This is a genomic window from Streptomyces sp. MNU76, from assembly GCF_020982545.1.
In the GTDB taxonomy this organism is placed as follows: Bacteria; Actinomycetota; Actinomycetes; order Streptomycetales; family Streptomycetaceae; genus Streptomyces.
In genome coordinates this window covers 1-57,671 of sequence record NZ_JAJKLK010000023.1, presented here as the reverse complement: position 1 = coordinate 57,671, position 57,671 = coordinate 1, and the positions used below count along the sequence as shown (strand labels likewise).

Genomic DNA, 57,671 nt, shown 5'->3' with positions numbered 1-57,671 from the left:
TCGCGAATCTGCTGATCATGACGATCGTCGGCGGCTACGAGACCTTCGTCTCCCGCATCGGCCTCCAGGGCCACCGCGACCAGCCCGAATGGCTCTCGCACGTCAATTCCAACGTGCTGAAGGTCAAGCTCGCCACCGCCATCGTGGGCATCTCCTCCGTGCATCTGCTCCAGATGTTCGTGGACGTCCACCACACCTCCCAGCACGCGCTGCTGTGGGGCACGGTGATCCACATGGCCTTCATCGCCTCGGCGGTGCTCCTGGCGTACATGTCGGGGCCGATGCTGCGCGAGGACAAGGGGCACGGCACCCACCACGACCCGTCCGCCGGCGATCTCAAGCCGCCGAGGGGCCCGCGCGGGCCCGACGAGCCGACGGAACGGAGCGAGCCGACGACGGCCGCCGCCCCCGCGATCTCCCGCGCGCCGCTGCCGATCCCGGCCCAGGCGACGTCCCCCGAGACCCGCTTCACGCGGGGCGGGACGCGGCTGGTGCAGTACGAGACCTGGCGCGCGCCGTACACGGCCGGGGACGGGGGCGGAGGCGGAACGGCGTGGGTGCCGGTGTCGCGGGTGGGGCCGGAGTCGGGACCGGAGTCGGTACCGGGGTCGAGGGGCGGGTACGGGCGGCCGGGTTCCCGGCGCGGAAGCTGCTGGAGGAATTCGACGAGGGGCACCCGCGCTCCTTCGACCGGCGGCTGCTGGCCCGGCTGGGCACCCTGGACTTCCTCGGCACCGGACGGAACGTCGTGTTCGTCGGCGCCCCCGGCACCGGCAAGACGCATCTCGCGATCGGTCTCGGCGTACGGGCCTGCCAGGCCGGACACCGGGTGATGTTCGCGACGGCGACGGAGTGGGCGGCCCGGCTGGCCGGGGCACGGGCCGAGGGCAGGCTCGCCGAGGAACTGTCCGCGCTCGACGCCTGCCCCCTGCTGATCGTCGACGAGGTCGGCTACCTCCCCTTCGACACGGACACCGCCCGGCTCTTCTTCCAGCTGATCGCCCACCGCTACGAGAGGGCCTCGCTGATCGTGACCAGTGACCGCCCGCTCGGCCGCTGGGAGGAGATCTTCGGCGGGGCCGCCCCGGCGATGGTGGACCGCCTCGCGCACCACGCCGAGATCGTCCTCCTCGAAGGGGACAGCTACCGGCTGCGCACTACTTCAGCAGGCTGACGTTCTGGATCAGCGGCCCCTCCACGCCGATGCCCTCACCCACCAGGGTGCCGAGTTCGGGGAGGGGCAGCGGCGGGTTCGCGGCGGCCGGGGCGGCGAGCGCGCCCACCAGGACGACGGCTGCGGCGACGGAGACGGTGAATGCGGTCAGGAACGTGGCGAGAGGGCGCATGCGTGCGTGTGGGCCTTTCGAGCGCAGGAGTCGATCTCGATCGGACACAGGGTGGCTGCCCCGCACGCCCCGAGAGGATGCCCCGGGGGACCCGCGCTCGCCCATGAGGGGGAAAAACAGGCGTGGCCTGCATGAACACCCGCGTACGCCCGAACGGGTGATGCGCGGGGGGCGGCTTGATCAACCAGGGGGTGGCTGAGTCAGGTCGCGTCGTCCGCGAGTTCCGCGACGCCCGTGATCCGGTGGAGCGGGAAGGTGCGCACCTCGTCCGCCGTGTGGTCGTACGCCGTCACGAAGCCGCCCTCGACGCGGACCGGCGCGATGACCCGCTGGCTGGCGGAACCCTCGGCGTTGACGTAGCCGATCCAGAGGGCCTCGCCGGTGAGGACGGCGGCCTGCATCGTCGCGAGCGTCTCGGCGGAGCCGGTCCGGGGCAGGGTGCCGGGCGGGGTGGCCGGGCCGCCGGGAGTCCGGCGCGGCGTGGTGGAGGCGAGATCACCGGCGCGGATGGCGCGGATCGCGGCGCCCAGCAGGGTGTCGTCCGGGGCCGGGGCCGTCCGGGACGGGCTCCGGTGCCGTGCGGGCGGGTGCGGTGGGCGTGCGCCCGCGTGATCAGCACATCGCCCTCCGCCGACTCGGCCGCCGGCGCGTACCCCATCGCCCGCAGCCCGTCGAGCAGTGTCGCCGGGTCGGCCTGGGCGGCGAGGACGGTCGGCGCGAGCCGCCGCAGCCCGAGCCCCTGCGACCGCTTGTCGGCGAGGATCTCGCTGAGCATCGCGTCGTCGTCGCAGCGGACGTACGCCGACGCCGCGCCGATCCGCAGATGACCGTGGCGGCGGGCCACGTCGTCGATCAGGTACGCGAGCGGCTGCGGGACCGGCGTACGGGAGTGCGCGGTCAGGAAGTCGTGCAGGTCGGAGGCGCTGCGCCCCGCGTCCAGCGCCCGGCGTACGGACCCCGGCGTGAACCGGTACACCGTCGCGCCACCCTTCGACTCCACGTCCGCCAGCACGCCCAGCACGTCGGCAAGCGGACGCTTCAACGGGCCGGGCGCGACAGCCGTCAGGTCGGCCTGGAGCAGGACGTGGTCCAGCGGCTCGGGAAGCAGCGGCGCGAGCAGCCGGGCGGCCCGGGAGGCGGCCGCGGCCTGCTCTGCGACGGGGTCGGGGAGGGCCGACGCCGGGGAGGGACCGGCGGACGGTCGGGGAGGGGCACGTGGTGGGCGGGGAGCTTGTCGCCCGGGGTCTCCGGCAGTTCGACCGTGGCCGGGGTCTCGGGAGGCAGCCCGAGGAGCGCGCGACCGTGCGAGGACAGCGCGCCGCGCCCGGTGACCCCGAGCGACTCGGCCTCGGAGAGGGTCCACCGGGCGATCCGGGCCCGCAGGTCCTCGCCCCTGACGCTGCCGCGCGGACGGCTGCAGGGCCGACTGGGCCGATGGGGACGACGGCGCCGACTGGGACTGCGCGGGCTGTTGCGTCTGCGTCGGCGCCGACGAGGGCTGGGCGGGGGCCTGGTGGGACTGCTGGCCGCCGCGCGTGGGGCGTTCCCAGTGGAGGCGGGCCAGTACGGAGTCGGGGGTGGCCGAGGTGCCCTCGGGGAGCCCGGCGAGCAGGGTGAGGACCCGATGGCGCACCTCGGGCGCGGCCGACCGGTCCAGCCCCGGGCCCAGCGCCGACAACGTACGGTCCTTGGCGTCCCGTTCCCCGATCACGCCCGGCGTACGGGTCGCCGTCAGCCAGGCCGTGGCGAGCCGTGCCCAGCGCTCGGCGGCGGGCAACTCCAGCCACTCGTCGTACGCGGGTGTCGCGGCGTACCGTTCGTCGGCCTCGCCGTCGGAGGCCAACAGCCCTGCGGCGTAGGCGAGTTCGACCCAGAAGGCGGCCACCGGCTCGGGCAGGTCGAGGGCCACGGCGGTCCGTTTGAGGTCCCGCACGCTCAACCCGCCCGCGCGCAGGACACCGGGGCCGCCCTCGTCCCAGTCCTTCAGCAACTCCTCCACGGTCGCCAGCGCCGTGTACGCCTGCCCGGCCGCCGTCGCGTCCACAACCTGTGGACGGTGCGCACCCGACGCCTCGACGGGCGGCGGCACGGGCTGCACCTCCCGGTGCGCGCGGCCCCCGCGCAGGTGGAGGGCGACCTCGCGGGGCAGGACGACCGTGCCGGGGGTGGTGGGCAGCAGCAGCCCCCGGTCCAGCAGCCAGCGCAGATGGGCCGCCGGGTTGGCGGTGACCTGGCCGTACGGCGGCCCCCACACCAGCCGGGTCAGGACGTCGAGGGACTCCGGGGGCGCGGCGGCGAGGAGGGCGGCCATGCGGCGGCGGTCGGTGAAGAGCGTGGCGAGGGCCGTGACCGCCGAGACCGAGTCATGGGTGCTCGGCAGGCCGGCCGCCGCGACGATCTCCTGGACCCGCCCCGGCGACATGCCCGCCGTGGCCTCCGCGACGGTCGGGCCGAGGCCGGTGGGGGAGGGGTACTGCGGGGGGGGCGAGCAGCTCACGGGCCGTGCGGACGAGGCGGAGCTGGTCGTCGGGGCCCCACACGAGGGCCTGGTCGCGCAGGGTGGCGAGGGCGCGGGGCAGCGCGGAGGTGACGGCGGGGTCCGCGTCGTCACCGGCCAGCAGGGCGGCGAGTTCGGCGTACGGCGCCGGGTCCGCCGCCACGGCCAGGGCCTGGGCGGTCTGCAGGGCGAACCGGTCCAGGCGTTCCAGGGCCCGGACCACCGAGGCGCGGGTGCCGGCGCGGGTGGCCAGCTGGGTCAGGTCGGTGGGCACGGGTGTGATGAGGTCCGGCCGGGCCCGGAGCAGCACGGCGAGCGAACGGTCGTCGCGTCCGCGTAGCGCCTCCGCCAGGGAACGGGGGGCTCCGCCGGTGGGGGCCGCCTCCGTGGGGGTGTGCTCCTCGGTGCTCATCCGGCCAACGGTAGCGGCTGCGCCGGGCTGGGGCGCCCAGTAGCTCGGGGGCGCGCGTCTCGTCGGCGGGTGCGGGTGCGTGGGGCTTCCCGCGCAGTTCCCCGCGCCCCTGAGAGGCCGGGCTGCGCCCCGGGCTTCTCGGGCCATGGCTCCCGTTCACCGGGATCGGTCATGACTCCCGGCCGGTTGGAAGCGATACGGTCGGAGGAGTATGCGCGGCCGATCCCGGAGGGGCTTCGTGGGGATTGAGAGCGACCAGGTCGTCTACGAGTACCTGAGCCGGGTCGGTGATCTGGCCCAGCAGCGACAGTTGCCGTCCTCGACGCGGATGCGTCTCGTGTCGGGGCTGCGGGACGAGATCGACCGGCGGCGGGCGAAGGCGCCGGTGGACAGTCCGGCCGCCGTACGCCGCATCATCGCCCGCCTGGGGACCCCGGACGAGGTCGTCGAGGCGGCGGGCGGGCCCGGTGACGCACCGGAGCCCCCGGCGGCCGCCGTGCCCGTGCAGCGGGTGACCGGTGGGGACGTGACCGCCGAGGACACCGGGGAGCGGGCCAAGGGGCTGCGGCGGGTCGTGCCGCGACCCCGTTCCGCCGACGCCGTGCCGCCGGTGGCGGGTGGAGCCGCTCCGCCGCATCTCGCCCGCTGCACGAGCTGGGCGAGGGCGACGCACAGCCCGACTGGTGGCGGGTCGGCGGGGGCGGGGACCCGGCGGCGACATCGGGTTCGGGATCGGGGACTCCGTGCCGGGGTTCGTCGGGGGTGTGGAGATTCCCGAGTTGCTGAAGCCGCCGCCTCCGGCGAAGACGGACGAGGACCGGGATGGCAAGGCCGAGGGCAAGCCCGGGGCCGTCGTCGAGAAGGGGCGGCGGCTTCGGCGGGGGCGTGGAGGAAGGGGCTCCTCGGCAGCGGCGGCTGCCGCTGCCCCGGCTGCGGCCCGTGGGTGGGGTGGAGCAATCCGCTGCTGTTGCTGGCGGCCGTGCTGTTGGTCGCGGAGCGGTCATGGGGAGTCTGGTGCCGTTGGGGCTGGGGTGGTTGATCGCCTATCTCGCGGAGGCTGACGCCCGCGGAGTCGAAGTGGGCGGTGATGGGGTACCGGGGGCGGTAGCCGCGGGTGGGATCGTGTGGCTGTGGGGGCGTAGTGACGGGCGGTGGGGGATTCCATTGCTCGGGGAGATGAATGTGGCGGTGGCGGAGACGTGGCCGTGGGTGCTTCGGGTCGCCGCGATCTCGTCGGCGCTCTATCTTCTCTGGCGGTCTCAGCGACCTCGTTGACCCGAGAGTGTCCCGCCCCCGCCGCCCCATGCTCGGCATCCGCCCGGGGCCTGGCCCCGGGCGAACACATCAGTCTGCGGCGGGCCGCCAGCCGCGGGCCGACACGACTGATACCCGAGCGCCCCACACCGTGAGCACGATGGCGCCGCACAGCGCGGCCAGAGTCGTCGGAGCGAGAGAGGCCAGGGAGATCACCGTGGGCCGGTCGATCTGGATGGGTGTGGCGAGCCAGACCGAGGTGAGGACACCGATCCCCACAGCCAGCAGGGAGGGCACCAGAAGCGACCACACGGCCGTGGTCCCGAACACCGTCCGACGCCCGGTCAACACGCTGAGCGGGGCCAGCTCACGCCCGTACCGGACGAACTCGCCCATCGCCCCCAGCCCTGCCGCCAGAGCGATCACGAACATGCCGGTGGACGCCAGCAGCCGGATCCAGCGCGTGGCGGCCTCCAGGCCACCGACGGCACTGTAGAAGCCGCCCACCGACGTGACGGTCGCGTCCACGCCCAGATGCCGGTACGCCAGTTCCTTCAACAGCCCCATCGGCAGATCCTCGTGCGGTCCCGCGGAGTTGACGAGCAGCAGAGTCACGGATGTGTTGTCCGTCGTCCGCCAGCCCGACGTCCTGCCCTGTTGCGCGTCGACCGATGCGGTGTCGTACGTGCTCCACGCCACCAACTCCCGCAGCCGCGGATCAGGTCCGCCGCCCGGGACGGACACCGGCGTGGAACTGCAGGGCGTGTTCAATGCCTTGAGCGCATCGCATGAGCCGATGAGCCTGGCCGTGCTCCGCACGGTCTCGTCATCGGTCACCACGCGCAGCACCGCGCTTTCCACCCCGTCGGGAAGCGACTTCTCGAAGGCGGCAAGTCGCCTGGAGGACTGCGGATAGTCCACGGTGAGCACGCTGTTGCCGACTCTGTCCAGAGTGGTCAGGGCACGGGCGGCGTTCTCGCCGAACACCCCGCCCCACAACTGGGCCTGCGCCGCTAGCCCGACGGCCAGCGTCAGTGAGGCCACGAGGCGGACCGTGGCCTGCGGATGGGCGGCCAGGCGGCGGCCCGCGATGATGCTCCCGCTGGATCCGATACGGCGTCCCCACCTGGCCAGTCGTCCGCCGAGCCCTACGCAGAGCATGCTCACGGCGGCGGGAAGGGTGGCGAAAACCAGAACAGTGCCGAGGACGTAGAACGGGAGCTTCATGTCGTCGGACATGAGCTCGGTGCCCCGCACGGTCACCAGGAGAACGGGCGCGAACGCGAACCCGCCGATCCGGTACAGCCTGCCGCGGCGTACCGCCGGTTGGGAGCCGCCTTGCTGCGCGCCGTCGGCTTTCGGCTGCAGCAGTACCACCGTCGCGAGCACGACGACCGGAGCGGCCAGCAGAGCACCGATGAGTCCCGGTACGGCGGCGGTCGCGTCCGGGCGATAGAGCTGGAAGTCGACCATGGGGAGCGGCAGGTCGATCAGAAGGGCGGGAGTGAGGGCGAGAGCGGCCGCAAGCGTGCCGACGAGAACCGGCACAGACGCCTCTCCGAGGGCGAAACACGCACGCGCACGCGCACCGGCGCCCAGCACGGCGAGCAGTCGCGATCGCCGGTCCCGTGCCACCGCGCCGACGCGGGCCGCCACGGTGACCAGGAGGACCACGGGCAGGAACACCAATCCCGCCAGGGCACCGTAGAACTGCTCGGAGGGTGGCAGATTGTCGTCCTCGCCGAACGTGGACGCGCCGGCCCCGCCGAACCCCACCGCCCCGAACGACTCCGCGTCGAGGTCGTCCGCACCACCGACGGGTCGGGCATACGCCAGCAGCTCTGCCGGGGCCTGCAGACCCTCCGCGCCGATAGTGCCGACGGACTTCCCGTATCGGCTGCCGATGCGCTCCACGGTACCGGCACCGGCTTCCGCGAGCGCGGGCGACAGAACGGCCTCCCCCGGCCCCGGCCAGCGGTCGAGGCCCGGCGGCAGCGGGGCGTCCGCCCGCAGCGGCTCCAGCCACACCACCTGAAAGGCGGTTGTCCCCACCATGTCGGTCACAGGCTGCGCTATCAGATTGGCGTCGCGGGTCCCGGTCGTCCAGTCAACGGCACGCTCCTGGGTCCGCTGCGCCCGGCCGTCGAACGAACTCTGCGCCAGCGCGAGGACACCGAGACTCGCGGCGAGCAGAAAGGTGGCGGCGGCCAGCAGCCAGGTTCGGATCGTGCCCGCCTCGGCTGCGGCAGCCGCTCCCCGTCCGATCCGCAGCATGTGCGTCATCGCGCTCGTGTCGCCGCCTCGGCGAGCCGCCCCTCGGCAAGGTGCACGGTCCTGTCGGCGCGTGCGGCCACCGCGGCGTCGTGTGTGACGACCAACAGTCCGCAGCCGGTCTCCTTCGGAAGACCGAAGAGCAGATCCGAGACCGATTCCCGATTCCGATCGTCGAGAGCGCCGGTGGGTTCGTCGGCGAGCAGCAACGACGGCTTGTTGATCAATGCTCGTGCGACGGCGGTCCGTTGGCGTTCACCGCCGGACAGCTGGGAGGTGGCGACCGTGTCGGGGGAGACCCCGAGCCGCGTCAGCAGCGACGCCGCCTGCTCGAACGCCGCGGACCGGCGGGCGCCGGACAACAGCGCCGCCACCGCGACGTTCTCCACCGGAGTCAGTTCCGGCAGCAGTTCGCCGAACTGGAAGATCGTGCCGATGTGCGTACGCCGGTGCCTGGCGAGCGCACGGGGCCGCATCGCGGTGACGTCGGCACCCGCCACCTTCACCTGCCCGGCCGTCGGCCGGCTGAGCCCCAGAACGCACATCAGCAGCGTGCTCTTGCCGCTGCCGCTCGGCCCGGTCACCGCGACGGACTCTCCGCTGCGCACCGTCAGGTCCGTGTCGTCGAGCAATAACCGCTCCGACACCCGCACACGGAGTCCCCGTACTTCGAGCATGAGTTGCCCGGCAGGAGGCGCCTTCGCTGCTACGGCGAGCCCTTCGGCCGATGAGCGCTGAGAGTCAGTCATCAATCCTCGAGAATGGATCTGTGCGCCAGGGTGGAGGGACCTGAACGGTCACCCCCACCCTGAACCCCGGACAGGCATCCGGTAAGGCTACGCATGCTCGGTAGCGACACCGCCGCACGATCGCAGACGTGACTCGCGTCAGCGAGTGACCCAGTTGCTGCAGTCGTCCGGCCAGTTGTTCTTGTACTCGCAGGCCTTGACCGCGTAGATCCGCGCCCCGGTGCCGCTCTTCACGGTGCTGGCGTACTCGTTCTTGTTCCAGATGGTACGGACCGAGCCGCCTTCGCCGTTCCGCTTGTACTGGCCCTTGACCTGCGCGTCGTTGTCGTGGGTCTTGGTGACGGCGATGCGCTTGCGGTCGTCGATGGTCTTGACGGTGACTTCGTCGACCGAGGCCGTGAGGGCGACCGAGGCGGACGCACGCGACCACCGGCGCGGCCTGCGACTGCCGCGTGTTCGCGTACTGGCCATCCCCAACAGCGTCCCCGAACCCGCCGTGTCACCGGCAGACGGAGACGCCAAGGTCGTGGTCGCGGCCGGCCGGCCGGCCCGTGTGAAACGGTACGAGATGCTGGTCGACGCCTTCGCCATGGCCGGCGAGGACTGCCCTGACTGGTCCCTGCGCATCTATGGGGACGGCGTGGAGCGCGCCCGGATCGCCGAGCGGATAGCCCATCACGGCCTGGGCGACCGGGCCCTCTTGATGGGGATGGTCACCCCGATCGAGAACGAGTGGGTCAAGGGATCCGTCGCCGCGGTCACCTCGGCCCAGGAGTCGTTCGGCATGACCATCGTGGAGGCCATGCGGTGCGGCTTGCCTGTGGTGAGCACCGACTGTCCGCACGGCCCCGGCGAGATCATCCGCCATGGGGTGGACGGTCTGCTCGTCCCGCGTGACAGTACCCGGGACATGGCCGACATGCTGACGACGCTGATGCAGGACACGGAGCGGCGCAAGGCGATGGGCAGGGCGGCGAGAGCCGGCGCGACCGATCGCTTCGCACCGGAGGACATCGCCGAACGCTACGAGCGCCTGTTCCGCACCCTGGCCGATGAGCACTCCACAAGGCCGGCTCCCACACGGCTGGGCTCAGCCGGATGGCGCGGCCGGGCCACCGTGCTCGCCGCCACGGCGCGGATACTCTCGCGCGGTGTGGTCCGCCGCGGCCGCCGCACGCTGCGCCGAGCCGCATGAGGGCCCTGAGCATGCGGGGTGCGGCCCACCGGATCGCGCGGGTCCGAGCCCACAGGATGCTGTGGATCGTGTCCGGAGCGTTCTGCCTGGTCTCGGCCGCGCTGGTACCGCTCACGATGCCACTCGGCTGGGACGAGATCGTGTACGCCAGCCGTTTCTCGCCCTATGATCCCGCGACCCCGTTCAGTGCCCCGCGCACGCGCGGCGTCCCCCTGCTGTTGGCGCCGGTGGCCTCCTGGAGCGATTCGACGGTTCTGCTCAGGGCCTGGCTTCTCATGCTGGCCGGTGGCGCTCTGTGGCTGGGCTTCCGGCCCTGGCTGCGGGTCCTGCACCGGCCGACGGCGGTCTGGGTGGCGGCCGGCCTGTACAGCAGCCTGTGGATCACCCTGTTCCACGCCGGTTCCGCGATGCCGAACCACTACACCGCGATGGGCGCTACCGCCGCGACGGGCTACCTTCTCGCACCTCGGCCCCGGTACGCCGGTGTGGCGGTGAGCCTCGCCGTGGTGTTCCTGATGCGGCCCAACGACGGCGTGGCCATCGCCATACCGCTGCTCGTGGCCGCCGCGCTGATACCCGCGCTGCGCAACCAGGGCCGCCTGTACGGGCGACTGTCGGCGGTGGCGGCCGGGGCCGCGGCGGGTGTGCTGCCCTGGATTGTCGAGGCCCACCTGCGATTCGGCGGGGTGCGACACCGGCTCGCGGAGGCCGGTGAGATCCAGGGCGGCCTCCGCCCCGTCTTCTCGCTGGGCGCGCATCTCACCGCGCTGGACAGTCCGTTGCTGTGCCGCCCCTGCGCGGGAGATACCGTGCAGTCGCCCGTGGCGGAGTGGTGGGTGCTGCTCCCGCTGCTGGCCGCTCTGGGGTTCTGGGAGGCACGCCGGGCACGTCGTTCCACGGCGCCGCTGTGGCTGGCGGTGGCTGTGGCGGTGGCCGCGTCGGCGCCGTATCTCTTGCTCGTTCCCTACGCCGCCGCCCGGTTCCTGCTGCCGGTGTACGCACTGCTGGCGCTGCCCGCCGCCCTCGGGATCCTCGCCGTCCTTCGCCGGGTCCGCACGGCCGGCTCGCGGTGGGCGGTCGTCGTGCTCGCGCTGACTGTGATCGGCCACTTGGGGATACAGGCCACACTCGCGCACACCCACGCGGACATCCAGCAGCGCGCCCGCGGGGACTGGGACCGCATCGCCTCGGTACTGCGCGAGCACGGAGTGCGCCCGCCGTGCCTCATCCAGGGAAACGCCTCGACCGTCCCCATCGCTCACACGGCGGGTTGTTCCTCCGCCGACACAACTGCCCCGGAACGTTCCAGCGCACTGGTTCTCCGCGGCGGGAAGCCGCCGCGCTGGGCCCACGACTGGCCGAGTTTCCGCGTGCCGGACACCTACAACCCGGGCTGGACCGTCCTCGTACGCCCATGACCGTCAGCGGTGGGACACGGCCGCGTGCGGCCGAACCGCCGGGCTCTTCCGCCCCGTGCCGGGCCGTGGACGCGCCCGGCACAATGGGGGCATGACCTCTCGCAAGCTGACCGTCGGATTCGATCTCGACATGACCCTGATCGATTCTCGGCCGGGAATTCACGCCTGTTTCGAGGCGTTGGCGGAGAGGACGGGGGCGTGCATAGACGCCGATCTGGCGATCACGCGGCTGGGGCCGCCGCTGGTGGATGAGCTGGCGTACTGGTTTCCGGCGGAGGAGGTGCCGGCCGCGGCGGACATGTATCGCGCCATGTACCCGTCCATCGCCATCGCCGCCACGCCCGCGATGCCCGGCGCGGTGGAGGCGATCGCGGCGGTCCGGGCGGGCGGGGGGCGCGCGATCGTGGTGACCGCCAAGTACGAGCCGAACGCGAAGTTGCACTTGGAGCACCTCGGGATCGAGGCCGACGAGGTGGTCGGGGATCTGTGGGCGGAGGCCAAGGCGGAGGCGTTGCGCGAGCACGGCGCGAGCGTGTACGTCGGCGACCACATCGGCGACGTACGCGGCGCGCGCACGGCACGGGCGTACTCGGTCGCCGTCGCCACCGGCCCCTGCGACGAGCGGGAGCTGCGCGAGGCGGGCGCCGACGTCGTCCTCGCGGACCTGGCGGCGTTCCCGCGGTGGCTCACCGGATACCAGCGGACGCGCTCCCGCTGACGCCTAGAAGCGCGCGTCGCGTGCCCTTCTGCGGCCCGCCGCGACCGACTGGAGGACTCCGGCGCCGGCGAGGAGGAATCCGACGCCCATGAGCATGCTCAGGACGAACATGTAGACGGGGAACGGAGTCGTTCCGAGGAACAGCGGGGCCACGGTGACCAGTGTGGCCACGGCGCCGATGACGAAGACGATGCCGCCGACACGGATCAGTCGGTCACCGGGTTCGGCGGAATTCGGTTGGGTTTTGTCACGCACCCGACCAGGGTAGTTCCCAGCGCGAGGGAACAGTCGGCCGACGTCTTGTCACCCGCCCACGGACCAATAGGCCGGGGAGACCTTGCCCGGGTCGTGCACCGTCCGCGGCTTGCGCCACGGCGTCAGCGCCGCCGATATCGCACTGTCCAGGCCGGACTTGCGGACCGTCTCGACCAGCAGCACCGCCCCGGCCTGCGAGACCACCTTTCCGTGCAGCCAGCAGAACCCTGGACAAGTCCCATCGTTGCGTCAGAAGCACTCTCCGCTTATTTGATCGAGGCATGGACGAGCACGTTCATGAAAGCGCGAGGCTAAATAGCGGCACCGGCTCCTGCCCCGGGGGACCTGCCGCCCAGCCCCGGGATCAGCACCGCCGCCACCGCCAGGTGCATCAGAGCGAGGGAGACCCGGGTGCCGCTGCCCATGCTGTCGCCGATGAGCGGCAGGAAGGACACGGCCAGTACGGCGCCGGCCACCCCGGTCCAGATGGCGCGGGCACGCCGCGCCCAGAGCCGCTCCAGGGCGGCCGGCAGTCCCCAGCCGGAGAGCGACGCGAGCAGCGCGACGACCGCAACGGGCAGGGCGCCGATGTCGAGCGTCTGCTCGCCGTCGGCGATCCGCAGCCGGTGCCCCAGCAAACGGGTGACGGTCTCCCGAGAACGCGGAGCGCCCTGGCCTCTTCTCCGCTCTCGACTGAATGTGTGAGGGAGGCACCCTCGGTGTGTGGAAGCTGACCGGTTGGGCCGTTCAACTAAGGACGTACTGAGGATCGCTGGGGACTTGCACACGCGTGGAATCGCGCTCCGCATCCTCACTGGAACTCTCGCCGGTAACTACTGGCCTAAGGGGGAAGACCGGCACATTGGGTAGCCCCTCACGCTTCCCGCACCACTTTGAGCCGCTGCCTTCACTGGCAGGGGCTCAGTCCCGTTTTAAGGCGTGTTCGGCTGGAGAGACCCCCGGTAGGCTGTCTCAACGGCAGATCAAGGGTGTCCGGCCAGTCCGGGAGCGATCGAGGGAGCGTGTGCTTTGCCGACTGGCAAGGTCAAATGGTTCAACAGTGAGAAGGGCTTCGGCTTTCTCTCCCGCGACGACGGCGGTGACGTCTTCGTCCACTCCTCCGTACTGCCCGCCGGTGTCGACACCTTGAAGCCGGGCCAGAAGGTCGAGTTCGGAGTCGTCGCCGGTCAGCGCGGCGACCAGGCCCTTTCCGTGACGATCCTGGAGCCCGCCCCCTCGGTCGCCGCCGCCCAGCGCAAGAAGCCCGACGAGCTGGCCTCGATCGTGCAGGACCTGACGACGCTGCTGGAGAACATCACGCCGATGCTGGAGCGGGGCCGCTATCCCGACCGTGCCGCCGGTACGAAGATCGCGGGTCTGTTGCGCGCCGTGGCCGACCAGTTGGACGTGTAGACCAGCCGGCTCCAGGCGAATCCGGCTGGGTCCCGCAGGGTCCCGCCGAATCCACCGACAACCACCGACTCCCCTGGTTCTCAGGGGAATTCGAGCGCGTCCGGGCCGAGGGGCGGTACCAGTCCCTCGGCCGCCGCGCGCGTCAGCAGGCCCCTGACCGCCGCGTAGCCGTCCTCGCCGAGATCGGCCGTGAACTCGTTGACGTACAGGCCGATGTGCTGGTCGGCGACGGCCGGGTCCATCTCCTGGGCGTGTTCCAGGACGTAGGGGCGGGAGGCCTCGGGGTCGTCCCAGGCGGCGTGGACGGAGGCGCGGATCGTCTCGGCGAGCGTGGTCAGGGTCGCCTCGCCCAGCGAACGCTTGGCGATGATCGCGCCGAGCGGGATCGGCAGTCCCGTCGTCTCCTCCCAGTGCTCGCCCATGTCGGCGAGCTTGTGGAGGCCGTAGTTCCGGTAGGTGAAGCGGGCCTCGTGGATCACGAGTCCGGCGTCGACCTTCCCGTCCCGTACGGCCGGCATGATCTCGTGGAACGGCATCACGACGATCTCGCCGACCCCGCCGGGCAGCGTGTCCGCCGCCCAGAGACGGAAGAGCAGATACGCGGTCGAGCGCTCGCTCGGCACGGCCACCGTACGGCCGGTGAGGTCCGAGCCCGGCTCCCGCGTCAGCACCAGCGGACCGCAGCCCCGCCCCAGCGCACCGCCGCACGGCAGCAGCGCGTACTCGTCGAGGACGTACGGCAGGACGGCGTACGACACCTTCAGTACGTCGAGGTCGCCGCGTTCGGCCATGCCGTTGGTGATGTCGATGTCCGCGAACGTCACGTCGGGCGCGGGCGCGCCCGGGATCCGGCCGTGGGTCCAGGCGTCGAAGACGAAGGTGTCGTTCGGGCAGGAGGAGTACGCCATCCGCAGCGCGCCGGTGCCGGTGCCGGTGGCGGCGGCTTCCGCGGGGGCGCTCGCGGGGCTCGTCTCGGGGCTCGTCTCAGGGCTCATAGGGGTTCCAACTCTCCAGTACGGGCGTCAGCTTCCCGAAGGCCGTGGTGAGTGCGGTCAGGGCGTCGCCGATCCGCCAGGCGGCGCGGTCGCGCGGGCCCACGGGGTTGGAGACGGCCCGCAGTTCGAGGACGGGTGTCGCGTGCGCGGCGGCGGCCTCGGCGACCCCGAAGCCCTCCATCGCCTCGGCCAGCGCGCGGGGGTGACGGGCGCGCAGCTCGGCGGCGCGCCCGGCGCTGCCGGTGACCGTGGAGACGGTGAGCACGGTGCCGGTACGGGCGCCGGTGGCGGTCGCGGCGGCGCGCACGAGGTCCCGGGGCGGGTGGTGGGTGACGGTGCCGAAGCCCAGGTCGGTGACCGGGAGGAAGCCGTCCGGTGTCTCGGCGCCGAGATCGGCTGCCGTGATCTCGTCGGCGAGGACGAGCGAGCCGAGGGGTGCGTCGGGCGCGAACCCGCCCGCGATCCCTGCGGACACGACCAGCCCGTACGGCGTGCCGTCGAGGACCGCCGCCGTCAGCGCACCGGCGACGGACGCGGCGGCGAGCGCGGGGCCCACACCGGCGGCGAGGAGGTCGTACTCCGGGCCGGCGGGGGGCTCGTGGGCCGAGGCGCGGAACCGGTGGAGGGTGCCGGCCGGGAGGCGGGACTCGGTCGCCGGGCCCGGAAACGCTCGTGCCACCGCGTCCCGTTCGGCCGGGACGGCGGTGGCTACGAGGATGCGCATGGGGGTCGGCCGTGGATCAGGCGTCGGGGTTCTTCAGCTCGAAGTTCCACACGCCCTCGATCTTCGAGCCCTCGGCGTTCTGCTCGACGACGCTGATGGTCAGCGACTTCTGGGCGGCCTGACCCGGCTGGGTGGCGAACAGGTCGGCGTTCTCGAAGGACCAGTAGGTCTTGTCGAACGTGTTGTTGGTGGCCTGCTCCCCGTTGATCCACAGGGCCCAGCCCGTCTCCGACACCTCGGGGTCGACACCGATGCGCAGCGTCTCGCCCTGGGGCAGGTCGATCGACTTGGAGGGCTTCTTCTGCGCGCACTCCCTGGCCTGTTCGGCGGTGAGGGTGCGGTAGCAGGCGGCCTCGGAGCTGATCGAGTCGGTACCGATCGTGACGGTGGCCATCGGCGTGGGCTCATCGCAGGCCGACAGGACGAGGAGTCCGGCGGAAACGGCGCCGAGAGTGGCTGCGGCGCGACGGGAACGCGGGGAGGTCATGGGCGAAGGCTATCTGGCGTGTCCAGGGGTGCCCTTATGTGGGGTACGGCGTGCCGGGGTCGGCCGGGCGACGTGCCGGGGTCGGCGGGGCCGTGGGTCAGGCCACCCGGGCCCGGGGCGTGCCCCCGTGCCGGGCGGAGGAGAGCAGGCCGCGGACCGTGGTGAGCCAGCCGGCGGCGACGATCGCGGCGGCCACGGCCATCCCCAGGGTGCCGTTGAGGGGCAGGGCGATCCCGAGGGCGCCGCCGACCACCCAGGACATCTGCAGCAGGGTCTCGGAGCGGGCGAACGCGGAGGTCCGCACGAGTTCGGGGACGTCACGCTGGATCAGGGCGTCCAGCGACAGCTTGGACAGCGCCTGCGAGAAACCGGCGACCGCGGCGAGAGCGGCGACGAAGAACGTGCCGAAGAACAGCGCCGCCAGGATCGCCACCGTGAGCTCCACGGCGACCACGGTCACGATGATCAGCTCCGGCGAGCGCTGTTTCACCCACGCGCCGACGGCCGTGCCCAGCGCGTTCCCCGTACCGGCGGCCACGGCCACCATGCCCAGCGACAGGGCCGCGCTCTGCCCGTGCAGCGGGTGGATGCGCAGCAGGAACGCCAGATAGAAGATCAGGAAGCCGGAGAGGCCGCGCAGGGCGGCGTTCGCGCCGAGCGCGTGGGTGACCGCCGGACCGACCGTCCGCAGCCCCGGCCGCTTGAGAGTGCTGCTGCGGTGCGGGCCGTGCAGATGCTCGGCGTCGGCTGCGAGCAGCGCCCGGTCCTCGCCCTTCGCCGAGTCGACCTTCGCGGGCAGGGTGAAGGAGAGGAACGTACCCGCGATGAAGATCAGGCAGGCGCCGTAGAGCGGCCAGCGGGGGCCGAGTGCCTGGAGTCCGGCGCCGATGGGGGCGGCGACGCCGGTGGCGAGCAGGCCGCTGAGGGTGACCCGGGAGTTGGCCTTCACCAGCGAGAACTGGGGCGGGAGGAGACGGGGGACGACCGCGCTCCGGACCACGCCGTACGCCTTCGACGCGACCAGGACGCCGAGCGCGGCGGGGTAGAGCTCGATGCGGCCCGTCTCGACGGCGCCGACCAGGATCAGGGCGAGGAACGCTCTGGCCAGCATGGCGCCGGCCATCGCGGCGCGGCGGCCGTGCGGGAGACGGTCCAGGAGGGGGCCGACGACCGGGGCGAGCAGGGCGAAGGGGGCGAGCGTGATGGCGAGGTAGAGGGCGACGCGGCCGCGGGCCTCGTCGGTGGGGACGGAGAAGAAGACCGTGGAGGCGAGGGAGACGGTGATCATCACGTCGCCGGCGCCGTTCACTCCGTGCAGTTCGATCAGTTTGCCGAGGCCGGACTCGCCGGCGCCGTGGGCGTGGGTGGCCTTGCGGATGCCTCGGGCCGGGCCGGTGAACGGGAGGTGCAGGGCGCGGCCCACCGAGCGGACCGCGCCGGTCACCCGACCCGATCCGCGCGCTCCGCTCCGCTCGGCGCCGGTCACCTCGTCATAGTGCCCCGAGATGGCGGGGCGTAGTGCGGTTACCGCTCGTATGGCCGTGGGGTGGGCGGGTGCGGGGCCGGGCGCCTTGTGGGGTGGGGGTGCGTGGTTCGTCGGCGGGTGCGGGTGCGTGGGGCTTCTCGCGCAGTTCCCCGCGCCCCTCAAGAGCCAGGCCCTGCGGGCCTGACAGCCGATGGCTCGGCAGAGGACGGCGCTCGGTGGCCGATGAAAGGCCGGGGCGCAGCCCCGCTTTCAGGGGCGCGGGGAACTGCGCGAGAAGCCCCACCGGGCCCGTACACGCCCGACAACCCGGTCTCCCCGACCCCTCGCGCGGAGCCGACCGCAGGCCACGGCGGTTTTTCGCCAACCGTCGGCCACACCCGAAGCCGGCCCCCACCCCCCGTCGTCGGCCGAAGCCAAGCGCAGCGGAATCGCGGAACCCTTACGTCGGTGTGGGCGACGAGCCTCGGAGAAGGTAGCGTGCATAGCGCGCCTGCGGCGGTTGTTCTCGGCCGCGCGCCTCTCGTTCATCCCGCAGAATGGATGACATAGGTGCGCCCGAGTGCGATCGGGCGCGGACGTCGACGCGGCCCTTTGGTCCGCTCCGTCCGCACCCCCCGCCGAGGGAGGCGCACTCGTGAGACGGCGTAGGAGAGAAGCGATACCTGTGAGCGCAGCGACAACGCGAAGCCGCACCCCCGACCGTCTGTGCGCCGAGGCCGTCGACCTCGCCCGCTCCGCCGCCGAGGAGGCCGCCGCACCCGGCGTGGTGGGCGAACACGCGGGCCTCGTCTCCGAGGGCGACCGCGTAGTGACGCACTTCTTCGAGTGCAAGGAGATGGGGTACCGCGGCTGGCGCTGGGCCGTCACCGTCGCCCGCGCCTCCCGCGCGAAGTTCGTGACCCTGGACGAGGTCGTGCTGCTGCCCGGCCCGGACGCGCTGCTCGCGCCGGAGTGGGTGCCGTGGAGCGAGCGGCTCCGGCCCGGCGACATGGGCCCCGGCGATCTGCTGCCCACCGAAGCCGATGACCTGCGGTTGGAGCCGGGGTACTCCGGCGAGGACGAACCGCTGCCCAACTCGCCCGTCTCGCACGACATGGCCGAGCTGGTGGAGGCGGAGGACGCCGAGGTCACCGGTGGGGTGCCGGCGAACCTGCCGCTCGCGCCGAGCCGTGGGTCGATCGCCGCGGTCGCCGAGGAGCTGGGGATGCGCCGGGCGCGCGTCCTGTCCCGGTACGGGCTGCACACGGCGGCGGACCGGTGGGAGGAGGGCTTCGGGGCCAAGACCGCGATGGCCCAGGCCGCGCCCGCCGCGTGTGTGAGCTGTGGGTTCCTCGTGCCGATCGGGGGATCGCTCGGGCAGGCCTTCGGGGTGTGCGCGAACGAGTTCGCCCCGGCGGACGGGCGGATGGTGTCGCTGACGTACGGGTGCGGGGGGCACTCGGAGGCGGCGGTCATGCCGAAGCCGCCGAGGCCGGCTCCGCCGCGGCTCGACGAGACCCGCGTGGACCCGTTCCCGCTGCGGCCGTCGCCCGATTCCGGGTCGGTGCCGGTGGAGGAGGCCGAGTCCGAGGCGGACCTGGGGCACTCGTAGGGGCGCCTGGTAGCTCGGGGGTGCGGGAGCGATGGCGGGTGCGGCCCGGTGGGGCTTCTCGCGCAGTTCCCCGCGCCCCTGAAAGACCAGGCCCCTGCGGGCCTGGAAAGACGGCGCTGCTGCGGGCCTGAAAGGACGGCGGGGTTGCGGGCCTGAAAAGCATGGGGCGCAGTCCCTGCTTTTCAGGGGCGCGGGCTGTCCATATGCGGCTCCGCCGCGTGGGCGACCAGCCCCACCCACCCGCACCCGCCGTCATACCAGCTACCCCCACCCCCTGGGCGCCCGGCCCGAGCCAGCGCGGCGACCCGGTACCTTCGTGTCCACCAGGCGACAGGGAGATGTGAACCGTGAGCAAGTTCGTGCGGCCGGCGGCCGAGGGTGCGGACCCGTTCGGGACGGCGCGACTGCGGCGGGGCGTGCTGGACGCCTGGGCGACCAGCCCCGCCCGGTTCCGCGAGGACGCCAACGCCGAGGAGGACCTCGTCCTCGGCGGCTACCGGGACCGCCTCGTCGTGGAGCTGGCGCAGAACGCCGCCGACGCGGCGGCCAGGGCCAAGGTCCCCGGGCGGCTGCGGTTGACCCTCCGGGACGGTGTCCTCGTCGCCGCCAACACCGGCGCCCCGCTGGACGCGGGCGGCGTCGAGTCGCTGTCCACGCTCCGCGCGTCCGCGAAGCGGGACAGCCACAGCGGCGGCCACGAGGGCGCGGTGGGCCGGTTCGGTGTCGGCTTCGCCGCCGTGCTCGCCGTCACCGACGAGCCCGCCGTCATCGGGCGGCACGGCGGTATCCGCTGGTCCCTCGCCGAGGCCCGGCTGCTCGCCGCCGACACCGCCCGGCACAGCCCCGGCCTGGGCGACGAGATCCGCCGCCGGGACGGTCATGTGCCGCTGCTGCGGCTGCCGTTCGCGGCCGAGGGGTCCGCTCCGGAGTCGTACGACACCGTCGTGATCCTGCCGCTGCGCGACACCGCCGCCGCCGATCTCGCCGAGCGGCTGCTGCACGCCGTCGACGACGCGCTGCTGCTCGCCCTGCCCGGCCTCGACGAGGTCGTCATCGAGGTCGGCGCCGGTGAGGCGCGGACGCTGCGACGGCGCGCGGAGGGGGCGTACGTCGTCGTGGAGGACTCGCGGGACGGTGTGACGCGCTGGCGGACCGTCGCCGAGCACGGGGCGATCGAGGCCGCGCTGCTCGCCGACCGGCCCGTCGAGGAGCGGCTGCGGCCGCACTGGTCCGTCACCTGGGCCGTGCCGACCGGGCCCGACGGGGCGCCGGTCCGGCCGCGCACGAGTGCCGTGGTGCACGCGCCGACGCCCAGCGACGAGGCCCTCGGGGTGCCCGCGCTGCTCATCGCCTCCTTCCCACTGGACACGACCCGGCGGCACGCGGCGCCCGGGCCGCTCACCGACTTCCTCGTGCAGCGCGCGGCCGACGCGTACGCCACGCTCCTCGCCGCCTGGGAGCCGGTGGGCGAGGGCATCATCGACCTCGTGCCCGGCCCGCTGGGCAAGGGCGAGCTGGACGGGGCGCTGCGCCAGGCGATCCTGGAGCGGCTGCCCAGGACCGCGTTCCTGCCGCGTGCCGTGATGCCCGAACCCGACGACGAGCTGGAGGAGTTGTCCGCCGCGCTGCGGCCGCGTGACGCCGAGGTCGTCGAAGGGGCCGGCGCCGAGACCGTACGGGTGCTCGCGGACGTCCTGCCCAGCCTGCTGCCCGCCGGGCTCGAACGGCGCGCGGAGTTGCGGACGTTGGGCGTCGCGCGCCTGCCGCTGGGGGACGCGATCGACCGGCTCGCCGGGCTGGAGAAGGCCCCCGACTGGTGGCGGCGGCTGTACGACAGCCTCGCCGGCGTCGATCCGGACCGTCTGTCCGGGCTCCCGGTCCCGCTCGCCGACGGCCGGACCACCATCGGGCCCCGGCAGGTCCTGCTCCCGGCCCCCGACGACCCGCGGACGGCGGCCCGCCCCGACACCCTCGCCCGCCTCGGGCTGAAGGTCGCGCACCCGGATGCCGCGCATCCCCTCCTGGAGAAGCTGGGCGCGCTGCCCGCGACCCCGCGTGCCGTGCTCACGACGCCGCAGGTACGGGCGGCCGTGGCCGCCTCTCTGGACGACGACGGCGGCGCCTGGGACGAGGAGGACGGACGGCCCGACGCCGACGAGCTGGCCGACCTCGTCCTCGCCCTGGTCCGCGACGCGGGCCTCGAACCCGGCGACGAGCCGTGGCTCGGCGCCCTCGCGCTGACCGACGAGGACGGTGAGCTGGCCCCCGCCGGTGAACTCGTCCTCCCCGGCAGCCCGTTCGCCCGGGTCATGCGCGAGGACGAACTCGCCTTCGTCGACGCCGAACTGGCCGACCGCTGGGGCGAACAGCCCCTGGCCGCCTGCGGGGTCCTCGCCACCTTCGCCCTCGTACGGGCCACCGACGTCGTCCTCGACCCCGACGAACTGGAGCCGCGCGACGGGGACTTCGCCGAGCCCGACGACGCCGGGCTGCTGGACGCGGTGGACGTGTGGTCCGAGGACATCCTCGACAGGTTCCCGGACAGCCCGGTGCCGCCGGTCGCGACGGAGATCGTGGCCGTGCGCGACCTGGACCTCGTCGACGAGGACCGCTGGCCGGAGGCGCTCGCGCTGCTGGCGAAGCCGCCGCTGCGCGACGCGCTGGTCCAGCCGGTGCGCATCCTGCTCGCGGACGGCACGCACGAGGTCGTCCGCCCCTACACCGCCTGGTGGCTGCGCGGTCACCCCGTCCTCGACGGCCGACGCCCGGCGGGCCTGCTCGCGGCCGGCGGCGACCCGCTGCTGCGCGGCCTGTACGACGAGGCCGACGCCACCGGCTTCGACGACGAGCAGGTGCTGCGGGCGCTGGGCGTGCGGACCTCGGTGGCCGCGCTGCTGGACGAGCCGGGTGGCGCCGCCGAACTGCTGGACCGGCTGGCCGACCCCGATCTGCCGGTGGGCGCCGCGCAACTGCACGGTCTGTACGGCGCGTTGGCCGAACTGGACCCCGAACAGGTGACTCTTCCGGACGAGTTGCGCGCGGTGCTGGACGGTGAGGTGACCGTCGTGGACGCGGCCGACGCCGTGGTCGTCGACTCGCCCGACCTGCTGCCGTTCACCTCCGGTGTGCCCCTGCTGCCCGTACGGCCGTCGCGGGCCGCCGAGTTGGCCGAGCTGTTCCAGGTGCGGCGGCTCAGCGAGTCGGTGACGGGGGAGGTCGACTCCGAGGGCACGGAGCACGACGTACCGGAGTCGGTCCGGGTCCTGCTGGGCCCGGCCACGCCGACGTCGTACGTGGAGCACGAGGAACTCGTCGTCGACGGCGTGGAGTTGGACTGGCGCCGCACCCGCGACGGTGTACTGCACGCGTCCACGCTGGAGGGTGTCGCGGCCGGGCTGGCCTGGGCGGCCGGGCAGTGGCCGCGCCGCTTCGAGGTGGCCGCGCTGCTCGAAGACCCGTCCAGGACGGAGGAGTTGGCCCGGGACCGCTGGTTCGACTGAGCTAAACCTCCGCGATGTGATCTGTGCAACATTCGCAAAGTTTGTTCACAACTCGTACAACCGTTCCCAGGAGCCCTGAGTCTGGTCTGGTGAGCCACCCGGCTCTCCAGACACTCGGGCCCCGCGTGCCGACACTTCGTGCGTCATCCGCGCCGCGGGTCCCCTCTTACGTGGGGAATACATTGCACAAGCGTGCCATCGTGGGTGCCGTCGTCGGCGCCATGGCCCTGACCGCTTTCGTCGCCCCGGTCGCGCAGGCCGCTCCGACCGCCGGGGACACGAAGATCACCGACGTCGTGGTCAACGGCGGTAAGCCGGTCGTCGTCGGCACCGGCAAGAAGACCTTCACGGTCTCCTTCAAGGCTTCGGACAACTCGGGCATCAGCCTCAAGGACGTCACCGTCGTCCTCTACCACGGCGCGAGCCTGGACACGGCGGACAGTGGCGCCGTCGCCAACGGCAACGACGAGAGCCTCGCCACCTGCAAGAAGGTCAACTCGACCACGGCCTCCTGCAAGGCGAGCTTCACCGTCGAGACGCAGGCGAACCTGATCAACTCCGTGGCCGGCACCTGGAAGGTCTGGGCGCTCGCCGCGGCCAAGGACTTCGACTACGTCGAGAAGGACCCGGCCAAGACCTTCAAGATCCAGCGCCAGACCAAGCTCGTCGGCGCGAACGCCTCTCCGGAGCCGGTCAAGAAGGGCAAGACCATCACGGTCACCAGCAAGCTGACTCGCGCCAACTGGGACACCGAGAAGTTCCCGGCGTACGGCGGCCAGGCCGCGAAGCTGCAGTTCAAGAAGAAGGGCACGTCGGCGTACAAGGACGTCAAGACGGTCAAGTCGTCCTCGACGGGCGCCCTGAAGACCACCGTCAAGGCCACCGCCGACGGCACGTACCGCTACGTCTTCGCGGGCAGCTCCGGCACGGCGGCCGTGACGTCCGCGGGCGACGCCATCGACGTGAAGTAAGCCCCAGGCGGCGGTTGAGCGGGTGGGCGTCGGTTCCGGGGGTTCCCGGGGCCGGCGCCTTCTGCAGCCGCCGCGCACGGCGTGGGGTGTCGTGATGGGGGGCGTCGCGGGCGGTCGGCGGTCGCGGCACCCCCTCGTCGCGCGGTCAGAGCGCGGGGAAGAGCAGGGCGAAGAACAGCCACAGCAGGACGGCCCAGAAGAGCGCGGCCGCCAGCGACACCAGCAGGGAACTGCGCCACTGCAGCACCAGGAACGGGAAGAGCACCAGGGCCGCCCAGTAGCCGGCCACGTCGATGGAGAGCCGGGCCGCCTCGCCGAGGGTTCCCGCGCGGCCGGTGGCCATGTGGCGCAGCAGCCGCTGCGAGGCGAAGCCGTACAGGCCGAAGACCACGGGGAAGAACCACAACGGAGTGATCGAGACCAGCTCGGACTCCGAGAGCTCGTCGAACATGACCAGGTAGACGAGACCGGCGGCGACGAGACCACCGATCAGAGTGGTCACGTAGAGGGCGGTCAGCGCGGGCGGCTCGACGGCGCCGGCCGGGACGGGCACCACCGAGGCGTACGGGACGTCCGGCGACGGGACCCGCACCACCCGGTGGCAGTGGGGGCAACGGACCTCCTGCCCCACGCGATCCGCCGGTGCCGAGATCAGATGCCCGCACGAGGCGTGGAACTCCACCGGCTGATCCGGGTTCATGTGGTGCCTCCCCCTCCCTGTACCGCGCGCCCCGCCACGGGCCCGCTCCACCGGCCGGTGAGGGCGGGGGAGCGGTGGTCGCGTCGAGGTCGGTCGGAGGCGAGGACGCCGGCCGCACGGGTCCGGTTTCGCGCGCGGGCGTACGCCCCATGCGCGCGCCCCTCGTGCGCGGAGAAGCGCCGGCTACGCGGAGGCACGCCGGCTACGCGGGGAAGCGGCGGTCCACCCACCTCCACAAGAATTCCAGGACCGCCGCGGCCCCGGCCGCGACGGCGACCGCGGTCCACGGCATCGTCGTGCCGACCAGGCGCAGCGCGAAGAAGTCCTGGAGCGAGGGGACGACGAGGACCAGCAGGAAGCCCGCCGCCATCGCGGCGACCAGACCGAGGCGCCACCAGGTGTACGGGCGGGCGATGATGGCCAGCACCCACATCGAGATCAGGAAGAGCGTGAGGGTGGCAGCGCTGGTCTCCGCCTCCAACGCACCCGCCCCGGTGTAGTAATGACGGGCGATCAGATACGTGGCGAAGGTCGCCAGGGCCGCCAGCACGCCGCCGGGGATGGCGTACCGCATGACCCGGCGGACGAAGTGGGGTTTCGCCCGCTCCTTGTTGGGGGCGAGGGCGAGGAAGAAGGCCGGGACGCCGATCGTCAGGGTGGAGAGCAGGGTCAGATGGCGGGGCAGGAAGGGATACTCCACCTGCCAGCAGACGACCAGGATGGCGAGCAGCACCGAGTAGACCGTCTTGACCAGGAAGAGCGTCGCCACGCGGGTGATGTTGCCGATCACCCGACGGCCCTCGGCGACCACCGACGGCAGCGTCGCGAAGCTGTTGTTGAGGAGGACGATCTGGGCGACCGCCCGGGTCGCCTCCGACCCGGAGCCCATCGCCACACCGATGTCGGCGTCCTTGAGGGCCAGGACGTCGTTCACCCCGTCGCCGGTCATCGCGACCGTGTGGCCGTTGGACTGGAGCGCGCCGACCATGTCCCGCTTCTGCTGGGGGGTCACCCGGCCGAACACGGTGCCCGAGTCGAGGGCCGTCGCCATGTCGTCGCGCTCGGCGGGCAGCCGGCGGGCGTCGACCACCGCACCGGCCAGGCCGAGCTTGCCGGCCACCGCACCGACCGAGACCGCGTTGTCGCCGGAGATGACCTTCGCCCGGACGTTCTGCTCCTCGAAGTAGCGCAGGGTGTCGGCGGCGTCCGCGCGCAGCCGCTGTTCGAGGACGACGAGGGCGGTGGGAAGCGCGTCGGTCGCCACCTCGGGGTCGTCCAGCTCCCGGGTGACCCGGGCCAGCAGCAGCACCCGTAGCCCGTCCTCGTTGAGCCGTTCGGTCTCGGCGAGGGCCGGGTCGTCGTCGGGGAGCAGGACGTCGGGGGCGCCCAGCAGCCAGGTGCTGGCCTCGCCGTCGCTCTCGCCGAAGGCCGCGCCGCTGTACTTGCGGGCCGAGGAGAAGGGCAGCGACCGGGTGCAGCGCCAGTCCTCGCCGTCCGGGTAGGCGTCGATGATCGCCTGGAGCGAGGCGTTCGGCCGGGGGTCCGACGCGCCGAGGGCGCCCAGCACCCGGCGTACGTACGACTCGTCCGCCCCGCCCAGGGGGCGCAGCTCGGTGACGTCCATGCCGCCCTCGGTGAGCGTGCCCGTCTTGTCGAGGCATACGGTGTCGACGCGGGCCAGGCCCTCGATGGCCGGCAGCTCCTGCACCAGGCACTGCTTGCGGCCGAGACGGATCACGCCGATGGCGAAGGCGACGGAGGTGAGCAGGACCAGGCCCTCGGGGACCATCGGGACGATGCCGCCGACCGTGCGGGCGACGGAGTCCTTGAAGTCGTTCTCCTTCACGATCAGCTGGCTGATGATCAGACCGATCGCGGTCGGGACCATCATCCAGGTGACGTACTTGAGGATGGTGGAGATGCCGGAGCGCAGCTCGGAGTGGACGAGGGTGAAGCGGCTCGCCTCCTCGGCCAGCTGGGCCGCGTACGCCTCCCGGCCGACCTTGGTCGCGGTGAACGCGCCGCCGCCCGCGACCACGAAACTGCCGGACATCACCTGGTCGCCGGGTTGTTTGGCGACCGGGTCCGCCTCACCGGTGAGCAGCGACTCGTCGATCTCCAGGCCGTCGGTCTCGACGCACTCACCGTCGACGACGATCTTGTCGCCGGGCCCGATCTCGATCAGGTCCCCGAGGACGATCTCCGACGTCCCGACCGAGGTGGCGACGCCGTCCCGCCGGACCGTCGGCCTCGCCTCGCCGATCACCGCGAGGGAGTCGAGGGTCTTCTTCGCCCGCCACTCCTGGACGATGCCGATGCCCGTGTTGGCCAGGATCACGAAGCCGAAGAGGCTGTCCTGGATCGGCGCGACGAACAGCATGATCACCCAGAGGACGCCGATGATCGCGTTGAACCGGGTGAAGACGTTGGCGCGGACGATGTCCACCGTGGAGCGGCTGCTCCGTACGGGTACGTCGTTCACCTCGCCACGGGCCACCCGCTCGGTCACTTCGGCGGCCGTCAGCCCACGCGCCCGCCTCGTGTCCGGCGGAGCCGAGGCGGTGGTGGGGTGCACAGGATCGAGGTCGGTGCCCGCGTCGATGTGCGTCATGCATCCGACGGTACGTGCGGATCTAGGGGTTCACCCATCGAGTGGGCGAAAGATCCGACCAGGGGATGAGGGCTCTGCTTCGGCGTGGTGCCGGGGTCGTACGTGCGGGGGTGTGGCGGGTGCCGTCGGTTGATGCGGGCCGGAGGGGGCCGCGCCCCCGCTTGTCGCCCTTCGGGCTCGTCCTCAATCGCCGGACGGGCTCAGTTGGTGGCGGGCCGTGCCTCCGCGCCACCGGCCTCGGCCTTGTCGGCTTCGCCGGCTTCGCCGGCGTCGGCGTCGGCGGTCTCGATCCCGCCGGTTTCGGCAGTCTCGGTTCTGCCGGTCTCGGTCTCGCCCGCCCCGGCCTCGCCCGCCTCCGCCTCGGCCTGCCGTCCCGCATCGCGTTTGATCGCCGCGTCCCGTCTGCGGACGTAGTAGATGCCGATGAAGCCGAGTCCGCCGCCCGCCAGGCAGGTCCACACCCACCAGGTGTGCCCGTGGTCCTCGTACCAGCCGTAGAAGGGGAGCTGGACGACGAAGAGGACGAGCCACAGGATCGTGCCGCCGATGATGGTCGGCACGATGGGCCCTTCCAGGGGCTCCGGTGCCTCGTGCTTGGGGATCCACTTCGCCATGGGGCACAGCTTACGAGGCGTGCGGGTCTACGCGCGGAGAGCACTGGGCCTGCGCAAGGGCATCTCCATCGGTGTCGGTCTGTTCATCATGCTGATCGGCCTGGTCGACGCCGGCTTCGTCACCCGGATCCCGGACGCGGCCAGGACGACCGTGCCGCTCCAGCTCGGCGCGGACGGTCATCCCAACGGCTGGCCCGTGCTGGTCTTCGTCCTCGGGGCGCTGCTGACGCTCGCGCTGATCGTGCGCAAGGTGTCGGGCGCGATCCTCATCTCGATCGTCGCGATGACGCTGCTCGCGGTGGTCGTCGAGGCCGTAGCCAAGCTTCCGGCCGGTTCGTGGGGTCTGACCACCCCGAAGTGGCCCGGCAACCTCGCGCTGTTCCTGACGCCCGTCGCCACGATGGTCCCCTCCCAGGCGGCCACCCCGGCACTGCTCGCGGTCGGGTTCCTGATCCTCGCGAACTCCGTCCGCGAGATCGACTGGGCCGACTACACGATCGCGGTCCCGGCCTTCGTGACGATGGTGATGATGCCGTTCACCTACTCGATCACCAACGGCATCGGCATGGGCTTCATCATCTTCGTCGTGCTGCGCCTGGCCGCGGGGCGCGGCCGTGAGGTCCCGGTCGCGATGTACGTGGTCTCGGCGGTCTTCCTCTTCTACTACCTGATGCCGGCGCTGGGTCTGACGTGAGCGGTACGCGGCTCCTGCGGGTGACCGAGGCCGCCCCTCACGTCACTCCGTAGAACTTCTCCGTCTCCTCGACCGCGGTCTGGAACCGCTCGTCGAAGTCGTCCCGAATGAGCGTCCCGATCACGTAGTCCTGGACGCTCATTCCCCTTTTCGCCGCGTGGATCCGGAGCCGTTCGAGCAGCTCCTCGTCTATCCGCAGGCTCAGCACAGTGGTCCCCATGTGTACGAGGGTCAGGTGTGCTCTGCTCTGTCGTGTCATGTTCTGCGTACTAGTCACTCATATGAGTGATCTGGGGGATCGGATCGGCATGAGTGGCGGGGCTCACGGGCATTGCTGTGGAGTTCCGGTGGTCTTTAGCGAGGGTAATGAGTTAGGCTAAAGAACATGCCTGACCTTAACCATGGCGACGACGAGGCCGCTGTGAACGCCCTCCGTTCCGCCGTGATGCGCCTGTCCCGTCGGCTCAAGCACCAGCGGGTCGACGAGTCGCTGAGCCCGACCGAGATGTCGGTGCTCGGCACGCTCGCCCGTTGCGGTACGGCAACCCCCGGTGAGCTGGCCCGCAAGGAGCATGTGCAGCCGCCGTCGATGACCCGGATCGTCGCCCTGCTGGAGAGCAAGGGGCTGGTGAAGCTGGAGCCGCACCCCGAGGACCGGCGGCAGAAGGTGGTCACCCAGACCGAGCGGGCCGAGGCGATGTTGGAGGAGAGCCGGCGCAAGCGCAACGCGTTCCTCACGTCCCTGGTCGAGGGGCTCGACGAGGAGGAGTGGGCCGCGCTCCGGACCGCCGCGCCGGTGCTGGAGAAACTCGCGCACCTCTAGGGGTGTCTCTCCGCCCCCGGGCCGGCCGCCTGATGCGCGCCGCCCGGTGCGCTGTCGCCGTGGGGGCACACCGGTGTGACCGCCGGTGCGCCCCGGCATACAGCCTGTGCGCCGTCAGGGGGCGGGCATGGGCCGACCCGAAAACCAGCAGACAGAACAGGAGAGCTGAGGCTCACGCAGCCGCAGGACGAACACGCGTTTCACGCGAGGAGGCGAATCCCTTTGAGTACGGGCCCCGGAACACCTTCCGTCCCCGCACCCCGCCCACCCACGAGCCCCCACCCACTCCCGCGGTACTGGAGGCCCGCCGGATACCGACGGCCTACCGAACGAGGGCAGCACGATCGCCCTGCCGGGCGCCGCCGACCTTTCGGCCGCCGCCCGCCCCGCTTCCGCCTCCGCTTAAGCCGCTTCCGCCCGCCCCGCTTCCGCGCAACCCGCTTCCGCCCATTCCGCTGTCGGCGCTTCGGTGCTGATCCCCGGACCCGCGAGCCGGGCCGACGCGCGCGCCCGTTCCACTGCGGCTCCCGCGGCCAACACGTCTTCAGCGGACGCCGCGCCCTCCGCGGCCGCCCCGCCTTCCGCCGCCGCCCGCCTTCCGCCGCCACCCCAACCCGGTGGTTCCTCGACGGTGTCGGCCGAGGGGGCGCGGGTTTCCATGTTCCGGTCGTTGCGGGTGCGGAACTACCGGCTGTTCTTCGTCGGGCAGGTCGTGTCGAACATCGGCACGTGGATGCAGCGGATCGCGCAGGACTGGCTCGTACTGAGCCTGGCCGGGTCCTCCACGGCCGTCGGTGTGACGATGGCGCTCCAGTTCCTGCCGATGCTGCTGTTCGGACTGTACGGCGGTGTGCTGGTCGACCGGTTCCCCAAGCGGCGGCTGCTGTTCGTGACGCAGACGTCGATGGCGGTCACCGGGCTGGCGCTGGCCGCGCTGACGATCTCGGGCCAGGTGCAGGTGTGGCACGTGTACGTGGCCGCCTTCGCCGTCGGCATGGCCACGGTCGTCGACAACCCGGCCCGGCAGTCGTTCGTGTCCGAGATGGTCGGGCCGGACCAGCTGCAGAACGCGGTCAGCCTCAACTCGGCGAACTTCCAGTCGGCCCGTCTCGTCGGCCCCGCCGTCGCCGGTGTGCTGATCACCACCGTCGGCACGGGCTGGGCCTTCCTCTACAACGGCCTCTCCTTCGTCGCCCCCATCATCGGCCTGCTGCTGATGCGAAGCGGTGACCTGCACCCCGTGCGCCGCGCCCCCCGCGCCAAGGGCCAGCTCCGCGAGGGCCTGCGCTATGTGGCCGGGCGTCCCGAGCTGCTGTGGCCCATCGTGCTGGTCGGCTTCATCGGCACCTTCGGCTTCAACTTCCCCGTCTGGCTCTCGGCCTACGCGGACGACGTGTTCCACGCGGACGCCGGCTCGTACAGCCTCTTCAACACGCTCATGGCGGTCGGCTCGGTCGCCGGCGCCCTGCTCGCCGCCCGCCGGGGCACCGCGCGGCTGCGTGTGCTGATCGGCGGCGCGCTCGCCTTCGGCCTGCTGGAGATCGTGGCGGCGCTGGCCCCCGCGTACTGGATCTTCGCCCTGCTGATGGTGCCGATAGGGATGTTCGGCCTGACGGTGAACGTCACCGCCAACACGGCCATCCAGATGAACACCGACCCGGTGATGCGCGGCCGCGTCATGGCCCTCTACATGATGGTCTTCCTGGGCGGTACGCCGCTGGGCGCGCCGATCGCCGGCTGGGTCACCGACGCGTACGGCGCCCGGATGGGCTTCGTCGCCGGCGGTGTCGTCTCCACGGTCGCCGCCGTCACCGTGGGCCTCGTCCTCGCGCGGGCCGGCGGGGTGCGGTGGCGCTCCGCTGGGGTGCGCGGTGCCGAAGGGGGTGCCACGCCGCGTCGGCGGCGGCTGCCGCGCCGTCGTGGCTTGTCGCGCAGTTCCCCGCGCCCCTGAGAGGGCGCGGTGGTCGCCGAGTGACACGCGGGCTGGGAAGGTGGCGGGCATGAGACTGTTCGCCGCTGTGCTTCCGCCCGCTGATGTCGTCGAGGAACTCGGTCTGGTGGTCGGGGAGTTGAAGAGCCTCGCGGGTGCGGACCGGCTGCGCTGGACCCAGCCGCCCGGCTGGCACTTCACGCTCGCGTTCTACGGGGAGGTCGAGGAGGACGTCGTACCGGAGCTGTCGCGGCGGCTGGAGCGGGCCGCGGAGCGCAGCGAGCCGTTCCGGCTGGCCGTGCGCGGCGGCGGGAAGTTCGGGCGCGGCCGGGCCCTGTGGGCGGGGGCCGAGGGGGACCTCGGCGCGCTGCGGATGCTGGCCGACCGGGCGGAGGCGGCGGCGCGCAAGGCCGGGGTGCCGATGGGGAGCACCGCCGGTACACGCCCCACTTGACGGTGGCCCGCAGCCGGGAGGACCTCGACGTCCGGCCGTACGTCGCCGTGCTCGACGCCTTCGCCGGGCGGTCGTGGACGGTGTCCGACCTGGCGCTGGTGCGCAGCCGTCTGCCGGCGTCCGGGGTGGCGGGTGAGCAGCCGCGGTACGAGGCGGTCGCGCGGTGGGGGCTCGGGGCGGGCGGATGACCGTTCGGGCCGCCGGTTAGGCTCGGGGTGTGGACCCGAAGACCCGTAACCGGATCATGGCCGGTGTGCTCGTACTGATGTTCGCTGTGGTGGCTCTCGCGGCGGCGCTCGGTAAGTAGCCGTATCGCGGGCGGGGGCGGGGAACCGCGCGCCTTCGTCGGCCGCTGCCGGTGACGGCCGCCGGCCGGTGAGGGCTCGTCGCGCAGTCCCCGCGCCCCTACGAACAGAGGGCGTCCCCTGTCGCCGTCGTCACCAGGCGAAGGCCTCCGGGGACGGGCCCGGACCCGGGAAGATCTCGTCCAGGGACGCCAGCAGCTCCTCGTCCAGCTCCAGTTCCACCGCCCGCAGCGCGGATTCGAGCTGCGCGGCGGTGCGCGGGCCGACGATGGGGCCGGTCACGCCGGGGCGGGTGAGCAGCCAGGCCAGGGCGGCCTCGCCGGGCTCCAGACCGTGCTTCTCCAGCAGGTCCTCGTACGCCTGGATCTTCGTGCGTGCGTCGGGGCCGGACAGGGCGCCCGCCGCGCGTCCCGAGCCGCGCCGGCCGCCCTTGACCTCCTTCTTCAGGACGCCGCCGAGCGCACCGCCGTGCAGCGGCGACCACGGGATGACCCCGAGCCCGTACTCCCGCGCGGCCGGGATGACCTCCATCTCGGCGCGGCGTTCGTAGAGGTTGTAGAGGCACTGCTCGCTGACCAGGCCGATGGTGCCGCCGCGGCGGGCGGCGGTCTCGTTGGCCTGGGCGATCTTGTAGCCGGGGAAGTTGGACGAGCCGGCGTAGAGGATCTTGCCCTGCTGGACGAGCACGTCGACGGCCTGCCAGATCTCGTCGAACGGGGTGCCCCGGTCGACGTGGTGGAACTGGTAGAGGTCGATGTGGTCCGTCCGCAGCCGCTTGAGGCTGGCGTCCACGGCGCGCCGGATGTTCAGCGCGGAGAGCTTGTCGTGGTTGGGCCACGCCTCGCCGTCGGTGCCCATGTTGCCGTACACCTTGGTCGCGAGGACGACCTTGTCGCGGCGGTCTCCGCCCTTCGCGAACCAGTTCCCGATGATCTCCTCGGTGCGGCCCTTGTTCTCGCCCCAGCCATACACATTTGCCGTGTCGAAGAAGTTGATGCCCGCGTCCAGCGCCGCGTCCATGATCGCGTGGCTGTCCGCTTCGTCCGTCTGCGGACCGAAGTTCATGGTGCCGAGGACCAGTCGGCTGACCTTGAGTCCTGTGCGTCCGAGCTGTGTGTACTTCATGGCTCCCCAGCCAAGGCCGTGGAGTGCGCTCTAGGCAAGCGAGAGGGATCTTGACGCTAACTGGAGGTTAGTGCTTTCCTTTCGTAAGCATAAGATTGAACTTTCAATATGCCCGTGTTGTAGCAGATGGGAGCATCGTGACCCCCACCACGCCTGCCCGCCGCGCGCTCGTCGCCGTCCTCGCGGCCGCCGCGCTCACGTCCACCGTCGCCGTCGTACCGGCCGTCGCGGCCCCGCCCTCCGCCGCCGTCGCGGAACGGGCCCCGTACGGGAGCGCCGCGCGGCTCGGCTACCAGAAGGCCGTTGCCGTACGGGTGCTGAAGGGGGTGTTCGAGGACGGGGACACGGCGGTCGTGGACCGGTACGTGCGGCCGGACTACATCCAGCACAATCCGTTCGCGCCGGACGGGGCGGAGACACTGAAGGGCCTAGCCGGGATGGTGAACCAGCAGTTCCCGGACGCCGCGTACGACGTCAAGCGGGTCATCGCGCAGGGCGACCTCGTGCTCGTGCACTCCAACGTCGTGCTGACGCCCGGCACTCGCGGCTCCGCCGTCTTCGACATCTTCCGGTTCCAGGGCGGGCGGATCGCCGAGCACTGGGACGTGGCGCAGGACGTGCCGGCGACGTCGGCCAACGGCAACGACATGTTCTCCACGGTCAGCAGGCCCCGGACGAGCGAGCCGGGACCGGCCTGGCTGACCTCGTACCACGAGAAGCTGGTGACCAAGGCGTTCGACCGGCTGCTGGTACGCAAGGACCTGTCGGCGATCGACAAGTACTGGGGCCGCGAGTACCACCAGCACAACCCGAACATCCCCGACGGCGTGGAGGGGGTCAAGGCCGGTCTGGGGGGCTACTTCCAGCAGTTCCCGTCCCTCACCGTCTCGCGCAAGCGTGTCGTGGCCGAGGGCGAGCTCGTCGCCGTCCACAGCCACTACGTGAACGTGCCGGGGGAGCGGGGGCAGGCGGTCGTCGACCTGTTCCGGGTGCGGAACGGGAAGATCGTCGAACACTGGGACGCGCTGCAGGACGTACCGGAGACATCGGCGAACGACAACACGATGTTCTGACCGGTTCTGACCGCCGCGCCGGTTTCCCGGCGCGCCCGGCCGTTCCCTCGCTCAGCCTGCCAGGACCTGCGTGTTCTGGCAGGCGGTGAGCAGCCAGCGGCCGTCGGGCTGCTTGGTCATCACGTAGAGCGGGGCCCCCTCGCTTGTGTCGTCCCCGCCCAGGTAGCGCTGGCGGACCTTGACCGCCGCGACGTCGGGGCGGATGAAGAGCACGTGGACCACCTCGTAGCTGACCTCGCCGTCCCAGTGGGCCCCGGGGAGCACCTTGCGGGTGAACGCCGCTATCTCGTCCAGGCCGATGAGGACCTTGCCGTGGGCCGTCGTCCAGATCGCGTCGGGGTGGAAGAGGGCGAGGAACTCGTCGGGGTCCTTGTGCTGCTGGGAGTGCTCGACGGTGGCGACGACCTGCTTGACGGCTTCGATGTCGGCGGCTCGCGCCGTGGTTTCCGTGGCTTCCGTGGTCATGTGGACCATGGTGCAACCTCAAGCACGGTTGAGATCAAGTGAGTTGTCGGTTCCCGCGTCGATCCGGTCGCGGTGGCGGTCGCGGCGGCGGAGGAGCAGCAGTGGCGTCGCCAGGAGGAGCAGGCCGGCCGTGGCGATCGCCGTGCGGGGGGTGGTGACGGAGGCGAGGAGGCCCCAGAGGGCCGTCGTGGCGGCGATGGTGAGTTTGCCGGTGACGGACCAGGCGGTGAGCGTGCGGGCGACGCGGTCCGACGGGGTCCGGGTGAGGCGCTGGGTGGCCAGTACGGGGTTGAAGACAGCGATGCAGGTGATCAGGCCCAGTTCGGCGACCATCACGAGGACGAGGCCCGCCGGACCCGTGCCGACGAACGCCAGGCCCAGCGGCCAGCACGCCCGCAGGGTTCCGGAGACCCGGATGACCCTGTCCTGTCCGTACCGGACGACCAGACGACGGGAGAGACGCGAGCCGATCAGACCGCCGACGCACGGGACGGCGAAGGCGAGACCGTACTGCCAGGGCGCGAAGCCGAGTTGGCCCACCATGAGGATGAGCAGCAGCGGTGCCGGGGCCATGATCAGGGCGTTGACGAGGACGGAGTTGAGGAAGAGGGGGCGCAGGGCGGGGTCGCGGAGGATGTACCGCCAGCCGTCCAGAAGGTCGCCGAGGCGGAGCCGGGGGGCGGCATCCGTCGCCGGTTTGACGGCCGGGACCGGGTGGGGTTGCGTACTGCCGGCCGGTCGGGGCTGCTCCGCGCCGGTCGAACGGGGTTCCTCGGTGTCGGTCGTGCGGGATTCCTTGGTGCCGGATGGACGGGGCTCCCTGGTGCTGGCCGGGCGGGGTTCCCTGGTGTCGGCCGGGCGGGGCTCCTCGGTGCCGATCGCTCGGATGCCCGCCGCCGAGAGGAGGTAGCTGCCGGCGTCGATCAGCACGGTGACGACCGGGCCGAAGAGACCCATCGCGGCGCCACCGAGGGGCGGGCCGAGCATCGTCGTGGTCCAGGTCGTGGCCTCGAAGCGGCCGTTGGCGGCCACCAGGTGCTCCGGGGGAACCAGGAACTTCAGACAGGCGCCGCTCGCCGCGGTGAAGGTGATGTCGGCCACGGCGACGACCACGGAGACCAGGAGCAGTTGGGGAAAGGTGAGCAGGTTCAGGGCGTAGGCCACCGGGACGGACAGCAGGGCAGCGCAGCGGGCGAGGTCCATCGAGATCATCACCGGGCGCTTGCGGCGGAACTCCACCCAGGGACCGAGCGGTACGGCCACCGCCGCGCCCACCGCCAGGCCGGTGGCCGCCAGCGCGGAGACCTCCGAGGGGCCGACGTGCAGGACCAGCACCGCGAGCAGGGGGAGCGCGTCGAACGACAGCCGGGTCCCGAACGCGCTGACCGCGTACGCCGCCCACAGCCACCGGAAATCGCGCCCCAGCCCACCGCCCCGCGTCATCCGCCCGCCCGCATCCGTCGCCGCCGCGTCCGACCGGGACATCCAAGCGAGTGGGGGGCGGCCGATCAAGTGCGGATCGCCCGGGCCGGGTGGCCGCGTGCGACGGCGTCAGCCTCGGGGGAGATCGGCGGTCGGCAGGACCAGGCCGAGGAGGGTGGTGGTCATGTCGACTTCGCCGCCGTAGGTGATGGACAGGTCGCTGACGTAGTCGCCGTCCTTGGGCTGGGTGAAGAGCCGGCTTTGCCCGCGTAGGGGTGTGGAGCTGCTGCCGTTGGTGTGCGTTCTAGTAGGACTCCGTTAGGTTGCTCTGGCTCTTGTGCTTGGGCTGGTGGTGGGCGTTCTGGGCAGGGGGCGGTGGCAGGTGGTGCAGGTGCCGGTCCAGCAGTTCAGCAGGTCCTGGATGGTGTCGAGGATCTGGTAGAGGGTGAGTCCGCTGTATCGGCTTTTGGGGCCAGGCGTTGCTCGGTGAGGAAGGCGTGGGCGGCGGTGACCAGGGTGACGTGGTGATGCCACCCGGTCCAGGAACGTCCCTCGAAGTGGTCCAGGCCGAGGCCGTGCTTGAGTTCCCGGTAGTCGTGCTCGATGCGCCGGCGGATCTTGGCGAGGCGGACCAGTTCGGCCAGGGGGGTGCCGGCGGGAAGGCTGGACAGCCAGTAGTCGGTGGGTGCTTCGGCGTCGGCGGGCCATTCGGCCAGCAGCGTCACCTCGGGCAGGACGCCGTCCCAGTGGCCGTGTCCGGCGGTGGCGGCGGCCTGGGCCAGGCCGCGGGAGCGGATGCCGGCCGCCCGCACCCGCAGCGCCAGAAAGCGTGAGCGCATCGGCCCGCGGGAGCCTTCCCGCCAGGTCACCTCGGTGAAAGCCTGCCGCCCATGGCCGGCCGCCAGCGCGGCCACCGAGGACGGCTTGTCGCGGTAGCGGGGCTGCGGCTCCTAGGGTTCGGCGGAGCCAGCGAAGCCAGGCTGGCAGCCTGGTGGATCCAGGCGCACGATCAAGCCCGTGCAGTCGAGGAGACGGTCACGTCCTTCGGCGTCAGCACATGGGGCACGGGTCCGGGGGTGGTGGCTGCGGCACTGGCCGAGGACGCCTGCCGACTTGCCACGCTGGACGCAGATGGGTTCGTCACGCTCCATGTCAGGGGCGGGCCTGATGCCGCGCACATCCCGAAGCGCGTTCGACGCAAGGCGCACACGGCAGCGGGCCATTCGGTGCACTTCACTGGGAACGGCGCCGGCCTGGTGACTGCTGGAAACGACGGTTTCGTCCGTCTGTGGAACCTGGGACGGCTCCTGGACGATGGTTCGTCCCGCCCGGATCCGGCGCCGCCTGTGATCGCCTGTCTGCGCACAGGGCGTGAGGTGCTCGTCGTCCGCGAGGACAGCACGGCCCATGTGACGACGGCTCCCGCCCCCTCGCCGCCCACTCCCTCGGAGACGCCGCACCGCGTCCCGGCGGTCCTCGCCGCGACCGCTCCCTTGGAGACCGGCCGCTGGCTCTTGCTCGCGGGGGAGGAGGGCCGTGTCACCTTCCGCAGCAGGGCCGACGTCACAGCCCCCCGGGATGCCACCGAGGACCCTGCCCGCTCGCCACACCGTACGGCCGTCGTCGCCGCAGCAGGGGCCCCCGACGGTGGTTGGGCAGCGACCATCGCGCGTGACGGCGAGGCGTTGCTGTGGCAGATGACTGCACCGGACCCCTTCGCTCGCCCCATCATGGGGCGCCACGCCTTCCATGCCTGCTGCTTCGACTCCTCGTCCCGGCACCTCTGGCTGGCCGACGCCACCAGCCTCTACGACCTCGACCTCTCCGTCGCGAACGCCACGAGTACCGACGACACAGGTCGTCCAAGCCTTGCCATGCCCCTCGCGCCGCGCCATCTGCCGCGCCCCCGTGTGGCTGGTGAACAATCGGGTGCTGCTGCCGGGTGTGACGTCGCTGGCCCGGATGGTGGCCGCGCTCCGTCAGGAGGAGAACGATCGGCTGCACGCCGCGCTGTACGAGGTGGTGCCTTACGAGCTGCGGACCGAGATGGTCCGGCTGCTGGAGGTGCCGGAGAAGAAGCGGGTGTCGGAGCTGGAGCGGCTGCGGCTGGGCCCGATGCGGGTGTCTGGCAAGGCTATGGAACTGGCCCTGGACCGCGCCCGCGAGGTGCGGGGCCTGGGGGCCGGCGCGGTGGATGCCGGACGGGTTCCGGCCGCGCGGATGACCGGGCTGGCCCGGTACGGGCTGACCTCGAAGGCGCCGACGCTGAAGCGGCTGGAGGTCACGCGGCAGACCGCGACGCTGCTGGCGACCGTGCGGCACCTGGAGACGGCGACGGTGGATGACGCGCTCGATCTGCTGCATGCACTGATGGCCACCAAGCTGCTGGCGAAGGCCGAGCGGATGGGCAACGACGCCAAGCTCAAGGCCCTGCCCCAGTTGCGGAAGGCCGCGAAGAAGGTCGCCGCAGCGGTCGACGTGCTGATGACGACGCCGCCCGCGACCGACACCGGTGAGCTCGTCTCCGTGGTCGATGCGTGGTCCGCGATCGAGCAGGTCGTGCCGCGCGAGCAGCTGGCCGAGGCGCTCGCCACGATCGCCGCGGTGGTCCCGGACATCGACGGGGACGACGACGCGGAATGGCGGGCCGAGCTGGTCGCCCGCTACGGCACGGTGCGTGGCTTCATTCGCCTCCTGGTCGAGGTCATCGACTTCGGCGCCGTCGAAGCTGGCGTCCCCGTCGTTCAGGCCCTCAAGCGGCTTCCGGATCTGATCGGCCGCAAGAAGGTCGGCGCCGAGGAGGTCGCCTCCGATCTGGTGACGGGCTCGTGGCGGCGGCTGGTGTTCGCCAACCCCAACGTGCCGCACGGTCTGGTCGACAAGGCCGCGTACTCGTTCTGCGTCCTGGAGCATCTGCACCGCTCGCTGCGCCGGCGGGACGTGTTCGCCAAGGACGGCGACCGCTGGGGCGACCCCCGCGCCAAGCTGCTGGCCGGGGAGAAGTGGACGGCCGCCGAGCCGAAGGTGCTCACCGCGCTCGGTCTGGAGAGCGAACCGGCCGGACACCTCGCCGAACTCGCCTCCGCTCTGCACGCCGCGTACGTCCAGGTCGCCGTCGGGCTACCCGGCAACACGGCGCTGGAGGTGGTGGGCGGGAAGCTGAAGCTGGCCAAGCTCGGCAAGGCGGAGGAGCCCAAGCTCATGCCGCCGTTCCGCCAGCTGGTCAACGGCATGCTGCCGAAGGTCGACTTCCCCGAGCTGCTGCTGGAGGTCGCCGAGCTGACCGGGATGGCGGACGCGTTCACGCACATCTCCGGTGCCGACTCCCACATGGAAGGCTTCACCACCAGTTTGTGCGCCGTCCTGCTGACGGAAGCGTGCAACGTCGGGTTCACCCCGGTCATCAAGCCGGATGTCCCGGCGCTCAGCCGGGGCCGTCTGGTCCAGGTCGACCAGGGCTACTTCCGGGCCGAGAACATCTCGGTGGCGAACGGTCTGTTCATCGAGGCTCAGGCAAAGATCGACGTCGTGAGGGCGTGGGGCGGCGGTCTGGTCGCCTCCGCCGACGGGGTCCGCTTCACCGTGCCGGTGCAGACCCTCTACGCGGGTTCGAACCCCCGGTACTTCGGGCTGCGGCACAAGGGCGCCACCTGGCTGAACGTGGTAAACGACCAGGTGATGGGGCTGGGCGGGGTGGTCGTGCCGGGCACGCTGCGCGACTCGCTGTTCATCCTGGACGCCATCCACGCCCGCGACGGCGGCCCGAAGCCGGAGACCGTCATCACGGACACCGCGTCGTACTCCGACATCGTCTTCGGCCTGTTCGCGATCTGCGGCTACCAGTTCTCGCCGAGGATCGCCGACATCTCCGACGCCCGGCTGTGGCGCACGAACACCGCGGCCGACTACGGGCCGCTCCAGCCGGTCTCGAACCACACCATCCGCCTGGACCGGATACGTGCCCACTGGGGCGACATGCTTCGCGTGGCAGGTTCCCTGACCCTGGGCGAGGTCCGCGGCCACGATCTGATCCGTATGCTCTCCCGGGATGGCAAGCCGACCGGACTGGGCGACGCGTTCGCCCACTACGGGCGGATCTTCAAGACCCTGCACCTGCTCCAGTTCGTCTCCGACGAGGGGTACCGGCGCATGATCGGCGCCCAGCTCAACGTCACCGAGGCCCGCCACCGCCTCGCCCGGAAGATCTTCTTCGGGCAGCGCGGCGAACTACGCCAGCACTACCGCGAGGGCATGGAGGACCAGCTCGGCGCGCTCGGCCTGGCCCTGAACGCCGTAGTGCTCTTCAACAGCCTTTACATCGACGCCGCCGTCAAGCAGCTCGCGGCCGACGGCTTCCCCGTCACCGACGACCTCCTCGCCCGGCTCTCCCCACTCCAGTACGACCACATCAACTTCCTCGGCCGCTACGCCTTCACCCGCCCGCCGGCGCCGGGCCTGCGGCAACTGCGCGACCCGCACACGGATGACGAGACGGACGACGCCGAGGACGGATAGCCGCAGGCCCGTGCGATCAAAAGCGGTCCGGTCCCGGAGTCACCACCTACGTCTCCGGGCTGGCACGCTTGATGACGGGCGCTCAGGGGTCAGGAGCCGACCGGGCCGAGCTCTGCGGGGTGGATTCACTCCTGTTCAGGGGCCGAAAGCTCTGAGGGTCGCGTCGACAAGTGAGTCGGCGTATGCGGCGGTCAGTGGACCGCTGCGGTGCAGCCACCGCTGGAAGAGGGGGGCGTAGAGCACTTCGAGGACCAGGTCGAGGTCGGCGTCGGCGTCGAGTTGGCCGACTTCCTGGGCGCTGCGCAAGCGTGCTTTCTTCGCTTCTTCCAGCGGTTGGGCCAGCTTCTTCCGGTACTCGGCCGCCAGTGCGGCATCGTTGGCGATCTCGGTGTTGAGGGCCCGGATCAGCCTGTCGAAGGACGGGGCGGCGAACTCCTCCGCCGTGGCACGCATGACGAGCTTGAGGTCGGTCTCGAGGTCGCCTGTGTCCGGCAGCGCGACCGACTGCCCGTCCGCATCCTCACTCAGAGCCAGAAGGGCGGCGAAGACGACCGCGCTCTTCGACGGCCACCGCCGATAGATCGTCTGCTTGCCGACGCCGGCACGGGCAGCGATGGCTTCGACAGTGACCTTCTCGTACGACTCCTCTGCGACCAGGGCGCGGGTCGCCGCGAGGATCGCCTGCCGGGACCGTTCCTTGCGCCGGGAGTGAACCGCCCCGGTTCGAATGGAGACTCGATTCCGTGTAAGGATCAGAGTCATGGCACGTCCCTCCTCCTATCCCCCTGAGCTGCGCAAGCGCGCGGTGCGCATGGTCGCCGAGGTCCGCGGTGACTACCCGACCGAGTCCGCCGCGATCAACGCGGTGATGGCGAAGCTCGGCATCGGCTCGCGCGAGACGTTGCGCAAGTGGGTCCGCCAGGACCAGATCGATTCCGGGACCCTGCCGGGGACGACGAGCGAGGAGTCCGCGCAGATCAAGGCGATGAAGAAGGAGATCGCCGAACTCAAGCGCGCGAACGAGATCTTGAAGGCCGCGGCGAGTTTCTTCGCGGCCGAGCTCGACCGGCCACTTCCTCGCTCGTAACGTTCATCGACGAGCACCGGGACCGCTTCGGCGGCGTCGAGCCGATCTGCCGCGTACTGACCCAGCACAGCTGCAAGATCGCCCCCTCCACCTACTACGCCTGCAAGAAACGCCTCGAAAGCCCCTCTCCGCGAGCGGTGCGAGACGAGGAACTCAAGGAGCTGATCCAGGAGGTCTACCAGTCCAACTACCGGGTCTACGGCGCCAGGAAGGTCTGGCGACAGCTCAACCGCCAGGGCCACGAGGTGGCCCGCTGCACGATCGAGCGCCTCATGCGCGAGCTCGGCATCGCCGGCGCCGTCCGCGGCAAGAAGGTCATCACCACCATGCCGGATCCGGCCGCCGCCCGGGCCCCGGACCTGCTCGACCGCGAGTTCGTCGCCCCGGCTCCGAACCGCACCTGGGTCGCCGACTTCACACACGTCGCGGCCTGGGCGGGCGTCGTCTATGTCGCGTTCGTCGTGGACACCTTCTCGCGTCGCATTGTCGGCTGGTCCGCGTCGTTGTCGAAGGAGACCCAACTCGTCCTGGACGCCCTGGACATGGGGCTGTGGCAGCGCGACCGCGACGGCCGTCCGCCGGCCCCTGGCGAGTTGGTCCACCACTCCGACGCCGGGTCGCAATACACCTCATTTCGCCTCGCCGAACACCTCGACGCGGCCCGCATCGCGGCCTCAATCGGCTCGGTCGGCGACGCGTACGACAACGCGCTCATGGAGTCGACGATCGGTCTGTTCAAGACCGAGGTCATCAAACCGCAGCGGCCGTGGAAGACGCTCTCGCACGTCGAGCTCGCCACCGCCGAGTGGGTCGACTGGTACAACCACCGCCGGCTCCACGGTGAGATAGGGCACATTCCGCCCGTCGAATACGAAGCCAACTACTACCGAGCAACCACGAAAACCCAGCTCACAGCCACCAACTGAGATCTCCACCGAACCCGGGGCGGTTCAGAGTGCCCGCTCCAGGAGCGAGTGGCGCGACGGTGGCGGTGAAGGTCACCGGCTGGCCCACCACCGACGGATCCGGCGCCGAGACCACAGTGGTCGTGGTCGATGCCCGGTTCACGGTGTGGGTGTCGGTGCCGGTGGAGCCGGCGAAGTCGGGGCTGGCGTTATAGGTGGCGTTGATCGTGTACGGGGTGCCGGTGCGGGTGACGGTGGCTGTGCCGCCGGTCAGGGGCACGGTGGCGGGGGTGGTGCCGTCGCCGAAGTTGAAGGTGACGGTGCCGGTGGGAGTGCCCGCTCCAGGAGCGAGTGGCGCGACGGTGGCGGTGAAGGTCACCGGCTGGCCCACCACCGACGGATCCGGCACCGAGACCACAGTGGTCGTGGTCGATGCCCGGTTCACGGTGTGGGTGTCGGTGCCGGTGGAGCCGGCGAAGTCGGGGCTGGCGTTATAGGTGGCGTTGATCGTGTACGGGGTGCCGGTGCGGGTGGTGCCGGTGCGGGTGACGGTGGCTGTGCCGCCGGTCAGGGGCACGGTGGCGGGGGTGGTGCCGTCGCCGAAGTTGAAGGTGACGGTGCCGGTGGGAGTGCCCGCTCCAGGAGCGAGTGGCGCGACGGTGGCGGTGAAGGTCACCGGCTGGCCCACCACCGACGGATCCGGCACCGAGACCACAGTGGTCGTGGTCGATGCCCGGTTCACGGTGTGCGCGGTGGTGGTAGCAGAAGACGTGAAGTCGATGTCATCGCTGTAGGTGGCGGTGACCGTGTAGGGGCCGTCTCTGCGGGTGGTGTAGGGGCGGGTGACGGTGGCTGTGCCGTTGGTGAGGGGCACGGTGGCGGGGGTGGTGCCGTCGCCGAAGTTGAAGGTGACGGTGCCGGTGGGAGTGCCCGCTCCAGGAGCGAGCGGCGCGACGGTGGCGGTGAAGGTCACCGGCTGGCCCACCACCGACGGATCCGGCACCGAGACGAGGCTGGTCGTGGTCGGTGCCCGTTCTACGGTGTGCAGGGCGGCGCCCGTAGAGGGGATGAAGTCCAGGTCCCCGTCGTAGGTGGCGGTGACCTCCGCAGGGCCGCCGGGCCTGGTGGTGTAGGTGTGGGTGGCGGTCGTGGAGCCGTCCGTCAGGGGAACGGTGAGGGGGGTGGTGCCGTCGTCGAAGTCGAAGGTGACGGTGCCGGTGGGAGTGCCCGCTCCAGGAGCGAGCGGCGCGACGGTGGCGGTGAAGGTCACCGGCTCGCCCACCACCGATGGATCCGGCGCGGACGTCACGCTGGTCGTGGTGAATGCCCGGTTCACGGTGTGGGTGTTTGTGCCGGTGGAGTTGGTGAAGTCCGCGTCGCCGCCGTAGGCGACCGTGACCGTGTACGGACTGCTGGCGGTACTCGGGTACGTGTGGGAGGTCGTTGCCGCTGCCTGGGTCAGGGGAACGGTGAGGGGGGTGGTGCCGTCGCCGAAGTCGAAGGTGACAGTGCCGGTGGGAGTGCCCGCTCCGGGGGCTTCGGCGGTGACGGTGGCGGTGAAGGTCACTGGCTCGCCCACCACCGACGGATCCGGCGCGGACGTCACCGTGACACTCGTTGGTGCCTGGTCCACCGTGTGGGCAGCCGTGTCGGTGGAGCCGGTGAAGTCCGCGTCCCCGGCGTAGGCGGCGGTGACCGTGTACGGGCTGTCGGCGGTGGTGGCGTACACGTGGGTGATGACCGCCGTGCCGTCGTCGACCGGCGCTGCGACCGGCGCCGTCCCGTCGCCGAAGTCGAAGACCACCATGCCCGTCGGCGCGTCTGCCTCGGCGGCGTCCGGTGTGACGGTGGCGGTGAAGGTCACCGGCTCGCCCACCAGGGACGGCTCGGGCGAGGAACTGACGGTGGTGGATGTGGGTGCCGGGTTCACCGTCTGGGTGTCGTATCCCGTGGAGGAGCTGAACTCTTCGTTGTCGCTGGCGTAGAGGGCGGTGACGGGGTACGGGCTGCCGGTCGCGGAGGTGTAGGCGTGGCTGACGACGGCGGCCCCGCCGGCCAGAGCGACCGGGACGGGCGGCGTGCCGTCGCCGAAGTCGAAGGTGACGGTGCCGGTGGGCGTGCCCGCCTCCGGCGCCACGGTCGTGACAGAGGCGGTGAAGGTCACCGGCTGCCAGGTCGTCGACGCATCCGGGGAGGAGGACACGGTCGTAGTCGTGGCCTGGATGTCGGCCACCACCCGGTGGGTGCGGACATCGGTGGAGGAGGCGTAATCGGTGTCTCCGCTGTAGAAGGCGGTGATCGTGTAGGTGGCCTCGCTCGCGGGATAGGTGTGGGTGACCGTGGCCAGGCCGTCCGCGAGGGCCTGCACGACAGGCGGTGTGCCGTCGCCGAAATCGACGGTCACCGTGCCCGTGGGTCGCCCGGCGCCGGGGGCGGCCACGATGACCCGCGTGGTGACGGTCACCGGCCCGTCCGCATCGGAGGGCTCCGGGGAGGACAGGACGGTCGTGGAGGTCGGCGCCCGCACCACCGCCTGCTCCGTGACATCCGACGACGGGGCGAAGTCGTTGTCCCCGCTGTAGGCGGCGGTGACCGTGTACGGACTGCCGCTGGTGCTCGTGTAGGTGTGTGCCGCTGTGGCCAGCCCGTCGACGACAACGGCGGTGACCGGGACGGTGCCGTCACCGAAGTCGAACCAGACCGTACCCGTGGGCGCACCGGCTGCGGATGGGGCCGGTGCTACGGCCGCGGTGAAGGTCACCCGCTCGCCGACGACGGGCAGTTCCGCCGAGGAACTCACGCTGGTGGTCGTGGGCGCGTCGAGATAGGTGTAGGCGGGACCGCCGGCGACGCCGCCCAGAGTGGTCACCACCACCGGGACCCTTATGGTCGGCCCTGGCCGAGCCGGGGGCGCCGGAGGCGCGGTGAGGACGAGCTGGGCGTCGGAGACGACGGTCGGGTACACGCTGGTGGTGCCGAGTCGTACTTCCTGGGTGGTGTACAGGCCGATGCCGGTGAGGGTGAGGGTGTTGCCGCCGTCGTTCGGACCGGTAGCCGGTGAGATGGTGCGGATCCGCGGGGGTGCCAGGTAGAAGTAGGAGCCGATGGGGTGGGGGACACCGGCGATGGTGACGGTGACCGGGACGGCGCCGCTGCCCGCCGGGGCCACGGCGGTGATGACGGTGTCGTCCACGATCGTGAACGAAGTGGCGTGGCGGTCACCGAAGCGGACCTGGGTGGCCTGGAGGAAGTCGCGTCCGGTGAGGATGACCGGGGTACGGCCGCCGGTGGGGCCCTGGTCGGGTGAGACGGCCACCGGAATGTTCAGCACACTCACGGTGCCGCTGCCGGTGCCGGTTACATAGATGTGGCGGCTGTCCGCAGTGACGGCAAGCCCCTGGGGATCGCTGAAACCGGTGACAGTGGCGGTGCGGGCGTTGGTGGCCAGGTTGATCGCCGTGAGCGATCCGGCGCCGCTCTCGGTGACGTAGGCGAGGACCCCGCGGGGACCCATGGCCACGGCGACGGGAGCGTTGAAGCCGCTGATGGTCTTGGCGACGGTGTAGGTGGTGGTGTCCACCACGCTGACAGTGCCGCCCGCGTGGTCGGCGACATACAGCCGCTGGCCGTCCGGGGTGACGGCCAGACCGCGCGGCTGGGTGAAGCCGCCGATCGTCGCGATGACCGTGAGGCTGCCCGTGTCGACGACCGTGACGGTGCCGCCGCCGAAGTCGCTGACGTAGGCGTGCGGGGCATCCGGGCAGAGCGCCACCTCGTACGGGAGGCTCCCGACCGCCACGCTCGTCACGACCGTTCGCGTGGCGGTGTCGAGCACGATCAGGCTGGCGGTGTCCTGGCTGACCACGTAGGCGCGGGCACCGTCCAGGGAGAAGGCGATACCGGCGGGCGCGGAGATGCCGCCGATCGTCGCGGTGACGGCGTTCGTCGCGGTGGTGATCACACTGACCGTTCCGGATCCGAAGTTGCCCACATACGCCTCGGTTCCGGTGGGGTTGACGGCAACCCCCCACGGCCCCGACCCCACCGTGATCGTGGCGGTGGCGGTCCGGGTGGCGGTGTCGAGGACGGTGACCGTCCCGGAGCCGGAGTTCGTCACATATCCCGTCTGGTCGACGGGGCTGAGGGCGACGCCCCTGGGTCCGTCGCCCACAGCGATGGCAGCGATCGGCGCGGCGAGGGCTGCGGCGGTCGCAGTGCGCGCGTACGGAAGCAGATCAACGGACACGGGCAGCTCCCTCTCCAAGGACATACCAAAAGGTCAGGCGAGGGCCCTCCCGTGGCGTTACCCAGGACCGCCACGGAAGGGCATGTGACGAGGTGCCGGCACTTTGAGCGCAGGCGCGACCCCGTCACTTCAGACGGATCAGATGCCGGGGCCGGCGACGTAGGTGAACGCGCCGACCTCCGTGTCCGATCCGGCGGGGTTGGTCACGACCACGTCGGCCGCGCCCGCGGTGCCGGGCGGGGTGACCGCGGACAGCGTGGTCGCGTTGATCACCGAGAACGGCGCCGCGGTGCCGTCGAAGGTGACCGAGTCGGTGCTGTCGAGGTTGGTGCCGGTGATGGTCACCGCCGTACCCCCCGACGTCGGACCCGAGGTCGGGATGATGGTCCCGATCGTGGGGGTGTCGACGTAGGTGTAGGTCAGGCCGTTGTTCGTGCCGCCCGCGGTGGTGACGCTCACCGACACCGGCCCGGCCGCCGCGCCCGCAGGCACGGTGACGCTGAGAGAGCTGTCACTGGTCACGGTCGGTGTGGCGGTGACTCCGCCGAAGGACACACTGGTGGCCGTCGACAGGCCGGTACCGTTGACGGTGATGGTGTTGCCGCCGGCCAGCGGCCCGGAGTCGGCGCCCAGGGACGACTTGAACGGGGCGCCGACGTAGAAGAACGGCACCGGGTTGCTGGTCCCGCCCGGGGTGGTCACCGTGACGCCGACCGTGCCGGTCCCCGACGGGGAGACGGCGGTGACCTGGGTCGGCGAGACCTGAGTGACGCTCGTCGCCGACTTGGAGCCGAACTTCACCGCGCTGGTGTTGGACAGGTTCGTGCCCGTGATGGTCACCAGCGTCCCACCACCGGTGGAACCCTGATTGGGAGAGATAGGCATGAGGTACTCCTCGCTGTTGGTTGGGGACATGCGAGGAACCGGCAAGGAAGACCTGACCACCGGCTGCCGAGTCACGGGGACCGAGACGCAGACCGGGACCAGCCTGCTCTCTTCCCGACCCCTTCAGACGCCGTCAGTACGGCCGGACCCGAAGCGAACGAAGAGTTGCCCGCCCCGGCACACCTGCCAGGAGGCGCAGCAGTCGTGTGCCGTCTCCTCGGGCAAGGAGAAAACCGGCGAGGGCTGCCTGTCTCAACGTTCCCCCGGCACGGGATGGGCAGCCCGCCGGTTCACACTCTCAGTGACCCATACCTCCAACTGAGTGACAAGACGTCATCGCATCGAATCACCCGAATGGGGTGAGTCCAGCAGTATTCTCCGGATGTGGCCGGACGAGGAAAGAGCGAGGTCAGCGCCCCGAGAGAAGACCTAACCGTTGACAGCAGATTGCTTTTAACGATCAGAACGGCGGGCAGTTACGGCGGCCACGCCCACCAACTGCGCACGACGTTCGCCGCCCGCCACCGCCTCCACGCCGCAACCCGCAGCCGCGGCACAACGTTTCTCCCCCGCGGACGCACCCCATGGTCCTTCCTCGCTGGCGACCGGCTGTTGCTTCCCAGCCTTCAACATATGCAGTCCTGGCCTGCACAGTTACTTCCTCGAGAACTAAGTCAACAACAAGTAAAGGAGGCGAGATAACGGCCGAACTGGACCCGGTGCTCAAAGGCTTCGACCATGCCTCCGGCAGCGAGGACTAGGCCATTTCGTTTGGATCAGACGGTCGTTGGTCCGGGTGTGCCGTTGACTAATGCGCAGTGGGCGCGGATCGAGCCGTTACCCCCGGACCGGACGCCGAAGCGGGGTGGCCGCTGGCGGGATCGTCGCTGGCCGGACGTCTCGCCAAGTACAAGATCCCGAAGTCGGTGGTGGTCGCGGACGAGCTGCCGCGCACGGCCTCCGGCAAGCTCCTCAAGGCCCGTGTCCGCAAGCGGTACGGCCCGACTCCTAGCTTCGAACCCAGACCTTCGACTCCCGACTTTCAACTCCCTACTAAGGAACGCCATATGAGCATCACCGTCAACGGCATCGAAGAACTCAAGAAGCTCGCCGGCAGCGACCTCGGCACCAGCGAGTGGATCGACGTCACGCAGGAGCGCATCAACACCTTCGCCGATGCCACGGGGGACCACCAGTGAATCCATGTCGACGAGGAGAAGGCCAAAGAAAAGAAGGGCCGTTCGGGGCGCCCATCGCCCACGGATACCTGACCCTCTCCCTCTTCATCCCGCTCTTCACCGAGCTGCTGGACGTCCAGGGTGTCACGACGAAGGTCAACTACGGCCTGAACAAGGTGCGTTTCCCCTCACCGGTGAAGGTCGGCTCCCGCATCCGGCTGGTCACGAAGCTGGCGGAGGTCGAGGACGTGAAGGGCGGCGTCCAGATCACGGTCGACGGAACGATCGAGGTCGAGGGCGGAACGAAGCCGGCGGCCGTGCTCCAGAGCCTGTCCCGCTTCTACGCCTGAGCCCAGTCGTCGAACGTCCGTCCCATCCCCGTCCCAGCACGGAGGCCGAGCCCCAGCTCAAGCCGTCGAGGCCGTCCCGTCGTCCCACGACGAGTCGTTTCCTTGCTGGTCATCGGTGTGTCCTGCCAGCGTCGAGCCCGTTCGACACCAGCAGTTCCACCGAACGAAGGGGAAAGTGAATGCGACCGAACGTCCTCAAGAGGTCGATCGTCAGCGTCACCGCCGTCATAGGCCTGGCGGCCGGGACCCTGGCAGGCGCGGGCACGAGCTTCGCGGCGCCCGCGCCGGCCTCGAAGGCGGCGGTGAGTTCCGAGGCCGTCTCCGTGCTCGCGGTGAACAACTTCGGCCTGAGTGCCACGCAGGCCAAGAACATCCAGCGCTGGCTGGCGGACAGCTGGAACTACAACGACAGAATCGACGGGGAGCTGGGCACCAACAGCTGGAAGGCGTTCCAGCGCTGCCTGGCGGAGCACTGGGAATACAAGGGCACGATCGACGGAGACCCCGGCACCAACACGATCAAGGCGCTGCAGCGACTGCTGAAGCGCTACTGGGGCTACACGGGCTCGATCGACGGAAACGCCGGAGCCGGAACCAAGGCCGCGTTCAAGCGGATGGCCGACGGCCACGCCTAGGTCGCACGGGATGCCGACCGGCGTGCCCCACCGGTGGAACCGGTGGGGCACGCCGGTCGGCATCCCGTCAGCGCTCCGTGGCAGAGGCGGTCGTCGAAGGTGCGGTCGTCGAAGGGACCGCCCGCATCGACCCCACCCGGGTCAGCCTCGCGCCTGGCTTCGACGTGCACCGGCTCACCATCGCGGCCGAACTGCTGCCTTCTGGCCTGGAACACAACTTGTTGTGCGAGGTGGAGGCGGAGGCCTACGTCGCTCCTCCCAACTGGCGGTGGATCGCCACTGCCCAGCCCACCCGGGTCAGGCTGACCAATCACAACCACACCGGCCTCCGTCTCGCCTTCCCTGTCGCCAACCAGCAGCTGCTGGACCTTGAGGAACACCGAGCCGGGCAGGACCTGCTCCTGGAGCTACAGATCAGCGGCTTCTTCCAGTTCAACCTTCTTTCCGCTGAGAGCCGTGAGCAGATTCGGGTGCCTGCCAGCGTGTGGCAGAACGAGCTGGAGCGGCTCGGCACCTCCTTCGGCTTCGCGCTCGCTATCCCGCTGCCGGCGCCCAACGGGGCGCGTCGCGATGCTGCGGTGTACCTGCAGAATGCGCGTCGACTCCTGCACGACGGCGAGTTCGACAAGTCGATCGGCAGCGCCCGCCAGGCCATGGAGCGCATCTTTGCCGTGGCCGACTGGCCCCAGATCAGCAAGAACGACGACCTCCACCAGCGCAGCCAGGCGCAGCGATGGCGTGCGATTTACAAGGCTGCGTTCGATCAGGCATCGGGTGCCGAGCACGCTGACGAGGTGACTAAAGACTTCTCATACACCCGTGGTGAGGCAGAAGCACTGATCGGAATCGCTGCCAGCCTTCTGCGCGCTGTTCCCGCTCCATGGCAACTTCAAACCAGACGGACTTCCAGGCATGGAAGTGAACGAGACGGATGGCTGAGCATCCGCCCTGGAGACCATCATTCGCCGCCTATGGGATGAAGGCCCCCAAAGCAGGGCAGGGGTGAGAGTCATATTTAGGGCTTGACCTGCATAAACGCCCTCTAAGTGGGTGTTTAGGGATGCTTTGCGGTGCCAAGTCGCTTCTGCGGCCAACAATCTTCGGGTTGATTCGCACCTTGCATGCGCTTTTACAGCCTTTCGGGTTCCGGCCCGTGTGCCCGTTTGATCCATCTCTCGGTGCTGGATTCCGTCTGGTTTAAGAATGGGGCGGAAGCTCCCTACCGGCAGGGAGATTCCAGGCATTTCAGGCCACACGCGTTGGCGATAAATGCGGCAAAGTGCATTGAAACGGTCAGAGCGAATCAATATCAAACGCCCACTAAGCTTGATCATTAACCTCGCTGCTGTTTCAGGCGGACGTGTTCGGTGAGGGTTTCGATTCGTTTCACGGTCTTCCCCGGCTCGTGACGCGGGGCTGGCCTGCGGTTCTTCGAGCCGGGTGGGCGTCCGGGGCCGGGCTTGGAGGGTCTGGGCACGTCGGCGGGACGGGCTGTCTTCACGCGGAGGTGGCGAAACCCCCGGCGGACCCGGGCGGGGGTAAGTCGGCGCGGCTCGGCAGGCCGTTCCCAGGGTCGGCGGAGGTCCTCGGCGAGGGCCGGGCGAGGCGGAGTTGGGTGTGGGCGGCGATGATCAGCCAGGTCCACAGGTCGGCCGTGTGTGGATCGCGGACCTTGGGGACGGTCCAGCCCAGGGTCTGTTTGAACAGCCGGAAGGTGTGTTCAAGATCGAATCTGCGGAGGAACGCCTGCCACCGCAGGTCGACGTCCTGTCCGGTCATTCCGGTGCGTGAGGACCACAGCCACACCGGCTTGGGGTCGCGGTCGCCGGGCAGGTGCCCGACCTTCAGCCGGATCAACGTGCCGTGGATTAAAGGGAGTTCACCGCAGTGGTCGAGCCAGGGGCCACGGGCCTGCAAGCGGGGGGTGCATCCGGTCCCAGGCGAGGGCTTCGGCCTGGCCGTAGCGGGTGGTGTCGCACGTCGTGGCCTGTTCAGGGGTGTGCCAGGACTCCGGCTTGGAGAAGGTGAGGACGCCGCCGTGCTTGCGGGGCTGTCCGCCGCGTGGGGTGGAGCGGCGTGGGCCGGCGTCCCGGAGCATGACGCGGTCCGAGCGGAGCCGGCCGATCAGCTCGACGGGCAGGTCGGCCAGGACGTAGGCGAGGCGGGTGACGTCGTAGCCGGTGTCCATGACGACGAGGATGTCCGCGTCGCCCGGCCGCCACTGCCCGGCATGCACCAGCCGGGTGACCACCTCCCGCAGCTGGGTGGCGGTCACCGCGGTGGCATCGTCGGCCGGCCCGAGCCGCATCGCGTCCAGCACGGCAGTCCAGGACGTGCGTCCCGTCTCCAGTGCGGCGACGAAGGAGTAGGGCCAGCCGGGGATGAACTGATCCGCACTGCGACCCCGCCCGTAGACGTGGCAGAACAGCAACTCCGGGCTGGTGGGGGCGTCGGGTCGCAGCCAGTTGCTCACGTCCACCGCGAGCACGATCCGCCCGTCGGCGGCTCGCGGCAGCGGCGTGGAGGCCAGCAGCCTGCGCAGGCGGCGCGGTTCCAGCCAGCCGTGGTTGACGGCGTCGTACATTGCTCCGTGCCCGCGCCGGTGCTCGGCCGTGAGCGTCAACTCGACCAGCGAGGTGACCGGGCCGTCCGAGCACAGCACCGCGTCGGTGAGCTCGAAGAGCGCATCCGCCCGGGTGTAGAGGCAGTCGTAGAACTCGACACGAAAGTGGGACAGGACACCCAACGCGGCGTCAGCGGACTGTTCAGCGGCGAGACTCTTCACCAGCGGCCGTTCCTTCACGCGACGTTGCTCGACACCTCGAAGCGTGAAGAACGGCCGCCCTGCTGTCTCGGGAACGAGCCAAGATCAGCAGGTCAGGTGAACGGCCGAGGTTAAACACCAAGCTAAGAGCTCGTAACACGATCACGATCCGGGCTTCTTGAGGCGTGTCCACGCACACGCGGGTCGTTGGCGGTGCGCGCCCCGAAGGCGCGATGTCCTTCGGGGCGCGCGGCAGGGGTTCGGGTTCAGGCGTTGTAGCCGCCGTGGGCGTCCAGCACCGCGCCCGTGACGTAGGACGCGGCGGGGCTCGCCAGGAAGGCGATCGCCGCGGCGATTTCTTCGGGGTGTCCCATGCGTTGCAGGGACAGCGAGCTGAGCAGGGCCTTGAGGGTGTCGGGGTCCGGCGGTTGCATGCCGCTGTCCATCAGTCCGGCTTCCACGACGTTGGCCGTGATGTCGCGGGGCCCGAGGTCCCGTGCGACCCCCATGGTGTACCTCTCGATGCCTGACTTGGTCGCCGAGTAGTCGGCAACGCCCGGGACGCCGACCCGGGAGCCCAGTCCTGAACTCACCGTGATGATGCGGCCGCCCGTGCGCAGCACTCGGGAGGCGGCCCGGATGACGGCGATCACGCCGAGGTAGTTGGTGGCGTGCATCCGGTCCAGGGCGTCGGTGTCGGCGTCCGGGTCGTCCACCGTGCGGCCCTGCTCCACCGAGATCGCCGCGTTGTTGACGAGGATGTCCAGGCCGCCGAAGTGCGCGACCACGTCGTCGATCAGCGCCGGCGCCCGGCTCGTGTCCGCCTGGTCGGACTGGAAGGCGACGGCCTTGGCTCCCTCGCCGAGCACCTCGTCGACGACGGCCTGCGCCTGCTTCTCGGAGCTGACGTAGGTGAAGGCGACGTCGGCGCCCTGCTCGGCCAGCAGCCGTACGGTCGCGGCTCCCAGTCCGCGCGACCCCCCGGTGACCAGGGCGACCTTGCCCATGAGTGGCTTGCTCATTCTTCTCACCTCGTTGATTGACCCTTCCTGGCAGTCGCAACGCTAATTGTTACGACAGGCTGTTGCAACCTTCACTGTTACGACTGTGTTGTCGTAACATGAAGCGTTACGGCCGAGAGGAGGAGTCCATGAGCGCCAACAGCAGGCTGACCATCGCCGCCCACGCGCTGGCCTGGATCGGCCTCTACCAGCGCCAGGGCCATGAGGTCGCCACCTCCGAGCAGATCGCGACCAGCGCGAACACCAACCCCGTGGTGATCAGACGGCTGCTCGGCGAGCTGCGCAGGGCCGGGCTCGTGGAGTCCCGGCGGGGCGTGGGCGCGGGCTGGTCGCTGGCACGCGAGCTGGAGTCGATGACCCTGCTCGACGTGTACGAGGCGGTGGAACCCGGCCCGCTGTTCGCAATGCACCGCACCACCCCGGACCAGGGATGCGTGGTGGGTCACGGCATCCAGCCGGCAATGCAGAGTATCTACGAGGGCATCGAGGAGACCCTGAGACACGAGCTGGCCCGCGTCACGCTCGCGAACGTACTCCGGGACGTACTCGCGGCACCTCGCTAGCTCCGTACTTCGCGGGTAAGCCGTTCAAGTCTCTGGCCAGCGGGGATGTGTGGGTTCCAGGCCGTCGAGTTGATGGAGTTGCACGCCCCGGCTGATGACGACGGTAGGCGGGTCGGTGGCGCTGCTGACTCGCAGGCGCAGGCCGGAGAGGTGGTGGAGGACCATCCGGCTGGTGTTCGCCGTCGCGCAGCCAGGGCGTTGGACAGCGATTTCAGCCGTCTTCTGCCAGTGGCCGGGTTACATCTCCCAGTCTCCCGGCAGGGCTGCCCGAACGCCGTCCACCGCGGCCGCGGAACGGCCGAGTACCCACAGCCATTCACCGGCGTCCTCTCTCAGGAGCACGCCCGGACCGGCGAACCAGCGGGTGACCCTGCCTTCCAGTGCCCACACGGGGTAGTCCGGGAGGGGCAGGCGTGGGTAGAGCGATTCGAGCCTCGTGACGCCATCAGGCTCCAGGGCCCGGTGGTTGAGGGGGCCTTCCTCGGCGCACAGGACGGATTCGGACAGAATGATCTCCACGGACGCAAGGGAGAAGCGCCCAAGATAGTTTCTCCACGGCTCCGAGACGGCGCCGGCGTCTCGGAACCACACGGGTGGGTCGTCCTCGTCCGCATGCGAGAGCGGCACGGCCCATTCGACAACGTGCTGGCTCTCCACCCGGTAAACCAGCGCCCCGTCCTCCAGCCGGAGTTGGTCCGGGGAGAGCAACCGGTCCTGTCGGCTCGTGAGATCGCTGCGGCGACCGAACAAGGAGTACGCCTCCCTCATCGCGGCGGGCAGAGCCAGACCCAGCCGTGCTTCCGCCCGTGTGATCTCACTTTCGTCGCACCCGTCTCCCGGCAGGATGGGCGTCCGCCAGCCTCGAACGAAGCAACGAATGAAGTCCCAGGCTCCGTCCCGGTCTTCGATACTTCCGGCGGCAGCCACAAGGTCCACGTCCTCGCCCATGCCCCGGAGCCTAGTAGTGCGTCGCTGCTTAGTTGTGGCGTGTCTGGTTGGGAGGCTGGTGTCTGGTGGGTTCCTCCTTCCCTTTTGCCGGACAGGACTGTCGTCATGGGTTCACAGAAGAAGCGGCCGGTCAGGTTGACACCGCAGGATCGTGAGGAGTTGGTCCGGGTGACCACCACGGGTGTTCGTGGGGCCTCGATGATCATGCGTGCGCGTGTACTGCTAGCACTGGACACCTCGGTGGGAGACGTGGATCCCAAGGCGGTGATCGCGGCCCGGCTCGGCGTCTCCGGTGAGACGTTACGGCTGGTCGCCAAGCGTTTCGCCGAGACCGGTGGCGATGTGCACGCCACGATCGCGCGGAAGAAGCGCGACCTCCCACCGGTGCCCTCGCCGGTGACCGGCGAGGTCGAAGCCCGGCTGATCGCGATGGCGTGCTCACAGCCACCCCAGGGCCATACCCGGTGGTCGCTGCGGCTGCTGGAGAAACATGTCGCGCTGGCCGAGGACATCCCCGATCTGGACCACTCCACCATCGGGCGGGTCTTAAAAAAACGGAACTGCGCCCTCACCTGAGAAAGTGCTGGACCATCCCACCCCGGGCGAACGCGGAGTTCGCGGCCCGGATGGAAGACGTGCTGGCCGTCTATGCCCGGCCCTACGACCCGGCACGTCCGGTGGTGTGCATGGACGAGAAGCCCTACCAGCTCCTCGGCGATGCCCGCGACCCACTCCCGGCCCGCCCTGGTCACGACGCCCGCCAGGACAGCGAGTACATCCGCTGCGGCACGTCCTCGATCTTCGTGTGGGTCGAACCCCTGCGCGGGTGGCGTCGCGTTCAGGCACTGTCCCGGCGGACCCGGATCGACTGGGCCGGCCAGGTCAAACAGTTACTGAGCGTGGACTACCCCGACGCCGAGACCGTGGTGCTGGTGATGGACAACCTCAACACCCACAACATCGCCTCGTTGTACGAGGCGTTCGAACCCGAAGAGGCATTCGCCCTGGCCCAACGCCTCGAGATCCACCACACGCCCAAGCACGGGTCATGGCTCAACATCGCCGAGATCGAACTCTCCGCACTGACCCGGCAATGCCTCGACCGCCGGATCAGCGACCTCGACACCCTCAACACCGAACTCTCAGCCTGGCAGAACGCCACCAACACCGACCAGCGTCAGGTGAACTGGCAGTTCACCACCCACGACGCACGCATCAAACTGCGCCACCTCTATCCCAAAAACTAGCCGCGACAGTCTACTAGTGCCGCGTCAGGCAACGTTTGCCCTGTCGACGACGGCGCGGAGGTGCTGGTCGTTGGCATGCCGGTTTCGCCAGATGATGTAGCGGCGGATCATGCTGCCCTGTTCCTTGTGGTCGGCGTGGTCGGTGCCGTCGAGGGTGAAATACCGCAGGGCGGTGAACTGGGCCTCGATCCGGTTCAGCCAGGAGCTGTTGGTGGGGGTGTAGGCGATCTCGACGTTGTTCGCCGCTGCCCAGGTGCCGACGCGCTGACATTTCTTCGTTGTCAGGTGCGGGGAGAAGTTGTCACAGACGATCGCGATACGGACGTCGGGCGGGTAGAGGCTGCGCAGGTAGCGGCAGAACTCCAGGAACTGCGTGCGTTTCTTGATGGGCTTGATGTGCCCGTAGAGCCTGTTCTTCGTCAGGTCCAGGGCCGCGAACAGGTGACGTATTCCGCCGTAGCGGTTGTAGGTCGCCCGGCGCCGCCGGCGTGGCTCGCGAGCGGGGTTTTTGTGCTTGCCTCCGCGTTCGGCCCATTGCCGTCCGGGGTGGGGCATCAGGTTGAGCGGCCCGAACTCGTCCATGCAGAAGACGGCTTCGGGCTCTCCCTCTTCGGGTATGACCTCGCCGTCGGCGATAGCGTAGAGGTGTTCGACGCGGGCCTTCTTGGCCGAGTAGTCGGGATCGCGGGAGGTCTTCCAGGTCTTCAGGCGTTGAAAGGAGACGCCTTCCTCGCGGAGCAGGATGCGCAGGCCCTCGTGGCTGATGTCGTCGACCACCCCCTCGGCGACCAGGAAGTCCGCCAGCTTCGTCAGACTCCAGGCGGAAAACGGCAGGTCGTGCTCGGTCGGCTTGGACTTGGCGATCTTCTTGATCTCGCGGCGCTCGGGCAGCGTGAACGTCTTCGGGCGCCCGCCCTTGTACTTCGGGTAGAGCGAGTTGAAGCCGTCAGTGTTGAAGTTGTGGATCACATCGCGGACCCGGTCGGCGCTGGTGAACGTGACCTCGGCGATCTTCGCCACCGGCATACCCTGAGCGGCCAGCAGGACCACCTGGGCCGCCGCCAGGTCACCACCGACCCGGTGCCCCTGCGGATGATCCGCAGCAGCCGCCGCCCCTCGTCATCGTCGATCTCACGCACGCGTACTCGCTCTGCCACCAAGACAGGGTGCCAGTCACGCGCCGCCAGAACCCTCATTTCCTGCCCTTGATCGGCAGCGGATGCCGCCCTGCGACTGTCCATATCGCCATGCCCCATAGGGAGGCGCAGAAATAAGGCCCACCACGAGGCGAACGCTCTCGTCCGGGCCGTTCGTGAGCCAGACGGTCATGCCCGTCGCCCGGAAGCGATCAACAGGGCCGCCGGTATTCGCAGTCGGGGCTGCTCGAACACCGCCGCCAACGGCAGGAAGTGGAGCCCGACGACAACCGCGATCAGCGGGGAATGAGCACCGGCACCCCGACGTGACGGCAGACTGCGGCGATGGCGATGATCAGCAGCCACTGGAGCCCGTTGATCTGGTTGAACCGCCGACGTCGGTCAACGGGAAACGGTCCCCCTGCCGACGAGGGAAGGAAACGGCGTGCGGCGAGCATCAGCCCCACCATGACGGCACAGCCGACTACGGCCAGGACCTGCTGCATCAACCCGTCGAATGCACTCGAGCCCAGCAGCCACCAGCCGAGCCCGAACAACGCGAGGAACCCCACCCCTGACTTGAACATGATCGAGACCCTAGGCGGAAGAGCAGCCCGCCGGTCCAGGATTCTCAACTTAGCGCGGGCCGTGTTGACCGACGTCCTCAACCGCCGCCGGTGCTGCGGTCGCGC

Annotated in this window: 43 protein-coding genes and 8 pseudogenes (1 of these 51 running past the window's edge); 23 read left to right on the top strand and 28 right to left on the bottom strand. The window is 70.6% G+C overall.

The annotated features are described in order from the left end of the window. A pseudogene (locus E4N62_RS37610) lies at window positions 1–224 on the top strand (TIGR00645 family protein); its annotated part reaches 499 nt to the left of the window's first position; the annotation flags it as partial. Continuing rightward, entirely contained in the window at window positions 215–1,174 is a 960-nt protein-coding gene (istB, locus tag E4N62_RS48935; RefSeq protein WP_308186119.1) for an IS21-like element helper ATPase IstB, read from the top strand. The pseudogene E4N62_RS37610 and the gene istB, both read left to right, overlap by 10 nt. Here istB and E4N62_RS37600 read toward each other — a convergent pair. Both E4N62_RS37600 and E4N62_RS37595 read right to left on the bottom strand, forming a co-directional pair. Beyond that, a complete protein-coding gene (locus tag E4N62_RS37600) occupies window positions 1,158–1,346 on the bottom strand; it encodes a hypothetical protein (RefSeq protein ID WP_230221823.1) in 189 nt (62 codons plus the stop codon). The two genes, istB and E4N62_RS37600, sit on opposite strands and share 17 nt — an antisense overlap. Before the next feature lie 200 nt (window positions 1,347–1,546). Next, window positions 1,547–4,255, bottom strand: a pseudogene (locus E4N62_RS37595) (helicase-associated domain-containing protein). A 238-nt stretch (window positions 4,256–4,493) separates the two neighbouring features. Here E4N62_RS37595 and E4N62_RS37590 point away from each other — a divergent pair. After that, the gene (locus tag E4N62_RS37590; protein ID WP_230221820.1) at window positions 4,494–5,294 is read left to right on the top strand and encodes a hypothetical protein; all 801 of its coding nucleotides are present in this window, start codon (window positions 4,494–4,496) and stop codon (window positions 5,292–5,294) included. Between the two features lie 305 nt (window positions 5,295–5,599). Here E4N62_RS37590 and E4N62_RS37585 read toward each other — a convergent pair whose 3' ends face one another. The 3 genes from E4N62_RS37585 to E4N62_RS37575 all read right to left on the bottom strand — a co-directional run bounded on the left by E4N62_RS37585 (window position 5,600) and on the right by E4N62_RS37575 (window position 9,000). Further along, window positions 5,600–7,792, bottom strand: a complete 2,193-nt coding sequence (locus E4N62_RS37585) for a hypothetical protein (protein ID WP_230221818.1) — start codon at window positions 7,790–7,792, stop codon at window positions 5,600–5,602. Then, window positions 7,789–8,529 (bottom strand): ABC transporter ATP-binding protein, encoded by a 741-nt coding sequence (locus E4N62_RS37580; RefSeq protein WP_374117163.1) that lies wholly within the window; start codon window positions 8,527–8,529, stop codon window positions 7,789–7,791. The genes E4N62_RS37585 and E4N62_RS37580 overlap by 4 nt, the downstream gene beginning before the upstream one ends. Window positions 8,530–8,667: 138 nt before the next feature. Next, complete coding sequence (locus tag E4N62_RS37575) at window positions 8,668–9,000, bottom strand: hypothetical protein (protein WP_230221816.1); 333 nt, start codon at window positions 8,998–9,000, stop codon at window positions 8,668–8,670. Between E4N62_RS37575 and E4N62_RS37570 the strand changes: the two genes are divergently transcribed. The 3 genes from E4N62_RS37570 to E4N62_RS37560 all read left to right on the top strand — a co-directional run bounded on the left by E4N62_RS37570 (window position 8,894) and on the right by E4N62_RS37560 (window position 11,860). Further along, entirely contained in the window at window positions 8,894–9,724 is an 831-nt protein-coding gene (locus E4N62_RS37570) for a glycosyltransferase (RefSeq protein WP_268270273.1), read from the top strand. The two genes, E4N62_RS37575 and E4N62_RS37570, sit on opposite strands and share 107 nt — an antisense overlap. Window positions 9,725–9,792: 68 nt before the next feature. After that, complete coding sequence (locus E4N62_RS37565; RefSeq protein WP_230221812.1) at window positions 9,793–11,142, top strand: hypothetical protein; 1,350 nt, start codon at window positions 9,793–9,795, stop codon at window positions 11,140–11,142. A gap of 91 nt (window positions 11,143–11,233) precedes the next feature. Then, the gene (locus tag E4N62_RS37560; protein WP_230221810.1) at window positions 11,234–11,860 is read left to right on the top strand and encodes an HAD family hydrolase; all 627 of its coding nucleotides are present in this window, start codon (window positions 11,234–11,236) and stop codon (window positions 11,858–11,860) included. Window positions 11,861–11,863: 3 nt separating this feature from the next. On the opposite strand, the gene E4N62_RS37555 is transcribed toward E4N62_RS37560, so the two are convergent. From E4N62_RS37555 to E4N62_RS37545, 3 genes are all read right to left on the bottom strand, one after another. After that, window positions 11,864–12,115 carry a hypothetical protein gene (locus E4N62_RS37555; RefSeq protein ID WP_230221808.1) on the bottom strand — a complete coding sequence of 84 codons (252 nt, stop codon included), beginning with the start codon at window positions 12,113–12,115 and terminating at the stop codon, window positions 11,864–11,866. 48 nt (window positions 12,116–12,163) lie between these two features. Then, complete coding sequence (locus tag E4N62_RS37550) at window positions 12,164–12,319, bottom strand: hypothetical protein (protein WP_268270272.1); 156 nt, start codon at window positions 12,317–12,319, stop codon at window positions 12,164–12,166. Window positions 12,320–12,426: 107 nt separating this feature from the next. Next, on the bottom strand, window positions 12,427–12,753 hold the full coding sequence (locus E4N62_RS37545) for a DUF6069 family protein (protein ID WP_230221806.1): 327 nt from the start codon (window positions 12,751–12,753) through the stop codon (window positions 12,427–12,429). Between the two features lie 391 nt (window positions 12,754–13,144). Between E4N62_RS37545 and E4N62_RS48930 the strand changes: the two genes are divergently transcribed. Next, window positions 13,145–13,528: a cold-shock protein gene (locus E4N62_RS48930; protein ID WP_184892585.1), complete on the top strand. Its 384-nt coding sequence runs from the start codon at window positions 13,145–13,147 to the stop codon at window positions 13,526–13,528. A gap of 80 nt (window positions 13,529–13,608) precedes the next feature. Here E4N62_RS48930 and E4N62_RS37535 read toward each other — a convergent pair whose 3' ends face one another. The 4 genes from E4N62_RS37535 to E4N62_RS37520 form a co-directional block, all read right to left on the bottom strand. Then, complete coding sequence (locus E4N62_RS37535; protein ID WP_230222077.1) at window positions 13,609–14,436, bottom strand: 1,4-dihydroxy-6-naphthoate synthase; 828 nt, start codon at window positions 14,434–14,436, stop codon at window positions 13,609–13,611. A 76-nt stretch (window positions 14,437–14,512) separates the two neighbouring features. Continuing rightward, complete coding sequence (locus tag E4N62_RS37530) at window positions 14,513–15,247, bottom strand: futalosine hydrolase (protein ID WP_230221804.1); 735 nt, start codon at window positions 15,245–15,247, stop codon at window positions 14,513–14,515. A 16-nt stretch (window positions 15,248–15,263) separates the two neighbouring features. Then, complete coding sequence (locus E4N62_RS37525) at window positions 15,264–15,734, bottom strand: hypothetical protein (RefSeq protein WP_230221802.1); 471 nt, start codon at window positions 15,732–15,734, stop codon at window positions 15,264–15,266. A gap of 97 nt (window positions 15,735–15,831) precedes the next feature. Then, the gene (locus E4N62_RS37520; RefSeq protein ID WP_230221800.1) at window positions 15,832–17,178 is read right to left on the bottom strand and encodes an MFS transporter; all 1,347 of its coding nucleotides are present in this window, start codon (window positions 17,176–17,178) and stop codon (window positions 15,832–15,834) included. A gap of 706 nt (window positions 17,179–17,884) precedes the next feature. On the opposite strand from E4N62_RS37520, the gene E4N62_RS37515 reads away from it, so the two are divergent. The 3 genes from E4N62_RS37515 (at window position 17,885) to E4N62_RS37505 (ending at window position 23,282) form a co-directional block, all read left to right on the top strand. After that, a complete protein-coding gene (locus tag E4N62_RS37515) occupies window positions 17,885–18,811 on the top strand; it encodes a DUF3027 domain-containing protein (RefSeq protein WP_230221798.1) in 927 nt (308 codons plus the stop codon). Between the two features lie 347 nt (window positions 18,812–19,158). Then, window positions 19,159–22,311 carry a sacsin N-terminal ATP-binding-like domain-containing protein gene (locus E4N62_RS37510; protein ID WP_230221796.1) on the top strand — a complete coding sequence of 1,051 codons (3,153 nt, stop codon included), beginning with the start codon at window positions 19,159–19,161 and terminating at the stop codon, window positions 22,309–22,311. A gap of 182 nt (window positions 22,312–22,493) precedes the next feature. After that, entirely contained in the window at window positions 22,494–23,282 is a 789-nt protein-coding gene (locus E4N62_RS37505) for a DUF5707 domain-containing protein (protein ID WP_374117162.1), read from the top strand. Window positions 23,283–23,427: 145 nt separating this feature from the next. On the opposite strand, the gene E4N62_RS37500 is transcribed toward E4N62_RS37505, so the two are convergent. The 3 genes from E4N62_RS37500 to E4N62_RS37490 form a co-directional block, all read right to left on the bottom strand. Further along, entirely contained in the window at window positions 23,428–23,982 is a 555-nt protein-coding gene (locus E4N62_RS37500; RefSeq protein ID WP_230221794.1) for a hypothetical protein, read from the bottom strand. A gap of 202 nt (window positions 23,983–24,184) precedes the next feature. Beyond that, complete coding sequence (locus E4N62_RS37495; RefSeq protein ID WP_230221792.1) at window positions 24,185–26,593, bottom strand: HAD-IC family P-type ATPase; 2,409 nt, start codon at window positions 26,591–26,593, stop codon at window positions 24,185–24,187. Between the two features lie 200 nt (window positions 26,594–26,793). Further along, window positions 26,794–27,207 (bottom strand): DUF2530 domain-containing protein, encoded by a 414-nt coding sequence (locus E4N62_RS37490; RefSeq protein WP_230221789.1) that lies wholly within the window; start codon window positions 27,205–27,207, stop codon window positions 26,794–26,796. Between the two features lie 22 nt (window positions 27,208–27,229). On the opposite strand from E4N62_RS37490, the pseudogene E4N62_RS37485 reads away from it, so the two are divergent. Continuing rightward, window positions 27,230–27,901, top strand: a pseudogene (locus E4N62_RS37485) (NCS2 family permease); the annotation flags it as partial. A gap of 37 nt (window positions 27,902–27,938) precedes the next feature. Here E4N62_RS37485 and E4N62_RS37480 read toward each other — a convergent pair. Then, a complete protein-coding gene (locus E4N62_RS37480) occupies window positions 27,939–28,121 on the bottom strand; it encodes a CopG family antitoxin (RefSeq protein WP_230221787.1) in 183 nt (60 codons plus the stop codon). A gap of 165 nt (window positions 28,122–28,286) precedes the next feature. On the opposite strand from E4N62_RS37480, the gene E4N62_RS37475 reads away from it, so the two are divergent. The 3 genes and pseudogenes from E4N62_RS37475 (at window position 28,287) to thpR (ending at window position 31,296) form a co-directional block, all read left to right on the top strand. Further along, entirely contained in the window at window positions 28,287–28,724 is a 438-nt protein-coding gene (locus E4N62_RS37475) for a MarR family winged helix-turn-helix transcriptional regulator (RefSeq protein ID WP_045556052.1), read from the top strand. A 658-nt stretch (window positions 28,725–29,382) separates the two neighbouring features. Then, window positions 29,383–30,675, top strand: coding sequence for an MFS transporter (locus E4N62_RS37470; protein WP_268270271.1), 1,293 nt, complete (start codon window positions 29,383–29,385; stop codon window positions 30,673–30,675). A 49-nt stretch (window positions 30,676–30,724) separates the two neighbouring features. Beyond that, window positions 30,725–31,296 (top strand): annotated as a pseudogene (gene thpR, locus E4N62_RS37465) (RNA 2',3'-cyclic phosphodiesterase). Window positions 31,297–31,545: 249 nt separating this feature from the next. Here the strand turns inward: thpR and E4N62_RS37460 are convergent. Continuing rightward, window positions 31,546–32,538: an aldo/keto reductase gene (locus tag E4N62_RS37460; protein ID WP_230221783.1), complete on the bottom strand. Its 993-nt coding sequence runs from the start codon at window positions 32,536–32,538 to the stop codon at window positions 31,546–31,548. Window positions 32,539–32,675: 137 nt separating this feature from the next. Between E4N62_RS37460 and E4N62_RS37455 the strand changes: the two genes are divergently transcribed. After that, window positions 32,676–33,611 (top strand): nuclear transport factor 2 family protein, encoded by a 936-nt coding sequence (locus E4N62_RS37455; protein WP_230221781.1) that lies wholly within the window; start codon window positions 32,676–32,678, stop codon window positions 33,609–33,611. A 51-nt stretch (window positions 33,612–33,662) separates the two neighbouring features. On the opposite strand, the gene E4N62_RS37450 is transcribed toward E4N62_RS37455, so the two are convergent. The 3 genes and pseudogenes from E4N62_RS37450 to E4N62_RS37440 all read right to left on the bottom strand — a co-directional run. Continuing rightward, complete coding sequence (locus E4N62_RS37450) at window positions 33,663–34,085, bottom strand: SgcJ/EcaC family oxidoreductase (protein WP_230221778.1); 423 nt, start codon at window positions 34,083–34,085, stop codon at window positions 33,663–33,665. A gap of 9 nt (window positions 34,086–34,094) precedes the next feature. Continuing rightward, a complete protein-coding gene (locus E4N62_RS37445; protein WP_230222072.1) occupies window positions 34,095–35,519 on the bottom strand; it encodes an MFS transporter in 1,425 nt (474 codons plus the stop codon). A 386-nt stretch (window positions 35,520–35,905) separates the two neighbouring features. Further along, a pseudogene (locus tag E4N62_RS37440) lies at window positions 35,906–36,448 on the bottom strand (IS701 family transposase); the annotation flags it as partial. Between the two features lie 799 nt (window positions 36,449–37,247). On the opposite strand from E4N62_RS37440, the gene E4N62_RS37435 reads away from it, so the two are divergent. Then, on the top strand, window positions 37,248–40,013 hold the full coding sequence (locus E4N62_RS37435) for a Tn3 family transposase (RefSeq protein WP_268270270.1): 2,766 nt from the start codon (window positions 37,248–37,250) through the stop codon (window positions 40,011–40,013). Window positions 40,014–40,148: 135 nt separating this feature from the next. Here the strand turns inward: E4N62_RS37435 and E4N62_RS37430 are convergent, their stop codons facing one another. After that, window positions 40,149–40,775 (bottom strand): TetR/AcrR family transcriptional regulator, encoded by a 627-nt coding sequence (locus E4N62_RS37430; RefSeq protein ID WP_230221773.1) that lies wholly within the window; start codon window positions 40,773–40,775, stop codon window positions 40,149–40,151. Here E4N62_RS37430 and E4N62_RS37425 point away from each other — a divergent pair. Beyond that, a protein-coding gene (locus E4N62_RS37425) for an IS3 family transposase (RefSeq protein WP_230213881.1) occupies window positions 40,774–42,026 on the top strand; the annotation gives its coding sequence in 2 pieces (ribosomal slippage) (window positions 40,774–41,056 and window positions 41,056–42,026; 1,254 coding nt in all). The two genes, E4N62_RS37430 and E4N62_RS37425, sit on opposite strands and share 2 nt — an antisense overlap. Here the strand turns inward: E4N62_RS37425 and E4N62_RS37420 are convergent. Then, window positions 42,010–46,251: a YncE family protein gene (locus E4N62_RS37420; protein ID WP_230221771.1), complete on the bottom strand. Its 4,242-nt coding sequence runs from the start codon at window positions 46,249–46,251 to the stop codon at window positions 42,010–42,012. The two genes, E4N62_RS37425 and E4N62_RS37420, sit on opposite strands and share 17 nt — an antisense overlap. Before the next feature lie 138 nt (window positions 46,252–46,389). After that, window positions 46,390–47,136 (bottom strand): IPT/TIG domain-containing protein, encoded by a 747-nt coding sequence (locus E4N62_RS37415; protein WP_230221769.1) that lies wholly within the window; start codon window positions 47,134–47,136, stop codon window positions 46,390–46,392. 1,067 nt (window positions 47,137–48,203) lie between these two features. Between E4N62_RS37415 and E4N62_RS37410 the strand changes: the two are divergent. The 3 genes and pseudogenes from E4N62_RS37410 to E4N62_RS37400 all read left to right on the top strand — a co-directional run bounded on the left by E4N62_RS37410 (window position 48,204) and on the right by E4N62_RS37400 (window position 50,279). Further along, window positions 48,204–48,664: pseudogene (locus E4N62_RS37410) on the top strand (MaoC family dehydratase). Window positions 48,665–48,843: 179 nt separating this feature from the next. Next, on the top strand, window positions 48,844–49,299 hold the full coding sequence (locus tag E4N62_RS37405; protein WP_230221767.1) for a peptidoglycan-binding domain-containing protein: 456 nt from the start codon (window positions 48,844–48,846) through the stop codon (window positions 49,297–49,299). 77 nt (window positions 49,300–49,376) lie between these two features. Beyond that, on the top strand, window positions 49,377–50,279 hold the full coding sequence (locus E4N62_RS37400) for a hypothetical protein (protein ID WP_230221765.1): 903 nt from the start codon (window positions 49,377–49,379) through the stop codon (window positions 50,277–50,279). Between the two features lie 353 nt (window positions 50,280–50,632). Here the strand turns inward: E4N62_RS37400 and E4N62_RS37395 are convergent. Both E4N62_RS37395 and E4N62_RS37390 read right to left on the bottom strand, forming a co-directional pair. Continuing rightward, window positions 50,633–52,045 (bottom strand): annotated as a pseudogene (locus E4N62_RS37395) (NF041680 family putative transposase). Between the two features lie 284 nt (window positions 52,046–52,329). After that, entirely contained in the window at window positions 52,330–53,085 is a 756-nt protein-coding gene (locus E4N62_RS37390) for an SDR family NAD(P)-dependent oxidoreductase (protein ID WP_230221763.1), read from the bottom strand. A 128-nt stretch (window positions 53,086–53,213) separates the two neighbouring features. Here E4N62_RS37390 and E4N62_RS37385 point away from each other — a divergent pair, with 128 nt between their 5' ends. After that, window positions 53,214–53,648, top strand: coding sequence for an Rrf2 family transcriptional regulator (locus tag E4N62_RS37385; RefSeq protein ID WP_033325690.1), 435 nt, complete (start codon window positions 53,214–53,216; stop codon window positions 53,646–53,648). Window positions 53,649–53,885: 237 nt separating this feature from the next. Here E4N62_RS37385 and E4N62_RS37380 read toward each other — a convergent pair whose 3' ends face one another. Further along, window positions 53,886–54,596, bottom strand: coding sequence for a hypothetical protein (locus E4N62_RS37380; protein ID WP_230221761.1), 711 nt, complete (start codon window positions 54,594–54,596; stop codon window positions 53,886–53,888). 105 nt (window positions 54,597–54,701) lie between these two features. Here E4N62_RS37380 and E4N62_RS37375 point away from each other — a divergent pair, with 105 nt between their 5' ends. Both E4N62_RS37375 and E4N62_RS37370 read left to right on the top strand, forming a co-directional pair. Next, entirely contained in the window at window positions 54,702–55,172 is a 471-nt protein-coding gene (locus E4N62_RS37375) for a helix-turn-helix domain-containing protein (RefSeq protein WP_230211441.1), read from the top strand. Then, window positions 55,061–55,843: an IS630 family transposase gene (locus E4N62_RS37370; RefSeq protein WP_230213530.1), complete on the top strand. Its 783-nt coding sequence runs from the start codon at window positions 55,061–55,063 to the stop codon at window positions 55,841–55,843. Before E4N62_RS37375 ends, E4N62_RS37370 begins: the two co-directional genes overlap by 112 nt. Window positions 55,844–55,867: 24 nt before the next feature. On the opposite strand, the pseudogene E4N62_RS37365 reads toward E4N62_RS37370, so the two are convergent. Together E4N62_RS37365 and E4N62_RS37360 are read right to left on the bottom strand one after the other, a co-directional pair. Further along, window positions 55,868–57,000: pseudogene (locus tag E4N62_RS37365) on the bottom strand (IS630 family transposase). 275 nt (window positions 57,001–57,275) lie between these two features. Beyond that, window positions 57,276–57,566 (bottom strand): hypothetical protein, encoded by a 291-nt coding sequence (locus E4N62_RS37360; RefSeq protein WP_230221759.1) that lies wholly within the window; start codon window positions 57,564–57,566, stop codon window positions 57,276–57,278. Between the last annotated feature and the right edge of the window lie 105 nt (window positions 57,567–57,671).

Bases quoted from the DNA above. Each gene is read 5' to 3' on its own strand.
- E4N62_RS37600 (WP_230221823.1), bottom strand. From the start codon at position 1,346: ATGCGCCCTCTCGCCACGTTCCTGACCGCATTCACCGTCTCCGTCGCC.
- E4N62_RS37585 (WP_230221818.1), bottom strand. From the start codon at position 7,792: ATGACGCACATGCTGCGGATCGGACGGGGAGCGGCTGCCGCAGCCGAG.
- E4N62_RS37580 (WP_374117163.1), bottom strand. From the start codon at position 8,529: ATGACTGACTCTCAGCGCTCATCGGCCGAAGGGCTCGCCGTAGCAGCG.
- E4N62_RS37570 (WP_268270273.1), top strand. From the start codon at position 8,894: ATGGTCTTGACGGTGACTTCGTCGACCGAGGCCGTGAGGGCGACCGAG.
- E4N62_RS37575 (WP_230221816.1), bottom strand. From the start codon at position 9,000: ATGGCCAGTACGCGAACACGCGGCAGTCGCAGGCCGCGCCGGTGGTCG.
- E4N62_RS37560 (WP_230221810.1), top strand. From the start codon at position 11,234: ATGACCTCTCGCAAGCTGACCGTCGGATTCGATCTCGACATGACCCTG.
- E4N62_RS37535 (WP_230222077.1), bottom strand. From the start codon at position 14,436: ATGGCGTACTCCTCCTGCCCGAACGACACCTTCGTCTTCGACGCCTGG.
- E4N62_RS37530 (WP_230221804.1), bottom strand. From the start codon at position 15,247: ATGCGCATCCTCGTAGCCACCGCCGTCCCGGCCGAACGGGACGCGGTG.
- E4N62_RS37525 (WP_230221802.1), bottom strand. From the start codon at position 15,734: ATGACCTCCCCGCGTTCCCGTCGCGCCGCAGCCACTCTCGGCGCCGTT.
- E4N62_RS37500 (WP_230221794.1), bottom strand. From the start codon at position 23,982: ATGAACCCGGATCAGCCGGTGGAGTTCCACGCCTCGTGCGGGCATCTG.
- E4N62_RS37495 (WP_230221792.1), bottom strand. From the start codon at position 26,593: ATGACGCACATCGACGCGGGCACCGACCTCGATCCTGTGCACCCCACC.
- E4N62_RS37490 (WP_230221789.1), bottom strand. From the start codon at position 27,207: ATGGCGAAGTGGATCCCCAAGCACGAGGCACCGGAGCCCCTGGAAGGG.
- E4N62_RS37480 (WP_230221787.1), bottom strand. From the start codon at position 28,121: ATGGGGACCACTGTGCTGAGCCTGCGGATAGACGAGGAGCTGCTCGAA.
- E4N62_RS37475 (WP_045556052.1), top strand. From the start codon at position 28,287: ATGCCTGACCTTAACCATGGCGACGACGAGGCCGCTGTGAACGCCCTC.
- E4N62_RS37470 (WP_268270271.1), top strand. From the start codon at position 29,383: ATGTTCCGGTCGTTGCGGGTGCGGAACTACCGGCTGTTCTTCGTCGGG.
- E4N62_RS37460 (WP_230221783.1), bottom strand. From the start codon at position 32,538: ATGAAGTACACACAGCTCGGACGCACAGGACTCAAGGTCAGCCGACTG.
- E4N62_RS37450 (WP_230221778.1), bottom strand. From the start codon at position 34,085: ATGGTCCACATGACCACGGAAGCCACGGAAACCACGGCGCGAGCCGCC.
- E4N62_RS37445 (WP_230222072.1), bottom strand. From the start codon at position 35,519: ATGACGCGGGGCGGTGGGCTGGGGCGCGATTTCCGGTGGCTGTGGGCG.
- E4N62_RS37435 (WP_268270270.1), top strand. From the start codon at position 37,248: ATGCCTGCTGCTTCGACTCCTCGTCCCGGCACCTCTGGCTGGCCGACG.
- E4N62_RS37430 (WP_230221773.1), bottom strand. From the start codon at position 40,775: ATGACTCTGATCCTTACACGGAATCGAGTCTCCATTCGAACCGGGGCG.
- E4N62_RS37415 (WP_230221769.1), bottom strand. From the start codon at position 47,136: ATGCCTATCTCTCCCAATCAGGGTTCCACCGGTGGTGGGACGCTGGTG.
- E4N62_RS37405 (WP_230221767.1), top strand. From the start codon at position 48,844: ATGCGACCGAACGTCCTCAAGAGGTCGATCGTCAGCGTCACCGCCGTC.
- E4N62_RS37390 (WP_230221763.1), bottom strand. From the start codon at position 53,085: ATGAGCAAGCCACTCATGGGCAAGGTCGCCCTGGTCACCGGGGGGTCG.
- E4N62_RS37385 (WP_033325690.1), top strand. From the start codon at position 53,214: ATGAGCGCCAACAGCAGGCTGACCATCGCCGCCCACGCGCTGGCCTGG.
- E4N62_RS37380 (WP_230221761.1), bottom strand. From the start codon at position 54,596: ATGGGCGAGGACGTGGACCTTGTGGCTGCCGCCGGAAGTATCGAAGAC.
- E4N62_RS37375 (WP_230211441.1), top strand. From the start codon at position 54,702: ATGGGTTCACAGAAGAAGCGGCCGGTCAGGTTGACACCGCAGGATCGT.
- E4N62_RS37360 (WP_230221759.1), bottom strand. From the start codon at position 57,566: ATGTTCAAGTCAGGGGTGGGGTTCCTCGCGTTGTTCGGGCTCGGCTGG.